Annotated in this window: 45 protein-coding genes (2 of these 45 running past the window's edge); 25 read left to right on the top strand and 20 right to left on the bottom strand. The window is 62.5% G+C overall.

Annotated elements, in window-relative coordinates; genetic code table 11:
• The 9 genes from hsdR to AN401_RS14395 all read left to right on the top strand — a co-directional run.
• On the top strand, positions 1-2,048 hold the 3' portion of the coding sequence (gene hsdR / locus AN401_RS14435) for a type I restriction-modification system endonuclease (protein WP_096779740.1). Its footprint begins 1,456 nt before the window's first position; the window shows 2,048 of its 3,504 coding nt (coding positions 1,457-3,504); its start codon lies off the left edge, out of view; its stop codon occupies positions 2,046-2,048.
• Between the two features lie 33 nt (positions 2,049-2,081).
• On the top strand, positions 2,082-3,683 hold the full coding sequence (locus tag AN401_RS14430; protein WP_096779739.1) for an N-6 DNA methylase: 1,602 nt from the start codon (positions 2,082-2,084) through the stop codon (positions 3,681-3,683).
• Positions 3,680-5,125, top strand: a complete 1,446-nt coding sequence (locus AN401_RS14425; RefSeq protein WP_096779738.1) for a restriction endonuclease subunit S — start codon at positions 3,680-3,682, stop codon at positions 5,123-5,125. The genes AN401_RS14430 and AN401_RS14425 overlap by 4 nt, the downstream gene beginning before the upstream one ends.
• A complete protein-coding gene (locus AN401_RS14420) occupies positions 5,122-6,018 on the top strand; it encodes a GIY-YIG nuclease family protein (RefSeq protein WP_096779737.1) in 897 nt (298 codons plus the stop codon). The genes AN401_RS14425 and AN401_RS14420 overlap by 4 nt, the downstream gene beginning before the upstream one ends.
• Positions 6,019-6,100: 82 nt before the next feature.
• Complete coding sequence (locus AN401_RS14415) at positions 6,101-6,352, top strand: hypothetical protein (RefSeq protein WP_096779736.1); 252 nt, start codon at positions 6,101-6,103, stop codon at positions 6,350-6,352.
• Positions 6,353-6,374: 22 nt separating this feature from the next.
• Complete coding sequence (locus AN401_RS14410; protein WP_096779735.1) at positions 6,375-7,751, top strand: hypothetical protein; 1,377 nt, start codon at positions 6,375-6,377, stop codon at positions 7,749-7,751.
• Complete coding sequence (locus AN401_RS14405; protein ID WP_157772286.1) at positions 7,748-9,670, top strand: phospholipase D-like domain-containing protein; 1,923 nt, start codon at positions 7,748-7,750, stop codon at positions 9,668-9,670. The genes AN401_RS14410 and AN401_RS14405 overlap by 4 nt, the downstream gene beginning before the upstream one ends.
• On the top strand, positions 9,660-13,307 hold the full coding sequence (locus AN401_RS14400; RefSeq protein WP_096779733.1) for a DEAD/DEAH box helicase: 3,648 nt from the start codon (positions 9,660-9,662) through the stop codon (positions 13,305-13,307). The genes AN401_RS14405 and AN401_RS14400 overlap by 11 nt, the downstream gene beginning before the upstream one ends.
• A 122-nt stretch (positions 13,308-13,429) precedes the next feature.
• Positions 13,430-13,924 (top strand): YqiA/YcfP family alpha/beta fold hydrolase, encoded by a 495-nt coding sequence (locus tag AN401_RS14395; RefSeq protein ID WP_157772284.1) that lies wholly within the window; start codon positions 13,430-13,432, stop codon positions 13,922-13,924.
• On the opposite strand, the gene AN401_RS14390 is transcribed toward AN401_RS14395, so the two are convergent.
• Complete coding sequence (locus AN401_RS14390; protein ID WP_094039676.1) at positions 13,921-14,193, bottom strand: hypothetical protein; 273 nt, start codon at positions 14,191-14,193, stop codon at positions 13,921-13,923. The two genes, AN401_RS14395 and AN401_RS14390, sit on opposite strands and share 4 nt — an antisense overlap.
• A 748-nt stretch (positions 14,194-14,941) precedes the next feature.
• Between AN401_RS14390 and AN401_RS14385 the strand changes: the two genes are divergently transcribed.
• The 3 genes from AN401_RS14385 (at position 14,942) to AN401_RS14375 (ending at position 19,260) form a co-directional block, all read left to right on the top strand.
• Complete coding sequence (locus tag AN401_RS14385) at positions 14,942-16,579, top strand: BCCT family transporter (protein ID WP_096779732.1); 1,638 nt, start codon at positions 14,942-14,944, stop codon at positions 16,577-16,579.
• Positions 16,580-16,649: 70 nt separating this feature from the next.
• Positions 16,650-18,521: a DUF294 nucleotidyltransferase-like domain-containing protein gene (locus AN401_RS14380; RefSeq protein ID WP_094039677.1), complete on the top strand. Its 1,872-nt coding sequence runs from the start codon at positions 16,650-16,652 to the stop codon at positions 18,519-18,521.
• A 4-nt stretch (positions 18,522-18,525) separates the two neighbouring features.
• Entirely contained in the window at positions 18,526-19,260 is a 735-nt protein-coding gene (locus tag AN401_RS14375; RefSeq protein ID WP_096779731.1) for a 3'-5' exonuclease, read from the top strand.
• On the opposite strand, the gene AN401_RS14370 is transcribed toward AN401_RS14375, so the two are convergent.
• Positions 19,257-19,793, bottom strand: coding sequence for a DUF3750 domain-containing protein (locus AN401_RS14370; protein WP_096779730.1), 537 nt, complete (start codon positions 19,791-19,793; stop codon positions 19,257-19,259). The genes AN401_RS14375 and AN401_RS14370 overlap by 4 nt on opposite strands.
• A gap of 61 nt (positions 19,794-19,854) precedes the next feature.
• On the bottom strand, positions 19,855-20,475 hold the full coding sequence (locus AN401_RS14365; RefSeq protein WP_094039680.1) for a DUF2726 domain-containing protein: 621 nt from the start codon (positions 20,473-20,475) through the stop codon (positions 19,855-19,857).
• 199 nt (positions 20,476-20,674) lie between these two features.
• Between AN401_RS14365 and AN401_RS14360 the strand changes: the two genes are divergently transcribed.
• Genes AN401_RS14360 through rlmM form a run of 4 tightly spaced genes read left to right on the top strand, consistent with a single transcriptional unit; the run spans position 20,675 to position 23,661 of the window.
• The gene (locus AN401_RS14360; protein ID WP_094039681.1) at positions 20,675-21,586 is read left to right on the top strand and encodes a transcriptional regulator GcvA; all 912 of its coding nucleotides are present in this window, start codon (positions 20,675-20,677) and stop codon (positions 21,584-21,586) included.
• A complete protein-coding gene (locus AN401_RS14355) occupies positions 21,583-22,197 on the top strand; it encodes an alpha/beta family hydrolase (RefSeq protein WP_096779729.1) in 615 nt (204 codons plus the stop codon). The genes AN401_RS14360 and AN401_RS14355 overlap by 4 nt, the downstream gene beginning before the upstream one ends.
• The gene (locus AN401_RS14350; protein WP_094039683.1) at positions 22,187-22,573 is read left to right on the top strand and encodes a DUF423 domain-containing protein; all 387 of its coding nucleotides are present in this window, start codon (positions 22,187-22,189) and stop codon (positions 22,571-22,573) included. Before AN401_RS14355 ends, AN401_RS14350 begins: the two co-directional genes overlap by 11 nt.
• A complete protein-coding gene (gene rlmM / locus AN401_RS14345) occupies positions 22,570-23,661 on the top strand; it encodes a 23S rRNA (cytidine(2498)-2'-O)-methyltransferase RlmM (protein WP_096779728.1) in 1,092 nt (363 codons plus the stop codon). Before AN401_RS14350 ends, rlmM begins: the two co-directional genes overlap by 4 nt.
• Here the strand turns inward: rlmM and AN401_RS14340 are convergent.
• The 7 genes from AN401_RS14340 to queF all read right to left on the bottom strand — a co-directional run bounded on the left by AN401_RS14340 (position 23,638) and on the right by queF (position 32,159).
• Positions 23,638-24,027, bottom strand: coding sequence for a hypothetical protein (locus AN401_RS14340; protein WP_094039685.1), 390 nt, complete (start codon positions 24,025-24,027; stop codon positions 23,638-23,640). The genes rlmM and AN401_RS14340 overlap by 24 nt on opposite strands.
• A 97-nt stretch (positions 24,028-24,124) precedes the next feature.
• On the bottom strand, positions 24,125-25,132 hold the full coding sequence (locus AN401_RS14335) for an isocitrate dehydrogenase (protein ID WP_094039686.1): 1,008 nt from the start codon (positions 25,130-25,132) through the stop codon (positions 24,125-24,127).
• An 80-nt stretch (positions 25,133-25,212) separates the two neighbouring features.
• Positions 25,213-25,995 carry a flap endonuclease Xni gene (gene xni / locus AN401_RS14330; RefSeq protein ID WP_094039687.1) on the bottom strand — a complete coding sequence of 261 codons (783 nt, stop codon included), beginning with the start codon at positions 25,993-25,995 and terminating at the stop codon, positions 25,213-25,215.
• Between the two features lie 12 nt (positions 25,996-26,007).
• The gene (ppnN, locus tag AN401_RS14325; RefSeq protein WP_096779727.1) at positions 26,008-27,363 is read right to left on the bottom strand and encodes a nucleotide 5'-monophosphate nucleosidase PpnN; all 1,356 of its coding nucleotides are present in this window, start codon (positions 27,361-27,363) and stop codon (positions 26,008-26,010) included.
• A 29-nt stretch (positions 27,364-27,392) separates the two neighbouring features.
• Positions 27,393-28,871: a GGDEF domain-containing protein gene (locus AN401_RS14320; RefSeq protein ID WP_232513323.1), complete on the bottom strand. Its 1,479-nt coding sequence runs from the start codon at positions 28,869-28,871 to the stop codon at positions 27,393-27,395.
• A gap of 75 nt (positions 28,872-28,946) precedes the next feature.
• Positions 28,947-31,097: a tetratricopeptide repeat protein gene (locus tag AN401_RS14315; protein ID WP_232513322.1), complete on the bottom strand. Its 2,151-nt coding sequence runs from the start codon at positions 31,095-31,097 to the stop codon at positions 28,947-28,949.
• Positions 31,098-31,307: 210 nt separating this feature from the next.
• On the bottom strand, positions 31,308-32,159 hold the full coding sequence (queF, locus tag AN401_RS14310; protein ID WP_096779726.1) for an NADPH-dependent 7-cyano-7-deazaguanine reductase QueF: 852 nt from the start codon (positions 32,157-32,159) through the stop codon (positions 31,308-31,310).
• Between the two features lie 54 nt (positions 32,160-32,213).
• Between queF and AN401_RS14305 the strand changes: the two genes are divergently transcribed.
• Entirely contained in the window at positions 32,214-32,744 is a 531-nt protein-coding gene (locus tag AN401_RS14305; protein ID WP_096779725.1) for a SecY-interacting protein Syd, read from the top strand.
• 139 nt (positions 32,745-32,883) lie between these two features.
• On the opposite strand, the gene AN401_RS14300 is transcribed toward AN401_RS14305, so the two are convergent.
• Positions 32,884-34,005 (bottom strand): carbohydrate porin, encoded by a 1,122-nt coding sequence (locus tag AN401_RS14300; RefSeq protein ID WP_096779724.1) that lies wholly within the window; start codon positions 34,003-34,005, stop codon positions 32,884-32,886.
• Between the two features lie 669 nt (positions 34,006-34,674).
• On the opposite strand from AN401_RS14300, the gene AN401_RS19845 reads away from it, so the two are divergent.
• The gene (locus AN401_RS19845) at positions 34,675-34,812 is read left to right on the top strand and encodes an FCD domain-containing protein (RefSeq protein WP_157772282.1); all 138 of its coding nucleotides are present in this window, start codon (positions 34,675-34,677) and stop codon (positions 34,810-34,812) included.
• Between the two features lie 435 nt (positions 34,813-35,247).
• Here the strand turns inward: AN401_RS19845 and acnB are convergent, their stop codons facing one another.
• Genes acnB through AN401_RS14280 form a run of 4 tightly spaced genes read right to left on the bottom strand, consistent with a single transcriptional unit; the run spans position 35,248 to position 42,072 of the window.
• Complete coding sequence (gene acnB / locus AN401_RS14295; protein ID WP_096779723.1) at positions 35,248-37,845, bottom strand: bifunctional aconitate hydratase 2/2-methylisocitrate dehydratase; 2,598 nt, start codon at positions 37,843-37,845, stop codon at positions 35,248-35,250.
• Positions 37,846-37,895: 50 nt separating this feature from the next.
• Positions 37,896-39,851 carry a tripartite tricarboxylate transporter permease gene (locus tag AN401_RS14290; RefSeq protein WP_094041327.1) on the bottom strand — a complete coding sequence of 652 codons (1,956 nt, stop codon included), beginning with the start codon at positions 39,849-39,851 and terminating at the stop codon, positions 37,896-37,898.
• A 33-nt stretch (positions 39,852-39,884) separates the two neighbouring features.
• Positions 39,885-40,964, bottom strand: coding sequence for a type 2 periplasmic-binding domain-containing protein (locus tag AN401_RS14285; RefSeq protein ID WP_094041329.1), 1,080 nt, complete (start codon positions 40,962-40,964; stop codon positions 39,885-39,887).
• 49 nt (positions 40,965-41,013) lie between these two features.
• Positions 41,014-42,072: a 4-oxalomesaconate tautomerase gene (locus tag AN401_RS14280; protein WP_096779722.1), complete on the bottom strand. Its 1,059-nt coding sequence runs from the start codon at positions 42,070-42,072 to the stop codon at positions 41,014-41,016.
• Positions 42,073-42,181: 109 nt separating this feature from the next.
• Between AN401_RS14280 and AN401_RS14275 the strand changes: the two genes are divergently transcribed.
• Complete coding sequence (locus AN401_RS14275) at positions 42,182-43,078, top strand: LysR family transcriptional regulator (RefSeq protein ID WP_096779721.1); 897 nt, start codon at positions 42,182-42,184, stop codon at positions 43,076-43,078.
• 40 nt (positions 43,079-43,118) lie between these two features.
• Here the strand turns inward: AN401_RS14275 and AN401_RS14270 are convergent, their stop codons facing one another.
• Complete coding sequence (locus tag AN401_RS14270) at positions 43,119-43,850, bottom strand: glycerophosphoryl diester phosphodiesterase (protein WP_094041335.1); 732 nt, start codon at positions 43,848-43,850, stop codon at positions 43,119-43,121.
• A 354-nt stretch (positions 43,851-44,204) separates the two neighbouring features.
• On the opposite strand from AN401_RS14270, the gene AN401_RS14265 reads away from it, so the two are divergent.
• Genes AN401_RS14265 through AN401_RS14255 form a run of 3 tightly spaced genes read left to right on the top strand, consistent with a single transcriptional unit; the run spans position 44,205 to position 48,401 of the window.
• A complete protein-coding gene (locus AN401_RS14265) occupies positions 44,205-45,398 on the top strand; it encodes a methyl-accepting chemotaxis protein (protein WP_096779720.1) in 1,194 nt (397 codons plus the stop codon).
• 7 nt (positions 45,399-45,405) lie between these two features.
• Positions 45,406-46,299: a nitrate- and nitrite sensing domain-containing protein gene (locus tag AN401_RS14260; RefSeq protein WP_157772280.1), complete on the top strand. Its 894-nt coding sequence runs from the start codon at positions 45,406-45,408 to the stop codon at positions 46,297-46,299.
• Complete coding sequence (locus AN401_RS14255; RefSeq protein ID WP_096779718.1) at positions 46,296-48,401, top strand: putative bifunctional diguanylate cyclase/phosphodiesterase; 2,106 nt, start codon at positions 46,296-46,298, stop codon at positions 48,399-48,401. The genes AN401_RS14260 and AN401_RS14255 overlap by 4 nt, the downstream gene beginning before the upstream one ends.
• Position 48,402: 1 nt before the next feature.
• On the opposite strand, the gene AN401_RS14250 is transcribed toward AN401_RS14255, so the two are convergent.
• Positions 48,403-48,735 (bottom strand): SMR family transporter, encoded by a 333-nt coding sequence (locus tag AN401_RS14250; RefSeq protein WP_094041308.1) that lies wholly within the window; start codon positions 48,733-48,735, stop codon positions 48,403-48,405.
• Positions 48,736-48,844: 109 nt separating this feature from the next.
• A complete protein-coding gene (locus AN401_RS14245; protein ID WP_096779717.1) occupies positions 48,845-49,744 on the bottom strand; it encodes a ChaN family lipoprotein in 900 nt (299 codons plus the stop codon).
• An 86-nt stretch (positions 49,745-49,830) separates the two neighbouring features.
• Between AN401_RS14245 and AN401_RS14240 the strand changes: the two genes are divergently transcribed.
• Positions 49,831-50,976: a 3-phenylpropionate MFS transporter gene (locus AN401_RS14240; protein ID WP_096779716.1), complete on the top strand. Its 1,146-nt coding sequence runs from the start codon at positions 49,831-49,833 to the stop codon at positions 50,974-50,976.
• Complete coding sequence (locus tag AN401_RS14235; protein ID WP_096780381.1) at positions 50,973-54,437, top strand: hybrid sensor histidine kinase/response regulator; 3,465 nt, start codon at positions 50,973-50,975, stop codon at positions 54,435-54,437. Before AN401_RS14240 ends, AN401_RS14235 begins: the two co-directional genes overlap by 4 nt.
• 425 nt (positions 54,438-54,862) lie before the next feature.
• On the opposite strand, the gene AN401_RS14230 is transcribed toward AN401_RS14235, so the two are convergent.
• Entirely contained in the window at positions 54,863-55,501 is a 639-nt protein-coding gene (locus AN401_RS14230) for a response regulator transcription factor (protein WP_094038368.1), read from the bottom strand.
• A 334-nt stretch (positions 55,502-55,835) separates the two neighbouring features.
• Here AN401_RS14230 and AN401_RS14225 point away from each other — a divergent pair, with 334 nt between their 5' ends.
• A complete protein-coding gene (locus AN401_RS14225; RefSeq protein WP_096779715.1) occupies positions 55,836-56,579 on the top strand; it encodes a DUF3108 domain-containing protein in 744 nt (247 codons plus the stop codon).
• Here AN401_RS14225 and AN401_RS14220 read toward each other — a convergent pair.
• Positions 56,558-57,671: the 3' portion of a GGDEF domain-containing protein gene (locus AN401_RS14220; RefSeq protein ID WP_094038366.1), read on the bottom strand. Its footprint extends 407 nt past the window's final position; only the last 1,114 of its 1,521 coding nucleotides appear in the window; its start codon lies off the right edge, out of view — the gene reads right to left on this strand; the stop codon is at positions 56,558-56,560. The two genes, AN401_RS14225 and AN401_RS14220, sit on opposite strands and share 22 nt — an antisense overlap.

Genomic DNA, 57,671 nt, shown 5'->3' with positions numbered 1-57,671 from the left:
ACCGCTTTTTGAAGGCCGAGCGTTTCAAGCGCATTCTGTTTCTGGTGGATCGCACCGCCCTGGGCGAGCAGGCGCAAAACGCCTTTGACGACATGCCCCTGGAGCAGAACTTTACCTTAAGCAAAATCTATAACGTGGCCGAGCTGGGCGACATGGCCGCCGAAACCGAAACCCGCATTCAGGTCGCCACCGTGCAGGCCATGGTGAAGCGGGTGTTTCAGTCCGACAATCCGCCGGCCATTGATGACTATGACTGCATCATCATCGACGAAGCCCACCGCGGCTACACCCTGGATCAGGAAATGAGCGAGGGCGAGCTGGCCACCCGGGATGCCAGCCAGTATCTGTCCAGCTACCGGCGGGTGCTCGACTACTTTGATGCGGTCCGCATTGGCCTCACCGCCACCCCGGCCAAGCACACCTCGGAAATTTTCGGTCGCCCGGTATACACCTATTCCTACCGGGAAGCGGTGGCCGACGACTGGCTGATCGACCACGAGCCGCCCATTCGCTATGAAACCCTGCTCAGCCAGGAAGGCATTCACCTTGCCAAGGGCGAGCAGGTGGAGGTGATCAACACCCATACCGGCGAGGTGGAGCTGGCCGAGCTGGAAGACGAGCAGCACTTTGAGGTGGAAGCCTTTAACCGCCGGGTGATTGCAGAAGACTTTAACCGGGTGATCTGCCAGCAGCTGGCCCAGGAGCTGGACCCGTTGGGCGATGAAAAAACCATGATCTTCTGCGCCACCGATCTGCACGCCGACATGGTCAAGCGGCTGCTAGATGAGGCCTTCAAGGAGCAGTATGAAGAGGCCTACAACGAGGCGGCGGTACGCAAGATCACCGGCCAGAGCGACAAGGTTGGCACCCTTATCCGCCAATACAAGAACGAGCGTTACCCCAACATTGCCATTACCGTGGACCTGCTCACCACCGGCATTGATGTGCCGCCCATCTGTCATCTGGTGTTTCTGCGCCGGGTGAAAAGCCGCATTCTGTTCGAGCAGATGCTGGGCCGGGCCACCCGCCGCTGCGACGACATCGGCAAGACGGTGTTCAAAATCTACGATCCGGTAGACATCTACGCCACCCTGCAGGAGGTGAACTCCATGCAGCCCTTGGTGAAGGATCCCAATATCAGCCTGGATCAGTTGGTGAGTGAGCTGACCGACGACCACCTGATGGAGCAGGCCCAAAGTGCCCCCGGCACCTTGGCCGGCCAGTCCCATGCCGACGACCTGCTCAACGCCCTGTGCCAGAAGGTGATGCGCATTACCCGCAAGGCCGCCAGCAAGGCCGAAACCCGGCCCGAGCTCAAGCAAAAACTCACCGAGCTGGGCGACCAATGGGGCACCGAAGCTGATAAACTCCACCAGCATTTGCATGAGCTGGGCCCGGCCGGTGCCGCCGGCTTTATGCGCCGTCACGGTAACCTGCTTAGCGCCCTGGCCGAGGTAAAAGATCTGTTGGGCTCCGAGCGTAACCCGGTGATTTACGCCGGCTCGGACGAGTTCCGGGCCCGCACTCAGAGCTATGGTGTGCACGAAAAACCCGCCGACTACCTGGACAGCTTTGACGACTTTATTCGCCAGCAGCTTAACCAGTCGGTGGCCCTGGGCGTGGTGGTGAACCGGCCCAAGGATCTGACCCGGGAGCAGCTCAAGGAAGTGCGGCTGCTGCTGGATGCCCATGGCTACAGCGAGGCCAGCCTCAACAGCGCCTGGAGCAACCAAAGCAACCAGGACATTGCCGCCAGCATTATCGGCCATATTCGCCGGGCGGCCATGCGCGAAGAGCTGGTGCCCTTTGCCGAGCGGGTCAGCCGGGCCATGGCGCATATTTACAACCGCCACGACTGGACCCCCAGGCAGCGCAAGTGGCTGGACCGGCTGGCCAAGCAGCTGACCCACGAGGTGGTGATTGACGAGCAGTTTATCAATCAGGCCTTTGCCCGGGACGGCGGCGCCAGGGTGCTCGACAAGCAGCTCGATAACCAGCTAAAAACCGTGCTTACTGAGCTGGCTGAGCAGCTGTGGCAAGTGGCCTGAGCGCCTTAACGAACAATTTGAACAGAGAACCCGATGACCAATAACGAAATCGTCCAGAAGTTGTGGAACCTGTGTGATGTGCTGCGCGATGACGGCATCAACTACAGCGACTATGTCACCGAGCTGGTGCTGCTGCTGTTTATCAAGATGGAGCATGAAAACACCGAGGCCGGCCTGCTCGGCAAGCACGCCCTGCCCGAAGGGTGCCGCTGGCCCGATCTCACCGGTCGCAGTGGTCTGCCGCTGCTGAACGACTACAAACAGATATTGCTGGATCTCTCCAAGAGCCGGGACAGCCTGATTGCCGCCATTTATGCCGATGCCCAAACCCGGCTGCGCGAGCCCCGCCACCTGGAGCAGATGATCACCGCCCTGGACGCCATCGACTGGTTCAGCGCCCGGGCCGATGGCCTGGGGGATCTCTATGAAGGCCTGCTGGAAAAGAACGCCGGCGAAACCAAGTCCGGTGCCGGCCAGTATTTTACCCCCCGCGCCCTTATCGACAGCATGGTGCGTTGCATCAAGCCCCAGCCCGGCGAGGTGATTCAGGACCCGGCCGCCGGCACCGCCGGCTTTTTGATTGCCGCCGACCGCTACATCAAGGATCAGACCGACGACCTCTACGATCTGGACCATCAGGCCCAGGAGTTTCAGCGCAACCGCGCCTTTGTGGGCGTGGAGCTGGTGCCCGGCACCCGCCGGCTGGCGCTGATGAACTGCCTGCTGCACGGCATGGAAGGGGACGACGAAGGCGTGGTGCACCTGGGCAACAGCCTGGGCCAGGTGGGGATGAACCTGCCCAAGGCCGACATCATTCTGGCCAACCCGCCGTTCGGCACCGCCAAGGGCGGCGAGGCCAGCATCAGCCGGGACGACCTCACTTATCCCACCAGCAACAAGCAGCTGGCCTTTTTGCAGCACATTTATCGCGGGCTCAAGCCCGGTGGCCGCGCCGCCGTGGTGCTGCCCGACAACGTATTGTTCGAGGCCGGTGCCGGCACCGACATTCGCCGGGACCTGATGGACAAGTGCAACCTGCACACCATACTGCGCCTGCCCACCGGCATCTTTTACGCTCAGGGCGTAAAAACCAACGTGCTGTTCTTTACCAAGGGCAGCGCCACCGATCCCCGCCAGCAGGAAGCCTGCACTCAGCAGGTGTGGGTGTACGATCTGCGCACCAATATGCCGAGCTTTGGCAAACGCAGCCCCTTTACCGCCAAACATCTGCAACCCTTTGAAACCGTCTATGGCGACCAGCCCAACGGCACCAGCCCCCGCACCGAAGGCGAATGGAGCTTTGGCAGCGAGCAAATCGAAGTGGCCGAGACCGCAGAAAACCAGGGCGTAGCCCAGGATCTGACCACCAGCCGCTGGCGCTGCTTCAGCCGCGACTGGATACGCGACACCAAGGGCGACTCCCTGGATATCAGCTGGCTGAAGGACAACGACAGCGTGGACGCCGCCAGCCTGCCCGAGCCGGATGTGCTGGCCGCCGAGGCCATGAGCGAACTCACCGAAGCCCTGCGCGAGCTGGATCAACTGATGCAGGCGCTGGGCGCAGGGGATGAGGCGGATAGCCAGAAACAGCTGTTAGCTGAGGTATTGGGGTTGAATGAAGAGGTGAAGCAATGAGTCTGGACGCTTTGCCACAAGGATGGACAGAATCAACATTAGCAAAAGTCATATCAACCAATGGCGTCATATCGGATGGTGACTGGATAGAGTCAAAGGATCAAGATCCTGATGGCTCCGTCCGACTAATACAACTTGCTGATATAGGTGATGGTGATTTTAAAAATAAATCACAGCGATTCATGACACCTGAAAAAGCTGAGCTACTCAACTGTACCTATCTAAAAAAAGGTGATGTTCTAGTTGCTCGCATGCCTGATCCTCTTGGCAGAGCCTGTATTTTTCCTGGAGTAGGTCAGGACGCTGTCACTGTCGTGGATGTCTGTTTGTTAAGGGCCACAAACGATTCAGCGGTCGGAAATGATTTTTTGAAGTATTGGATTAACTCTCCACAGTTTCGAGCGGAAATAGAGCAGAATTCTTCTGGTACAACGAGAAAGAGAATTACACGGAAAAAACTAGAACAGATAAAGTTTCCGCTTCCCCCCCTCGCTGAACAGCGGGAAATCGCCAACCGCCTGGATACCCTGCTGGCGCAGGTGGACACCCTCAAGGGGCGCCTCGACGGCCTGCCGGCCATCCTGAAACGCTTCCGCCAATCCGTGCTGGCCGCCGCCGTCAGCGGCAAACTGACGGAAGAGTGGCGGGGCACGTTATCTACGGCTTTCCATCAGTCTCCTGTGACGATTGGCAGTGAAACTGATGAAGCACCAAGGGGTTGGGGTTGGAAAAAACTGGTCGAGCTCGCCACCCTCGAGTCAGGGCATACACCTCGTAAATCAGTTTCAGAGTATTGGGATGATGGAGATGTTTACTGGATAAGTTTGCAGGATATTAGAGCGGCTCATGGCACTGTTATTCAGGACACAAAATATAAGCCCACTATGCTTGGTATTGAAAACTCCAGTGCTCGTCTACTACCAGCAGGTACAGTTTGCTTTTCACGGGATATATCTGTCGGTTATACCACGATAATGGGGCATCAAATGTCTACAACTCAACACTTCGCAAATTGGATTTGTGGTGAAGAGTTGGTCAACAAGTATTTGATGTACGCACTAATGGCTGCAAAAGATCATCTAACTATTTCGGGGCAGGGCTCTACAGTTAAAACTATCTACATGCCTGCGCTCAAGCAGTTCCAGATACTGCTGCCACCAAAAACTGAACAAACCGAAATTGTCCGCCGGGTTGAGCAGCTCTTTGCCTTTGCCGATCAAATCGAGCAGCGGGTAAAGGCAGCGCAAAGCCGGGTCAACCATCTCACTCAGTCCATACTGGCCAGGGCCTTTCGCGGCGAGCTTACCGCCGACTGGCGTGAGCAAAATCCAGAGCTTATCAGCGGCGAGCACTCGGCCTCAGCCCTGCTGGCCCGCATTAAGGCCGAACGTGCGGCCCAAACGCCAGCCAAGCGCACCCGCAAGCAAAAGGCCAGCGCATGAGCATAGGGCGCACCATTCGCATTTATCTGGATGACGGCTCCATCACCGGCATTCGCCATGCCGAAATCGTTAACTGGACCGGCCAGGCTATTTCCGCGCCTCGCACCCAGCTTAAGGCCCTGGCCGGCTGGCCCGAATCCAACAAGCCGGGCGTGTATTTTCTGTTTGGCATCGACGACGACTCCGGCAGTCAGGCGGTCTACATCGGCGAGGCCGAGAACGTGCTGGAGCGCCTGGGCCAGCACCTCACCGGCAAGGACTTCTGGAACGAGGTGGTGTTCTTCACCAGCAAGGACGAAAACCTGACCAAGTCTCATGTGAAATACCTGGAGTCGCGGCTGGTGGAACAGGCCCGAGCCGCCAATCGCTACGTGCTGCTGAACGGTAACAGCCCTCAGTTGCCGTCTTTGCCCCGTGGCGATCGTGATTCCATGGAGGAATTCATCGGCAACCTGCGCACCCTGCTGGGTGTGATTGGCCACAAGGCACTGGAGCCGGTGGCCCGCCATGAAAAGGTGAAGCAAGAGCAGGTGGTGATTCCCAACCCGGCCGAAGAAACCACCGTACAAGCCTTTACCCTGAACCATAAAAAGCTCAAGGCCAACGCCATTGTCAATAACGAAGGCATAGTGGTGCTGCAAGGCTCTGAAGTATCTTCAGAGACGGTCAACTCACTGCCTGAGGGTTATAAAAAGCTGCGCCAGCAACTACAGGACAACGGCACCATTGCTAACATCAGTGGCCGGCTCATCTTCACCAGAGATCATCTGTTTACCAGCCCGACTCAGGCCGCCGCCATTATTGTGGGCTATTCCATCAATGGACGAACCTGCTGGTTTGATAAGCAGGACCGCAGTATTAAAGATCTCGAAGAGCAAACGGCCCCTGACTAGCACTCAACAAGCCGGCAGTAAAGATTTGGACGTTTCAGACAGACGCAAAATTTGGCGTCTGTCATTTTATCAAGGAGTAACCATGGCTATTGAGTGTAAGCACTGCCATACCGCGGTTGTTTTTGTTACCGAAAGCACATTGAACGATATAAAAAAGCTGCTGCAGCCAAACATCAAGACATTGTCAACACAGGCCACAGCGCCTTCCAGCAGCCTGCACGCCATTTGCCCCCGGTGCGATGCCTATGCCCTTGGACTGGATTTGAACACTGCCTTTCCCATCATTCTGCAAAACGGGCAGCAGACCACCATTCACGAGCTGGACCTTTGGTAAACCCCAGAGAAAGGGATATTGAATGTATCTGGATAAGTTTCTCACAGAATATGACGACAGCCTGAGCAGCGAGCTGAACATTGATCCGTTGGGGGTGCTGGTGATCTGGTCTGCATTTGGCCAGGCCATTTTCAAAGGTCGTGTTAACTCCATCTCAAATGATGTGCGCAATTACACCCTTAATTTGTTTCATCACTATGTGCTCAAGAGCCTGGTGGAAGACGATGCTGTATTACTGGGCTCGGCACTGCACAAGCGTTATTCCAGCAAGGCAGATCTCAACTTTCGCTATGCCTGCCTGATCCACCTGGAAAACCTGTTTGTGTATTCCATGCTCGCCCATGAATCGAGTGCTGGCGCAGACACGGTGGGAGTATTGGGCATATCCAAAGCCCGGCGCAGATGGAATGAGAGTCATCATAACCCTCTGATCTCGTTTGGCCACGAAGGCGACTGCCAGGTGCTGGTGCGGCAAACCATGCTGGGGGTGAGCGGCCGTTATAAAACACCCATGATTGAAATGAAATTTTTCGACCGGGAATATCGCTACGATCTGCCGGGGGGCGAGCCTCAGTGGAGCAGGGTGGAGGAACTGGTGGCTAAAACCCCATCACTGCAAAGCCTGTATACCCAGCTGCGCACCTATCTACAGCAGTTGATTGCTCAGTCGTCTGCCCGTGAGCTGAAGTTTAACGTTGAAGCGGTAAGCCGGTCTTTGCAGTTGGCGTATGTGGAAGCTTTTTCCACGCCCGCATTTGTGGGCTCCTATTCCCGGGAGTTCTGGCTTGCCGTTACTGAGCTGGACAGAGGCGCTGCCGGTGCTCTGTATCGTGTATTGCAGAAGAGCCTGAACAATCCCCGGGCTGAGAAACTCAGCCCCCCCGAGTTATTTGCCAAAGCCTCTGAAGACCCGTCGCTAGATGCTGCCGAGAAAGACAGAATAGCGCATATATGCCTGCTTGAACCTTTGCTTACCGAGCTGGATTTGATGTTTACCCTGATGCTCACGGATAAACGCCAGCCCCTGGAGCAGGCAGCGGAAGCATGGAGTCAACTGGGCCGCAACAAGCAAACCTTGCCCCGGCTGGCGGCCGAGATAGAAAACCAGCCATCCATGTTCAGTGTGTTGTCCGATACCGGCAGAAAGAGGCTCAGGCAATTGCTGGACGTGAGTAAAGAGCCCAGCATCGAGTGCCAGATGCGGGCGTTGCATGATTATCACTGCCGGGTAATGGAGCGTCGCGGGCAGTTACCCTGGCTGCGCCTTGGAGACAACACTTTGCATCTGGATGTGGCAGCAAGAAGACAGCCAACCCGGGAGCAGCGCGGCTGGGCCAACAACTATTACGTACCTCAGTTTAAAAACCTGCTGCTTGGATTGTGGGGGGTGACCGCATGAAACTGATGGCAGAGTTTAAAAAGCAGCTGGAGCAACTGAGTAAGATCAAGCGGGTGTGGTTGACCACCTTTAATCTGGATATCAGTTTTGTGGAAACCCATGTTCTGCCAGCGGTTTTGGGGGGTGATCCACCGCGTAACCGCATGGATTACGAAACCCTGCAACTGGCCCTACAGGATAATGGCATTGATTTCCGGGTATTTTGCGATAAGCGCATGCTGGGTGCAGAGCAGCACAAACGCACGGCCATACATGTGCAGCCGGTGGCCGTACGCTCGCTGAAAGCGTTTGCTGGCATGAGCCCAAAAAACAGCCTGTTTCATCCCAAGGTGATCTATCTGGAAGACGTGAACGGCAAGATGATTCTCGGTGCCGGCAGCGCCAACCTGACCATCAGTGGCTGGGGGCGCAATCAGGAGGCGATGGATTTTCGCGAAGTTAATAGCCAGAAACGTTACGAGCAGATAGAAGCCTTTTTCACTTCGATCGACCCCTCGCTTCAGTTCCAGAAACGTACTCTTCCGCAAAACGATAACAGCTGGAATTTTGTACACAGCTTTGGTGAGCGCAACCTGCTAGGTTCCCTGCGTGATAGTGGTGCTCCCAACAGGCTGACAGTTTGGTCCCCCTATTTGTCATCGGATCTGCCGGCGTTTATCTCTGCCCTGCGGGATCACCTCGAGGCCCCACATCTGACGGTTAACCTGGTGACAGACCGGATTGATGGGCGCTACATCCGCACAGGCTGGAGTGAAGCCATGGAGACCATGCTGAAGAGTGGACAACTTAAGTTCTTTGAGAACCCTTCACCAAAGCATGACTGCACGGAAATGACCCACGCAAAAATCTGGATGGCCGAGGGGCAGAAAGGCAGTGTGATTGCCATCGGCTCCTGGAACTTCACCACCCCCGGCTGTGCCAGCCTGGCTGTTGCAACGGAAGATGACGGCAGGTGGAACAACGTGGAGGCAGGCATCGTTCACCCTTGCGACAGCAGGCCGAAGATAACAGGGGCGGCTTACATGCCCGATGCTCAAGACTTTGCATCAGCCCAAATGCTGGAAGAGGAGGGCATTGATCCACCGGAATTACCTCCCTTTGATCTGACGGTTACCTATGACTGGCAACAGGGTTGTTATCAGGTAGACGGTAAATGGCACGAGGGTGCTGTGGATGATGGCTATTGGCTTAAGCTGCCTGGTGTGGATGCGCCTGTGGCGCTGAAGTGGAAACCCAGAAAAAAGTCACTGGAACCTGTTAAAGACATAATCCCTGAGAGTGACGCCTTGCTTACCGATCATTTTTATCGGATTGAGTATCAGGGGGAGGTGCGCTTTCAGGGACTGATCATTGAAAAGCGGGCAGAATTTCGACGGGCTCAGAGTTATGGATCCTTGCAGGAGTTGCTTAATAGTTATGTAAGCGAAGCAGACCCCAAGACCAATGACAGTGTGGGCTTACGTCATTGTCTGCGGAATATGGATGAGGCGGATCAAGGCTGGTTAGCGTCAGAGCTGGACGTGCAGGAGGTTTCTATCAGCTATTTTCGCCTGTTCTATGCCATGCAGGAATACCGCAAACGGCTGGAGAGCCTGAAAGAGCAGAACTCGGCTGCAGAGTTGCATAAATGGCTGTTTGTTTATCCCGGATGTTTGCAAGAGCTGGCAGAGAAGGTGCGTGAACACCTGAAAACATCCGATGCCACAGGCTTTAACTGGTTTCTGGCAAATGAAGTTAACGCACTGGGAGAGTTTGCCCGAAAAATCTACCAACGCCAGCAGTGTAGTGACAGCACCAGTAAAATAGAGCGCCATAAGTGGAAGCGTCTGGCTGTAGTGGTGCCTGAACTCCCCATGGGGGATGGACGTCGAGAAGCCTATATTGCGCTGATTGGTAAGGAGAACGGCTATGTCCTGTAAAACTTGGGGGCTGCTCTCTGCCAGTCAGGTGGGTGAATGGATCAATTTTGATCGAAATAATGCCAGTTGGCATTACCACCACACTGACAATTCCATGGCCGCCAAGCAGGCCGAAGGGGTTGCAGGCCTGTGGAATAATCTGGCGACCAAGGAGCTCGCTCTGCTGGCAGATGAGGTGGGCATGGGCAAAACGTTTCAGGCGCTGGGGGTGATGGCGCTGTTGTGGAAGATGAAACCCGATGCCCGGGTATTGGTTATGGCGCCGAACCGGGACATCTGTCGCCACTGGATGCGCGAGTACAACACATTTCTGAGAGAGCACTATCGTGATCGGGATCATCTGGTCAGGAATATGGTTGATGGCGGCCCCATTCACCACCCCCGTCTTTGTGCAAATCTGTTCGAGCTGGTGGAACAGTTATCACTGCATACCTGCCGGTTTTTCCTCACGACCATTCACTCCCTGAGTGGTCTGGTTCCTGACAAAGAAAAGGAAGAGGGAGATAAGCGTAAGAAAGCCAGAAGTGCAGCGGAACAGTTGTACCAGAAGGTTAAATCACTAATAGGCGACGATGGCTTCGATTTGCTGATCATTGATGAGGCCCACTATTTTCGCAACAAGCACGGTGGATCCCAGCGGGTGGCTGCGGCCGAGGCTTTTTTTGGAGAAAATGACAACAAACTGGCCCAAAGAACTCTATTGATGACGGCCACACCAAGCCATTCTTCCCCTGCTGATTTGAGTAATATTCTCGGTTACTTTGCCAATTTGGATGATTCATGCTCTGAAACAGACGCCTTGATGCGGGAGTTTGGCATCAGGCGCTTGCGTCATATGCAGGGGAGGGAACAGGCCCATAATAAATACAACTACAGGTCAGAAAACGCTGTCGCCTCAAGCTTTGCTGGCAATCTGGATGCAGAGCTGTTTTTTGCCCTTTACCAGAAAAAAATGGTGGAGTCACAGGGAGAAACAGGCGGCAACAGGCGTTTTTTATATGGCTATCTGGAAGGGTTTGAGTCTGTGGGGAATACCGCTACCAGCATTCCGCCAGAAGATGATGCAAATGATGAAGGTGTTCGGGACAGCAACGCCACGGATTTTGGCAGCCGGGTGGCCGACTCTCAGCTGTTGAGCAGGCTGACGGAGCAATTTCATGGTATCTATAACCGTTTTCCGGATCATCCAAAGTACGGTACCCTGGTGACAGACTGTGTTCCCAAAGATATTTTCTGTACGTCGGGAGCCTTACATGATGACAAACACCTTGTGTTTGTCAGGCGTATTCCGTCAGTGCGTGAAATTACCCAGCGCATCAATGCTGAATATGATGAACAACTGGCGAGCAAGTTGATAAAGGCATGGAGCGCAGAGGCTACAATTGCAACGCTGGATGAATGGCGAAAACTGGGGTGGTCCAGGGTATTTTTTAATCGCTTTGTCGAACAGCAGCAAAGTGTTCGACCGACGGGTGAATTGGGCTCGTTGGAAGAAACGGACGATGAAGATAACGCTTCAGAGGAGAGCGAACTCAAGCTTTCTTCCAAAATTTTTGATCTTTTTACCGTTAAAAAAAGTGGTGAAAAGCGGACGGACTGTACCAATGTAAGCCTTCGTTTTCGACGTCCTGAGAGTCTGTTTTCATTGTTTCTCGAACCGGCCAGTGATTATATTCAGGGAAAATATGATGCCTATGGGCGGAAAGTAATAAACGGGCGAGAAAGGGATCTATACGGTGATGTTGCCCGCGATATGCGTCTTGACTGTCACGAACTGTTCTCCCGGAAAAGTCAAAAAGAATATCGTGGTGATCTTGAACGACGCAGATATGACCTGCCCGTAACCACAGCCTGGGGTGAAATGTACGGTTTGTTACCAGAGACGTGCAAGGACCAGTTGAAGGACTGGAAAGAGCGCAATCCGGCTATTTTGGAAAATCTCGGGAATTATCTGAAAAGCGGCTTTATGTTTGCAAGCCCGGTGGTCATTGAACTGTATTGCTGGTTTACGGTGTTCAGCCGGGTTGATCAAGCAAAGGATATACAGAAAAAATATCACGCTTTTATTGAGTGGGTCCGGCCCCGGCTGCCCGAATCTCTGATGTATCGTTATTTCATTAACGCTATTGAGACCTTTGAGGCCATGTGTGAAAAAATCACGGATCACAGGTTGACGGATTGGGAACGACCCTGGCGGGAACTGACCAGCCTTCATAACCCAGCCTGGTTCGCCAGTGGCGAGACCAGTAACCGGCAGCGACTTATTTTAGGGTTTAACAGTCCCTTTTTTCCCAACGTACTGGTGGCGACGTCGGTATTCCAGGAAGGGGTTAACCTGCACTTGCAGTGTCATAAGGTTCATCATTACGGTATTGCCTGGACACCGGGTGATAACGAGCAGCGTGTTGGTCGGGTTGACCGCTTGTTCGGCAAGGTCAACCAAATGTTGAGAGATAGTGACCGGGCTACATTACATATTAACTACCCTTATCTTGATAAATCCTTTGACCAAGAACAGCTGGCTTCATTTATCAGGCTCAAACATGGTGTTGAGGCGAAACTGGATGCCTGCGATTTTCATCAGTTTAGCAGTGAAATCGATTTGAAAAATGCTATGGCGGGTTGGCAGGAGTTTTTACGAAAGCCTGATTACTCTACCAAGGTGAAGGATCCCTATCCGGCAAAGTCGAATAATGACCATGCGAGCTTCTTATACACGCCCTGTAACCATATTAAAACGACAGAGGTCGAGAGTCTGATCGGGAGACGATTACAGCATCTGGCTGAAACTCAGTCGGCTACATTGCACAAAATTAATGCCAATAACCATCATCCTAACGCTTTGTTCCTGATTGAGTCACAGCTTGTTAATAAAACCTTGCTACAGCATCAGCCTGTCATTCTGGAACGTCACTTTTCCTCTGAGTTTTCGGCGCTGGTATCGGGCACTGTGTATTACCTTTCTTTTAAATCACCTCTCGCTTCCAGGGATACGTTGAAAAAAATAGATGGAGCAGGCCCAAAGGAACTGACAGCACTGGCGAACAGGATCCTTAAGCACTATCCGCTGGTTAAGCTGGTAATGGATTTTGAACATGCCAATAGTCATTTCTATCTGCATACTCGTGTTGATCTTCCGTTATTTGTGCTTGGGGAGGATGCACATATGCTGTCAGATTACGAAATGGAAATGGCATATAAGCAGGTAATAAAAGCAACGGATGCTATAGAGTTTGGGCTTTTCAATGGTAGCCAGGATCTTAAGAAAGATGATCTGACTATCAATCAGCACTCTGAAGGAACAGATGTGGCTGCGGTGGAATTTGATGCAGTTACTTCAGCTGTTGTTGGTGAGAAATGGCATAAGGTTGATGGTGAAGCAGGAGAAATCGCACTGTTGTCTGCTTGCATTGACCTGAACGGACTAAGCAAGTTGGCAGATAATTATGGCATGCACGCTAAAAACACGCCTGAGATGCAGGCACTACAGCTTAATCATTTCCTGCCAATGATCAATTGCACCCGTAGCGAAGAGACGACCAAGCTTGAGTTGGGCTATCCTGCGGGTGATCTTCAGGAAAAGGAGCGGGAACTATTAGAGCGGTGGTTTGAAACTATCGTTAGTATCGCGCTGTAGTGATGCTGTTCACCTGTGCTGCACTGTGATTTTTGCCATGACCTTTGTTTGAAAATAGGACGACGCTTGGTGTCGCTGGGATGTACCATGCTGTGTCTACAGGCTTTGATCAGGAGGTTAACATGATCTTGTTTTTTCATGGTTTGGATTCCGACAACCAGACCACCAAATTTACCGCCATCAGTCATCCTCACAAATATTGTGAAACGGTAGATTACCGTTGCAGCGACAGGGAAGACATAAGCCGGCATTATGACGAGCTGATTACCCGGTACAGCCCCGTTTTGTTGGTAGGACACAGCCTGGGGGGCTACTGGGCACTGGTAAAGTCGCAGCAGCATGGCTTACCCTGTGTGTTGGTTAATCCTCAGCTCTATCCTTCTTTTCGTGCTGATTATTCGGAACTGGAGATTGCCGGCTGTGATGACGGCGTGTTGCGCTTTGCCTATCTTGAGCTGGGCGATGAGGTACTGGACATTCAGCGAATTCGCCGAGCTCTGGACGGAGGTGTGGCAGAGCTGTACTGCGCGGATGGCGGGCATCATAGAGTAGCGGATTTGGCGCGGATGGATTCGGTAGTGCGTGCGGCCCTGGAGCGAATCCAACAGCAAGGTTAGCCTGGATCGGTGCTGGCCAGGCTTAATGGCGACAGCGCCCGCATTACCTGCTCGATTTTTTCTGGTGTAGCCAGGTCTTCGCCAAACCCAATTAACAGCGGTTGACGCACGGCGTTTTCCAGGGTATCGCCTTTGTTCAGGGCTGTTAGAATATCTTCAGCCAAGTTGTCATACTCGTCTAAGCAGTCGTTTTCCTTGCAGCAGGTGTTCATGGGATCGGCTTCAAATAGCAGATGGGAAATCTGCTCTGGGCTCGGTGTTTTGGTCATGATGGCTCCTTGTCTTTTCGCCCGATACTACCGTTTAGCGCGGATTATTGCCGCCCTGCCTAGTGCCCTTTATACCAGGCCGTGGCTGTGTTCGAATCTACCGCTATCCAGTCACAGGGCAGGGTTGCCCGTCAAGCTAGACGCCATGACCGAGCTTGTCCTGAGACCCTGCCGGTATTACCCCCAGCCACGGGGGAATTTTTTCAATGAGGTGAATGGGCACGATAAAGTTCAGCATTTCCAGTGAGATGGCCATGACTTGTCTCCTGAATGCAGCAAGGCGTGTGGCTGGACGATAGGGCATGCGGGCGACATTCAGCGTCGCTTGTTAAGCCTTTCAGGGTCGTTACTCTGTGGAGCAACAACAAGATAACGGAGCAGGGAATGACACTGACTCACGAGATCCTGAAGGAGCGTCAACTCAGAAAACGAGACACCTATCCGGAAGGATTGGCCCTTCGGGTGCACTTGCCATCACCAGAATGTCGGTAACGGGATGACTACAGATAGCAGCAGGATTCTGATAAGTAGGCTTTTGTACTAGAAAACCACAACTTTTTGGCGCGGCCAAGTTCAGGAAGGGCAACTGTATGTCTGTGTGCGGTGCCTGGTCGCATTGTCGGCTTCTATGTGCACTCGCTGCTGGCAAGGTCCACAATTGTCCCCCTGGCCTGTAATTGAGTTACAAAGTTGTGCTACCCTTTATTACCTCGGAGGATAACCCGCTGATCAATGAGGGAAATTATTTATGGCTGATCAAGATAACCACGATGTTATCGCCCCGGAGGGAAAGGTTAATCCCATCGATACCGATTACCAGGTGGGGCAGGATAATATCGCACTGAAGATAGGCCCCTTCGGCCTCGACATCCACAACCGGGTGTTTATGATTTCGGGCCTGGCCATCGTCGCCTTCGTGTTTCTGACGCTGGCGTTTCAAAACCAGGTGGGTCCCCTGTTCGGGGATTTGCGCGGCTGGCTCACATCGAACCTGGACTGGTTCTTCCTGGCGTCCGGCAATATCTTCGTGCTGGTGTGCGTGTTTCTTATTTTCTCCCCCTTGGGGCGGGTGCGCATCGGCGGCACCGAGGCCAGGCCCGACTTCAGTTACCTGGGCTGGTTTTCCATGCTGTTTGCCGCCGGCATGGGCATCGGGCTGATGTTCTACGGGGTATCCGAGCCCCTGTCCCACTTCGGCAGCGCCCTGGGCGGCGTCAGCGTCGAAAACGGGGTGCGTACCGACTGGGCGCCGCTGGGGGCCGCCGCCGGTGATGCGGAGGCCGCCAGGCGGCTCGGCATGTCGGCCACCATCTACCACTGGGCGCTGCATCCCTGGGCCATCTATGCGGTGCTGGCGCTGGGGCTGGCCATCTTCTCCTTCAACAAGGGGCTGCCGCTGACGATGCGCTCGGTGTTTTATCCGCTGCTGGGCGAGCGGGTCTGGGGCTGGCCCGGCCATGTCATCGACATTCTGGCGGTGGTGGCCACCCTGTTCGGCCTGGCCACTTCCCTGGGGCTGGGGGCCTCCCAGGCCAGTGCCGGCCTGAACTACCTGTTCGGCCTGCCGACCGGCACCACCACCGAGGTGGTGCTGGTGATCGGGATCACAGCCATCGCCACCCTCTCGGTGCTGGCCGGGCTGGACGCCGGGGTCAAGCGGCTGTCCGAGATCAACATGGTGCTGGCGGCGGCGCTGCTGCTGTTTGTGATCGTCGTCGGGCCCACCCTGGCCATCGTCACCGGTTTCTTCGCCAACCTGGCGGCCTATCTGGAGAACCTGCCGGCGCTGTCCAATCCCATCGGGCGGGACGACGCCAACTTCTCCCAGGGCTGGACCGCCTTCTACTGGGCCTGGTGGATTTCCTGGTCGCCCTTCGTCGGCATGTTCATCGCCCGGGTATCCCGGGGCCGCACCGTGCGGGAGTTCATCATCTCGGTGCTGCTGGTGCCCTCCGCCGCCTGTGTGCTGTGGATGACCGCCTTCGGCGGCACCGCCATCAGCCAGCTGGTCAACGACGGCTACCAGGCGGTGGCCGAGGCGGCCCTGCCGTTGCAGCTGTTCATCATGCTGGATGCCTTGCCCCTGTCCGCGATCACCTCCTTTATCGGCATCATTCTGGTGGTGGTGTTCTTTATCACCTCGTCCGACTCCGGCTCCCTGGTGATCGACACCATCTCCGCCGGCGGCAAGGTCAACTCGCCCAAGCCCCAGCGGGTATTCTGGTGTACCTTCGAGGGACTGGTGGCGATCGCCCTGATCCTAGGCGGTGGCCTCATCGCCCTGCAGGCGATGGCGGTGTCCACCGGTTTTCCCTTTACCATAGTGCTGCTGATCTCCTGTGTGGCCCTGATCAAGGGGCTGCTATCGGAGCCCAGGGCGGTCTGAGCCGGGCCCAGGGAGGCAGGCGGGGTGACCTGCCTGCCTCTTTGTTTTTTCAGCGAGAAGGAGCCGGGTGATGGAAGTCGAACAACTGGAAATACTGGGGTTCATCCGCCGTTTCGCGCCCTTCGAGGGCTTGCCGGAGGAGACGCTGGCGCGGGTGGCCGGCCAGGTGGAAATCGCCTATTACCGGGCCGGCAGCCCGATCCTGAACTACGGCGACGAGGTGCACGATCTCTACCTGGTGCGCAGCGGCGCGGTGGAGATCTACCGGCGCAGCGGGGAGCTTTACAACCGCCTGAGCGAAGGCAGCCTGTTCGGCCAGATGGGGCTGCTGATGAACAACAGGGTGCGGCTGCCGGCCAGGGCACTGGAGGACACCCTGCTGTATTGCCTGCCCGAGGCCCTGTTCCACGCGCTGTGCGCCGAGTTCGAGTCCTTCGCCGACTTTGTCGAGGTGGACAGCAGCCGGCTGCGCCAGGCGGTGTCCCGCCAGGAGGGGGCCAACGAACTGATGACCTCGTCGGTACGGGAGCTTATCACCCGGGAGCCGGTGACCATCTCCCTGTCGGCCACGGTGCAGGAAGCGGCACAGAGGATGACCGAGGAAGGGGTGTCCTCCATCCTGGTGCTGGATCCCGCCCCCCGGGACGACGGCGCCCTGGTGGCCGGCATTCTTACCGACCGGGATCTGCGTACCCGGGTGCTGGCGGCGGGGCTGGCGCTGCAGACGCCGGTGGCACAGGTGATGTCGGCGGATCCGGTGGCGCTGGAAAGCGGCCAGTTCGTGTTCGAGGCCATGCTGGCCATGCTGCGCCACAACCTGCACCACCTGCCGGTGCTGCACCGGGGGCGGCCCATCGGGGTGATCGCCCTGTCCGATCTGATGCGCCACGAGTCCCGCAACAGCTTGTTCGTGGTGCGCCACATCTTCCGGGCCCAGTCGCTCGAAGAGCTGATCGGGGTCGCCGGGGAGGTGAAGGCCTGTTTCGTGCGCATGGTCAACGAGGACGCCAACTCCCGGATGATCGGTTCGGCCATGGCGGTGATCGGCCGCAGCTTCAAGCAGCGCCTGCTGGAGCTGGCCGAGGCCGAGCTGGGGCCGCCGCCGGTGCCCTACTGCTTCCTGGCGCTGGGCTCCATGGCCCGGGACGAGCAGCTGATCGTGACCGATCAGGACAACGCCCTCATCCTCGACAATCGCTACGATGCCCGGGCGCACGGCGACTATTTCGCCGCCCTGGCCGAGCGGGTGTGCGATGGCCTGGCGGCCTGCGGCTACAGCTATTGCAAGGGCGGCATCATGGCCACCAATCCGCGCTGGCGGCTGACCCGGCGGCAGTGGGAGCAGTGCTTCACCGACTGGATCGACAACCCCAGCCCCCAGTCGCTGCTGGACAGCTCCATCTTCTTCGATCTGGACGGGGTCTTCGGCAAGACCGAGTGGGCCGATCAGCTCAACGCCCTGATCGCCCGCCGGGCCCGGCAGCGTCCCCGCTTTCTCGCCAGCCTGGCCCGCAACGCCCTGAACCGCACCCCGCCGCTCGGTTTCTTCAAGGAATTCGTGATGGAGCAGGACGGCAAGCACAACAACTCCATCAACCTCAAGCGGCGGGGCACGGCGCCGCTGGCGGATCTGATCCGGGTGCATGCCCTGGCGGTGGGTTCCCGGGCCCAGAATTCCTTCGAACGGCTGAAGGACGTGATCGAGGCCGGCATCCTGCCCAAGGGACGGGGGCCGGATCTGCGGGATGCCATGGAGTTCATCGCCATGGTGCGCATCCGCCACCAGGCCCTGGATCTGGTGGCCGGGCGGGAGCCCGACAACAACATAGAGCCGGAACACCTGTCGGACTTCGAGCGCCGCAACCTGAAGGATGCCTTCCAGATCCTGAGCCATGCCCAGAAGTTCCTGAAGTTCCGCTACCAGCCCAACCGGGCGGGGTAGGGCCATGTTCTACCTGCGGCCCCAGCGTCCACCCGCACCGGCGCCCACCCCGGAATGGCCCGAGCTGTTCGGCCAGCTGGCCCGCTCGGCCCGGGACTACCGGCTGCAGCGTTACTACCGGGCGGGGGCGGTAGAGGGAGACAGGCCCCTGGGCGAGGTGCCCTTCGTGGCCCTGGATGTCGAAACCACCGGCCTGGATCTCCGCAGGGACGCCATCGTCAGCATCGGCCTGGTGCCCTTCGATCTGAGGCGTATCCGGGTGCGGGAGTCGGCCCACTGGATCCTCAACCCCCACAAGCCGCTGGCCGAGGAGTCGGTGGTGATCCACGGCATTACCCACTCGGCGGTGCAGGAGGCGCCGGATCTGCTGCTGGTGCTGGATGAGTTGCTCTGTGCCCTGGCCGGGAAGGTGGTGGTGGTGCATCACAGGGCCATCGAGCGGGGCTTTCTGGATCGGGCGCTGCGGGCCCGGCTGAACGAGGGTATTCGCTTTCCGGTAGTGGACACCATGGATCTGGAGGCGCGGCTGCACCGGCGCAAACCGCTCGGGCTCTGGGCCCGGCTGCGGGGTCAAAGGCCGGTGTCCATCCGCCTGGCCGACAGCCGCGGCCGTTATCACCTGCCCCATTACCATCCCCACCACGCCCTGACCGACGCCCTGGCCACCGCCGAGCTGCTGCAGGCGCAGATCCTGCACCACTACGGCGCCGACACGCCGCTGCGGGCCGTCTGGCGTTAGTCCGGCGTCCACCGGGCCCAGCCGCTGCCGATGGCGCGCAGCGGCAGCTTCAGGCCCAGCTCGGGCACCTGGCGGGCGATCCAGGCCGGAAAGGTGTTGCTGTTGGGGCCGGGGAACAGCCGGTACTGATCTTTCCAGGGGTAGGCCTGCGCCGCCCTGTCGATCCGGGCGATCAGCTCGTCCACCCCGGGGCCACGCCGGTCGAGCAGTATGGTCGGCTCGGCGCCGAACCAATGGCGGTCGGGGTGATCCCGGGCCACCCGCAGTGCCGGCAGGCCGCGGCGTACCCGCCAGCCGATGACTTCATAAACGGTATACTGCTCGGCCCTGCTGGGCTTGACCGCGATCCAGGTGTGCACCGCAAACCAGCCGCGCCAACCCCAGGCGTCGGCGCCGTACACCTGGATCACCGCTTCGGGGGTGCTGGCCGGATCCGGGGCTATGCCGGCCGGGGCCCGGCTGGCGGACTGCCAGCCGTCACTGGAACAGCCGGACAGCAGCAGGGAGAGGACGAACAGGCCCGGTCTTATCATGATGTCGGCTCCTTCTGGTGGGGAGGTCATGGAGAAGACCCCGCTGCCCGCCCGTCTTATTTCACAGCCGGAAACGGGGCTCGTCGTTGTCTTCCGGCAAATCCTGGTCGGACAGGCGGATCACCGGCTCCACCCGGCCCCGCCCCAGGATGGGCAGATCGAGCGGCCGGTGGCTGACCGCGGCCAGAATTTCCTCGCGCAGCTCTTCCGCACCCGGCCAGTCCTTGGGCGAGAGGTGGATCAGGGGCAGGCCGGCGTCGCTGATGTTCTGCAACAGCCGATGGCGCTGGCGGCCGTCGGTCTTGCTCAGGCTGTCGTCCACCAGCATGACGGCGCCCCGCACCTTGAGATCCTTGGGCGAACAGAGCACGAAGTCCAGCTTTTCGCCGAACAGCTCGTGCCAGGCCTGCTCCCGGTGGGCTTTCTTGAGGTCGGGGTTGAGTTCCAGCACCTCGCTCATGCTCACGCAGGGAAAGACCCTGAGCTCCCGGCCCAGGGCGCTATCCAGCAGCCGCAGGGCGGCGGCGGACTCGGCGCTGAACAGCAGCTTCTGCCGGTAGGGGTTTTTGGGGCTGCCCCGCCACAGCCGGCGCAGCAGGCTGAATGCGATCAGCAATACCAGCAGCGCCACCAGGGCGAACATCAACCAGTCGAGCAGGGATACGGGAAGCAGATCAATCATGGGATCCTGAGTCTTTCGGCTTATATCGAAGTGAGAAGAGAACCCGCCCAGTGTAGCAGAGGCGCGGGCATGAAATGAATATCCTGGCGGGGCAGGGCGGTCGCCCGCAACTATTCCGTGGCTTTGTGGTGGCGGTGCTGGCTTGTCGTGCGGCGCCCACCTATAATCCCCGCCATTAGAAAACCTTATCGAGGTATCGATGTCCCGGCGACTACCCCCGCTCAACGCGCTCAAGGCGTTCGAAGCCGCCGCCCGCAACCTGAGCTTTACCCGGGCGGCGGAAGAGCTGTTTGTGACCCAGGCGGCGATCAGCCACCAGATCAAGGGGCTGGAGGAGTACCTGGGCATTAAATTATTTCGGCGGCGCAACCGCTCCCTGCTGCTGACCGAGGAAGGGCAGAGCTACTTCCTGGAGATCAAGGACATCTTTTCCGCCATTTCCGACGCCACCGAGCGGCTGCTGGCGCGCAGCGCCAAGGGCGCGCTCACCGTCAGCCTGCAGCCCAGCTTCGCCATCCAGTGGCTGGTGCCCCGGCTGGTACGCTTCAGCGAGGTGCATCCGGACATAGACGTGCGCATCAAGGCGGTGGACCTGGACGAGGGCTCGCTCACCGACGACGTGGACGTGGCCATCTATTACGGCAAGGGCAACTGGCCGGGGCTGCGGGCCGACAAGCTGCATGCGGAATACCTGATCCCGGTGTGCTCGCCCATGCTGCTGATGGGCACCAAGCCCCTGCGCACGCCGGAGGATCTGACCCGCCATACGCTGCTGCACGATACCTCGCGGCGGGACTGGAAGGCCTGGTTCAAGCAGCTCGATATCCAGGCGGCCAACGTCAACCAGGGGCCCATCTTCAGCCACTCCTCCATGGTGATCCAGGCCGCCATCCACGGCCAGGGGGTGGCCCTGGGGCACAGCGTGCTGACCCAGCCGGAGATCGACGCCGGCCGCCTGGTCTGTCCCTTTGAGCAGGTGCTGATGTCCAAGAACGCCTATTACCTGGTGTGCCACGAGTCTCAGGCGGCACTCGGCAAGATCGCGGCCTTCCGCGAATGGATGCTGGCGCTGGTGACCAAGGAAGAAAAACAGAAGGCCCTGAACGGATGAGCAAGGTGCTGAAAAACGGATCCGATGATGCCGGCCACCGGGTGCTGCTGGCCCACGGCGCCGGCGCCGGCATGACGCACGAGGTGCTGGAGACCCTGGCCAGCGGCCTGGGTGACGAGCAGATCCAGGTGATCCGCTTCGAGTTTCCCTACATGCAGAAAACCCGGGACGACGGGCGCCGCCGACCGCCGGACAGGGAGCCGGTGCTGCTGGCCTGCTGGCGGGAGCTGGCGGCGGAATTCGCCCATCCCCGGCTGTTCCTGGCGGGCAAGTCGATGGGCGGGCGCATGGCCTCGCTGGTGGCCGACGAGCTTTCGCCCCGGGGACTGATCCTGCTGGGCTTTCCCTTCCATCCACCGGGCAAGCCGGAACGCTTTCGCGGCCAGCACCTGGCCAGCATCGCGACCCCGACCCTGCTGGTGCAGGGGGAGCGGGACAGCTTCGGCAACCGGGCGGCGGTGGCCGGTTACGATCTGGCCGAGGGCGTGGAGACGCTCTGGATCAAGGACGGCGATCACGGCTTCAGCCCGCGCAAGTCCTCGGGCACCAGCCTGGAACATAACCTGGCGACGATAGTGGCCGGGATGAGGAGCTTTGTCCTTGCTCGTTAAACTCTGGTTCTATCTGGCGGCCGGGTTCGGCCTGAGTGCCACCGCCCTCGGCGCCTATGGCGCCCACGGGCTGGCGGCGAGCGGCGTCGCCGGTCATCTGGTCTCGGCCTTCAACACCGGGGTGCAGTACCAGTTCCATCACGCCCTGGCGCTGCTGCTGGTGACCCTGGCGCTGCGCGGGCGGCCGCTGTGGCAACTGCACCTGGCCGCCGCTTTCTTTGCCCTGGGCATCTTGCTGTTCAGTGGCAGTATCTATGCCTTGGTGCTGTTTGGCACCAAGGGTATCGCTTGGCTGACGCCCCTGGGGGGCGTCGGTTTCATGGCTGGCTGGCTGAGTCTGTTGCTGGCCGGTCGTGCCTGGTTGAGGTCTGAATGAAACAGTTATTGATCTATTGCCGTCCCGGATTCGAGAAGGAAGCGGCGGCGGAAATTCAGGACAGGGCGGCGGCCATGGGTTGCCCCGGCTTTGCCCGCGCCAAGGACGACAGCGGCTTTGTGGTGTACGAATGCTTCCAGCCGGAAGACGGCGATCTGCTGGCGCGCAAGCTGCCGTTCCGGGAGCTGATCTTCGCCCGCCAGATGCTGGTGGTCTGGGCCGAACTCCAGGATCTGTCCCTGGAGGACCGGATAAGCCCCATAGTGGCGGCGGCCGAGGGCATGCCCCTGTGTGGCGATATCCGGGTGGAAACCCCGGACACCAACGAGGGCAAGGAGCTGTCCCGCTTCTGCCGCAAGTTCACGGTGCCGGTGCGCCAGGCACTGCGCGGCAAGGGCGTGCTGACCCGGGCAGAGGCCCGCAACAGGCCGACCCTGCACCTGTTTTTTACCGCCAACAACCGGCTGATGCTGGGCTACTCCTATTCCTACAACCACTCGCCCTTCCACATGGGCATCCCCCGGCTGCGCTTTCCCGCCGACGCGCCCAGCCGCTCCAGCCTCAAGCTGGAGGAGGCCTTCCATGTGTTTATCCCGCGGGAGGAATGGGAGACCCGGCTCACCTCCGGCCTGCGGGCGGTGGATCTGGGCGCCGCGCCCGGCGGCTGGACCTACCAGCTGGTGGCCCGGGGCATGATGGTGGCGGCGGTGGACAACGGCCCCATGGCCCAGAGCCTGATGGACACCGGCCAGGTCAAGCACTACCGGGAAGACGGCTTCAAGTGGCGGCCGGTGCGCAAGAACATCTACTGGCTGGTGTGCGACATGGTGGAAAAGCCGGCCCGGGTGGTGGCGCTGATGGCGGACTGGCTGGTGAGCGAAGACTGCCAGGAGGCCATCTTCAACCTCAAGTTGCCGATGAAGAAGCGTTACGCCGAGGCGGTGTACAACCTGCAGCAACTACAAGAGAAGCTCGACCAACTGGGTGGCTTCCAGGTGCAGGCCAAGCAGCTCTACCACGACCGGGAAGAGATCACGGTGCATGTGTTCCAGCCGCGCAAGGTGTCAAAACTTGTACCTAAGGTCTAGGCTGGATTCGTCGTCGGTGATTTTCAGGTCCACCTCCAGGCGGTTGCGGGGATCCCTGGGCCTGATACTGAGCTTGACCCCGTCGCCCCTGAGCCTGAGCGAGGTCTTGTAGCCGTCGCCTTCCAGGTTAAGGTTGGGTCTGTAGTCCTTTATCGACAGGCTCACCGAGCTTTCCGGGGTCAGCTGCAGCCGGGGGTAGGCGGCCAGACGGGCATTGCCGTCTTCATTTTCCCGCAGTTCCAGATCCAGGCCGTAGCGCTTGGGGGTGTCGCTGATCAGTTGTTGGGGGTCTATGCTAAAGCGCAGCTCCTGGGCCTGCGTCTGCAGGGGCAGGAGCAGAAAAATAAGCACCAGTCGACTGTCCATGATCGTCGCCTCGTTCTTCCGTTATAGCTAACTATAGCAGCGGGGCGGGGGCGAGCAGGCAGGAAAGAGAAAGGGGGCCCGAAGCCCCCTTTTTACCTTACAGGTTGGCGATGATCGCCTGGGTAAACTCGGTGGTGCTGGCGGTGCCGCCCAGATCCCGGGTGACCGTCTTGCCTTCGGCGATGGTCTTGCGCACCGCCTCGCGGATCTGGCGGGCCTTGTCTTGCATCCCCAGGTGCTCCAGCATCTGGATGGAGGCCAGGATCACCGAACAGGGGTTGGCGATGTTCTGGCCGGCGATGTCCGGCGCCGAGCCGTGCACCGCCTCGAAAATCGCCACGTCCTTGCCGATGTTGGCACCGGGGGCCATGCCCAGCCCGCCCACCAGGCCGGCGCACAGATCCGAGAGGATGTCGCCGAACAGGTTGGTGGTGACGATGACGTCGAAGCGCTCGGGATACATCACCAGGTTCATGCAGGCGGCATCCACTATCATCTCGTTGGTTTCGATGTCCGGGTAGCGCTTGGCCACTTCCCGGGCCACGTCCAGGAACAGGCCGGAGGTGGATTTGAGGATGTTGGCCTTGTGCACTATGGTCACTTTTTTGCGGCCTTCGTTGCGGGCCAGCTCATAGGCGAACACCACGATGCGCTCGGCGCCTTCGCGGGTGATGATGCTCATCGCCTCGGCGCTGGCGTTGTCGTCGGAGCGCTTCTGGCCGGCGCCCGAGTACATGCCTTCGGTGTTTTCACGGATGGTGATGATGTCGATGTTCTCGAACCGGCTCTTGGTGCCTTCGAAGGACACCACCGGACGGACGTTGGCGTACAGGTTGAACAGCTTGCGCAGCGAGACGTTGATGGAGGTGAAGCCGCCGCCCACCGGGGTGGTCAGGGGGCCTTTCAGGGTAATCTTGTTCTTGGCGATGAGGTCGAGGGTGGCTTGGGGGAGAAGTTCGCCGTGTTTTTCCAGGGCCATCAGGCCGGCGTCGGCGTAGTCGTAGTGAAAGTCACAACCAGCGTGATCCAGGATCTGCAGGGCGGCATCGATAATGCTGGGGCCTATGCCGTCACCCGGGATCACGGTAATACTGCGTTTACTCATGGGCAGTTTTTCCGTTATCAGTTACAGAGGTAGGGGAAGTTGTTTTGCGCGGCATTTATAACATTTTTGGCGCATTTTGCCTATGGCCCTTTAGTTGAAGGCCGGTACCGCAGATCCTTGAGGTTGAAGCCGAGCTCGATATCATCCACCAGCCTCACCAGCTGCCTGGCCAGCAGGGCGTCGTGTTTGTGCTGCTGTACGGTTTTTTGTTCTTTGCTGACCGGCTCGGCGGCCAGCAGGCTGTCGAGGTTGCCGAATTGTTGCAACAGGGCCTTGGCCCGCTTGGGGCCGATGCCCGGCACCCCCTTGATCTGGCTGCCGGAGACGCCGGTCAGGGCCCAGTAATCCACCAGCTGTGCCGGTTGCAGGCCATAGTGTTGCTGCACATAAGCCGTGTCCAGCCAGCGCTGGTTGAAATGATCCCACAGCCGGGTATGGGGGCCGAGCAACTGGCAGAAGCCCTGGTCGGTGGAGACGATGGTGGCCGCCAGGCCATGCCGGGACAGGGTACGGGACAGGGTGGCGACCAGATCGTCAGCCTCGTCCGTATCCGACAGCAGGGCGTCGATGCCCAGCTGCCACAACCCCTGCTGCAGCCGGTCGAGGTGGCCGGCCAGGGCCTCGGGCATGGGCGCCCGGCCGGCCTTGTAGCCGGGATGGAGCCGGTGGCGGAACCCTTGCGGGGCGCCGTCGAACACCGCCACCACATGGCTGGGCGCAAAGCGTTCGAGCAGGCGGCCGGCGGCGTGGTTCAGGGCCGCCTCGGTGGCCACCAGGGCCGCGGCCGTGTCCTGCTGCCGGTTTTCCTGTACCGCGTAGAGCCGGCGGATCAGGTTGAGGGCGTCGAGGATCAGTAGCTGCATGCCGCTCCCGGCTCAGCGGTGGATGCGGTAGCAGGGAACGTAGGCCGAGCCGGGCAGCTTCATCCGCTGCTGTTCCACGAACTGCTGCAGCAGCTTGTCCATCATCTTCATCAGCTTGGGATCGCCGTTGATCAGGAAGGGTCCCTTCTTCTCGATGGCGCGGATGCCGCCTTCCTTGACGTTGCCCGCCACTATGCCGGAGAAGGCCCGGCGCAGGTTGGCCGCCAGTTGCTGGGGCGCCTGCTCCCAGTGCAGGTTGAGGTTGGCCATGCTGTCGTGATCCGGGACGAAGGGCAGCTGGAACTCCGGCTCTATCTTCAGCGACCAGTTGAAGGAGTAGGCATCGCCCACCGACTTGCGGTAATCCCGCACCAGCGGCATGGCGTTCTTGACCCGGCGGGCCACCTCCGCCGGATCGTCGATGATGATCTGGTACAGGGACTGGGCCTCGGATCCCAAGGTATTGCCGATAAACTCGTCCACGCTGCGGAAGTAGTTGGCGCTTTCCTTGGGCCCGGTGAGGATGATGGGCAGCGGCTGGTGGCGGTTTTCCGGGTGCATCATGATGCCGAGCAGGTACAGGATCTCCTCGGCGGTGCCGACGCCGCCGGGGAAGATGATGATGCCGTGGCCCAGGCGCACGAAGGCTTCCAGGCGCTTCTCGATGTCCGGCAGTATCACCAGCTCGTTGACGATGGGATTGGGCGGCTCGGCGGCGATGATCGAGGGTTCGGTCAGGCCGATGTAGCGGCTGCCGGATACCCGCTGCTTGGCGTGGCCCACGGCGGCACCCTTCATCGGCCCCTCCATGGCGCCCGGGCCGCAGCCGGTACAGATGTTGAGTTCCCGCAGTCCCAGCTCGTTGCCGACCTCGCGGGTGTACTGGTATTCCACCGGGTTGATGGAGTGGCCGCCCCAGCAGACCACCATGCTGGGATCCACCCCCGGGTGCACGGCGCGGGCGTTGCGCAGTATGGAGAACACCAGATCGGTGATGTGCAGCGACGAGGTCAGGTTGAACTGCTTGACGCTCTGCAACTGGCTGTTGACGTAGATGATGTCCCGCAGCACCGAGAACAGGTGCTCCTGGATGCCGCGGATGATTTCGCCGTCGACAAAGGCGTGCTCCGGTGGGTTGAACAGCTCCAGCTTGACCCCGCGTTCACGACGTATCACGTTGATGTCAAAGGACTTGTATCGTTCCAGTATTTCCTTGGAGCTGTCGGTCTTGCTGCCGGAGTTGAGCACCGCCAGGGCGCAGTTGCGAAACAGCTGGTAGAGATCGCCGGAGGCGGACTGCTTGAGGCGGTCGACCTCGATTTGGGACAGCAGGTTCATGCTGCCGACCGGATTGATATGGGTGATCATGGTCACTCCCGTGCATAAGGTTGTTGGTGTCAGGCCATGACGGTTTGGTCGCGTCCCGCGTGCTTGGCACGGTACAGGGCCTGATCGGCGCGCTCCAGGGCTGAAGTGGTGCTGTCCCCGGTTCGGAACAGGGTGGCACCGATGGAAGCGGTGATGGTAACGCGCTCATCTTTAAAGCGAAACGGAATATTTCTTATTTGCTCGCGCAGTTTTTCCAGGGGGGTATTCAGCTTGTCCGGATTGACATTGGGCAGCAGCAGCACAAACTCCTCGCCGCCGAAGCGGGCGACGAAGTCGCTGTCCCGCAGGCTCTTCTGGATGGTGCGGGCGATCAGGCGCAGCGCCTTGTCTCCCGCCAGGTGTCCGTACCTGTCGTTGATGTCCTTGAAGTAATCGATGTCCAGCAGGGCGATGCACAGCGGCTCCTGGTAGCGCAGCCAGCGGCGGTATTCCACCTCCAGGCGTTCTTCCATGGCGGCCCTGTTGTAGATCTGGGTCAGGCTGTCGATAAACAGCTTCTCGCTCTGGACGCTGAGCCGCTGTTTGAAGTCTTCCGTCTCCTGCTTGAGCTCCTGGATCTGCAGCTCCATGGCGTTCATCCGGTTCAGCAGCGACTGTTCCCGCTCCTGCAGCCGCTCGTGCTGCACCAGCACGTGGGTGATGCTGCGCAGGCGCAGTTCTATCTCTTCCTTCAGCTGTTCGTTGTCCTGGCTGACCAGGTGCTCGCCGATGGCCCTGAGTTCGCCGGCGATATGATGGCCGTGGTGGGTACGGGCATCGAACAGGGCCTGCCCCTCGCTCAGGGAGATGGCGAAGTTGTGGTGCATTTCCCCCAGGTTGGTATTGAGCCTGGCGAGGAAGAGGGTCGAGTTCTGGCGTTCCTGCCGGCAGCCTTCTATGGTGAGCTCGATCAGGCGCAGGCACAGCGGGGGGAGGGCGAGGCCGTCCCGCTGTTGCAGCAGCTGGCTCTGGATCTTGGCGAGTTCGGCGCCGACGTCGCCGGAAAAGTGCAGCTCGTCGATCAGTTGCTGCAGCCGGGAGCAGAGTTCGTGCTGGTGGGCCCGGCTGCGCTGTTCCTGCTCGAGACAGAGCCGGAGGGACTCCTGGTAGCAGTCCAGCAGTTGCCAGAGCAGGCCCTGATGGGCGCCGCCGTCGAGGCGGGCGAGTTCGGCCAGCAACGCCCTGGCCCGGGCGGGGGTGAAGGGCGACTGCTGCAGCGCCTGCGCCACCTGCTGCAACTTCTGGCCATTGAACTGTTGCAGCCGGTGCAACTGCCCCTGCTGGTGGCGCAAGCGGCCAAGCAGGTGCTCAAAATCCGCCAGCAGCCTGGTCAGGTCGCTCGCCGAAGGCGAGGGGGGCGTGGACCTGGGCTGGCCGACAAACAGCTTTTGCCAGATGCCGTTGTTCTGTTCATGGCTCGCCTGTTGGGCATGATGGAGCGTCGCCAGGTTTTCCTGCCGTTGCAGATCGGCAAGCACATCACCCAGCTTGTCAATAACCGATGTCAATTCCTTTAACATCTGCTTATCGTTGAGATTGTCCATTGTTTACCCTTACAGCCTAGCGCAGGCGGGCCTTTGACATTATATCGGGGCTGCCGGCTCGGGAGCCAGGGCATGCCAGTCAATCTGTTGTTTCTTATGGGAACTGTTGACCTTGACCAGTCCTTTCAGGATAGCCTGTATGCAACAGTGGCGTATTTCGCCGTTAAAAAATGCCGCCTGCTGGCAGTCGACCGCCAGCAGTTCCACCCAGGCCTGCTCGCCGGTGCGCTCCGCCAGCTGGAGGGCGGCGGCCATGGCCAGATACAGGATATCGCCCAGCCGCATATCGTCCAGGGCGTGCGGGGCTTTGGGCAGGAACGGGTGTCCGATGATACCGATGGCCAGACGTCGATCAAGCTCAAATTGGCAGGGAAATTCCGTAAACATCCGTTCAAGACTCGATAGAGTCTGGTTCAGGTCGACCACCTGGCGCTGGGAGATGACATAGATGAACTGGCCTTCCCGCAGATCGTAGATCCGGGCCTTGGGATGGATGCGTCCCTGCAGATAATCGCCCAGTTTCTTCTGGATGGCGGCCGCATGCTCCAGGCCGACCCGCTCGCTCAGGTCGACCATGAAGGGGACATGGAGCAGGAAGTAGTAAATCTTGTCGTTGAAGGGCTGAGCTTCGGCTTCGTTCAGATACCATTGTTCGGAGCGCTGCTGGCGCTTGGCCATCTCCTGGGGCAGCCGCTGCATCAACTGGCGCCAATTGGGCAGGTTGGTTCTCGGCTCGAGCAGCAGGAGCCGGTTCAGTTCCTTGTTGTCGTGCTGCAGCCGGCGGCTGCGGATATGGTTGCGGATCATGCCGTAGAGCAGCAGGGGGGCGATCAGGCTCAGGCTGGCCGCCAGCAGCGCGAAGCGTTGCCGGTCCTGCTGCAGATCCTCGCCCTGCCGGCGCAGTTCGGTCAGCTCCCGTTCCTGCTGCAACTGCAGATCGTTGCCCTGCACCAGGCTCTGGGTCAGCAGCCGGTTGAGCCGGCTGGCCCGTTCGAAATAGGCGTGGAAGGCCTTGTGGTGCACCAGGGCCTGGCTCATGTTGCCGCTGCTCTCGAACAACTGCGCCAGTTGGTGATGAATTTCGATGAGCCGGGGCACGTCATCCCGCTGCTCGGCCAGCTGTTTGGCCCGCTCCAGCTGCAACAGGGCCAGGCCGGTTTCCTGCTGGGCCAGATGCAGCCGGCCCAGTTGCAGCAGGGTATCTATCTGGCGGGGAATGTCCTGGCTGCGTTCGAAGGCGGAACGGGCCAGGCCCAGGTAATGGCGGGCCTCGTCGAAGGATTGCAGCAGCAGGTAGGCATGGCCGATTTCCAGGTGCAGCCGGGCCATCAGCTCGGCATCGCCCTGGAGTTTGACCAGGTCGAGGGCGTTGAAGAAATACACCAGGGCCAGGTTGGCATCGTTGCCGGCACGGGTGACCCGGCCCAGGTTGAGCAGGGAGCCGATCAACAGGGGCGGGTTGCCCAGCAGCTCGAACTCGGTGGTGGCCAGGCTGGCATACTGGACCGCCTTGTCGGCCTCCCCCAGGGCGGCGTACAGGCTGGCCGCCTTGTCCGCCGCCATCGCCTTGAGGTAGTACTGGCGGCGCTTGCTCAGCAGATCCAGGGTTTCCACGTAATGGGCCAGGGCCAGTTCGCCCTGCTGCAGCCATTGATAATATTCGCCCAACAGGTAGTTGGCCCAGGCCTGCTGCAGGGCGTCTCCCTGTTGCAGGGCCTGCCGGCGGATCTGTTCGAAGGCCTGGCGGGCTTCGTCGAAACGGTGCAGGTGAAGCAGGGTGCCGGCCTGCAGCAGTTGCAGGGCGTCGTACAGCGGGGCGGCGGCCTCGGGCCCGAGCAGGGCGGCGGCTTCGTCCAGCTGTGCCTGGGCCTGCTCGGGCTGCTGCCGGGCCAGGGACAGCTTGGCCTTGAGCAGCAGACCGGTGGCCTGCTGTTCGGGCTGGTGATGGCGCCTGGCCAGTTCGATGGCCTGGTTGATGCTGGCATCGGCGGGCAGCAGCAGCCCTTCGTTGGCCTGGCACAGGGCCTGGATCTGCCAGGCGGCCAGGCTCTGCTCCCGGGTGCGGTAGAGCCGGGCCAGTTCCTGATGGTCGAAGTCCTGGCGCGAGTTGATCATCTGCGCCGGATCGACTTCCTTGCGTTGCAGAAAGTAGTTGGTGAGCGCCACGCATTCGTTGGGCCGGCTCAGCATAAGCTGTCGCGCCCGAAGCAACTCGTTGGGCTCGGGTTGGTATGGCGACAGCGGCGGCGCACCCGCCAGATGCGATACCAGGACGGCGACAGAAAAGATCACGATAAAGAGTACCGAAACAACACGGATAACAAGGCAGTTTACGGAGCCGGCCGGAGGGAGTCCAGCCCGGGGCGCGATCCGGGCGGCATCGGACTGCCGCCCGGGGGCTTACTGGCGCAGCAGGCGGACATTGGCGGCCTTGCCGGCCACGTTGCTGCGGTAGGGGTTGATGTCCAGGCCGCCGCGACGGGTGTAGCGGGCGTAGACCGTCAGTTCCTTGGGCCGGCAGTGGTGCATCAGATCCATGAAGATGCGCTCCACGCACTGTTCGTGGAACTCGTTGTGCTGGCGGAAGGACACCAGATAGCGCAGCAGCGCCTCCCGGCGGATGCGGGGACCCTGATAGCGGATCATCACGCTGCCCCAGTCCGGCTGGCCGGTCACCAGGCAGTTGGACTTGAGCAGGTGGGAATGCAGGGTTTCCTGCACTTCTTCCTCCTCGATGGCGTCGGCGAGCAGGGATTCGTCGGGTTGGTAGCGGTCTATTTCGACGTCGAGATCGTCGATGCAGTCGCCGGGCAGCACCCCGAACTGGGCCGGTGCGGCGGCCAGCTCGTACAGCCGGACCTTGACCTGGCCCTGGGCACAGAGGGACAGATCCCGGGTGAGGAGGTCGGCGACTTCTTCCAGGCTGTCGAAGCGGCTCTGGTTGAAGCTGTTCAGGTAGAGCTTGAACGACTTGGACTCGATCAGGTTGGTGCTGGTGGCCGGTATGTGCACCTCGCCCATGGCCACCACCGGCTTGCCCTTGTTGTTGAGCCAGGACAGTTCGTACAGGTTCCACAGATCCTCGCCGCCGAAGGGCAGGGCGCCGGCCTCTAGGCCGAGATCGTCCCGGTTCAGGCTGCGGGGCACGGGCTGCAGCTGGGCGGGATCGTATTCACACACATAGCTGCTTTGCTTGCCGAGGGGGAGGGCGTCCAGCGCCTGGCTGTTCTGGTACTTCTGCTCGGGTGTCATTTCGGGTTCCGGTTGATAAGATGCGGCTTTCTGGCCTTATTGTGGGACTTTGGCATGCAAGATCAAGTGGTGGTGGCCCTGGCTGCCTTGTTCGAGCGGGTGCGGCGGCACGGCGGCCTCCCCCTGGTGGAGCATGATCCCGCCTATCCGTCGCCGGCGGAGCTGCCGCCGGCCATCGATGGTCGGGTAGCCTGGCGCCCCTGGGAGCGCCACGAGCCGGGCGGCTTCGATAACCTGGCCACCGCCCTGGCAATGCCGGTGCATCCCGCCCTCGACGCCTTTTTCGGTCATTATTTCGCCGGCAACCTGCCGGTGTGTTTCAAGGGGCTCTTCCTCACCCTGCTGCAGCCCTGGAACCAGGACGACTTCGAGCGGCTGCAGCAGAACCAGATAGGCCATCAGTTGATGCTGAGAAAGCTGGGCCTGCCGGCCAGCTGGTTTCTGGCCAGCTGCCGGGACGAGCAACGCCTGGTGACCCTGGACAACGACAGCGGCGAGGTACTGCTGGAGCGCCTGGGCAAGGGCCGCATCGGGGTGTTGGCGCCCAGCCTGGCCGTGTTTTTGCGGAGGGTGGAGCCTTGTTGAGGGCTGGTGCAAGGTCTCAGCGAAGCTGGTCTGTAACAACTGAGCGAAGAATTGTTATCCGTGACTGGTGGTGGTGTTTGGGTGGCATGGCCCCAGGATATGTTGCTCAGAAAAGCAGGGGTTGCCCCCTGCTTTTGGCTTAGAAGAGGTATTTGAAACGCACCCGGGCGCCGTAGCGGTCGGTGGCGACGGTGGACTCTTCCACATCAAAGTCGGACCAGTAGGCGCCGAGCAGGATGTTGAAGTTGTCCAGATCCAGCACGTTGTCGAACCGGTAGGAGGTATAGACGGTGTTGCTCTTCTGGGTACCTTCGAGGTACTCGTAGCCGGCGGCGGCCTCGTCTATCTTGTTGCGACCGTAGATATAGCCCAGGCCGAACTTGTCGAACAGCACGTTGGCGCCCAGGGTCAGGTTCTCTTCGTTCAGGGCATCCAGATAGGCGGCGTTGAGGTTGGCCTTGATCAGACCGGACTGCCAGCCGAAGGTGGTGCCGTAACCGGTGCGGCGGGCCACCTTGCGGCCTTCGGCGTCGAGGATGGCGTCTTCCACCAGGTTGTGCTCGGCGCCCAGCGCCCAGCTGAAGTCGCCGGCCTGCCAGCGCAGCGCCGGCCGCACCACGATGGAGTCCTTCTCCTTGGTCAGTTCATGGCCGTGGTAACGGCGGGCGCCGTCGACCTCGGTGAACAGGTCGCTGCGATCGCCGAACAGGGTAGCCAGCTCCAGGTAAACATCGCCCAACTGGCGGCTGACCATGACGTGACCGGCGTCGCCGGCCCGACCGCGGGCTTCCTTGGCCATGTACAGGTAGGCGGAGCCGTCGGTGTAGAGGCCGGAGGAGGTGTCGCCGGAGTGTTCCACGAACACGTCCTGGCCCAGGGGGAACAAGTCCAGCGCCTCGAAGCGGCCGATCTTCATCTCGCCCACGTCGCTGCGGCCGAAGGCGAACCAGGCGTCGTCCGAGCCCACACCGCCGCTGCTGCCCAGGGTGGGCTGGGCCTTGATCCTGGCATAGGCGCCGGAGTCGGCGACCCGCTCCCCGGAGATGTCGATCAGCAGCCGGCCGGTCTGATCCCAGCGGTCGTTGCGACCGTCGTTCAGATACAGGTTGCTGTCTTCCTGCTTGTTGGCGGCGTTGATGTCGAACTCCACATCGCCGCCCAGACTCAGGCGGCCCTTGTTGCCTTCCCAACTGATTTCTGCCATGGCGGAGGTCGTGGTCCCTGCGACCAGCAGTCCTACCAGCAGATGTTTCCTTGTCATTACTTATCTCCTTTACTCTCAGGTTGCGATGATCCGAGCCGCCGTTGTTGCCGCCGATTACCGGCGGTAACCGTCAGGCCCGACAGTAGGCGAAAGCGGGTCTTCCGGGGCCGGAAAGCAGGCGGCAACAGCCGCGGATCAGGTTGAATCCGTCGATGTCGTTACATCGGGAGTGGAGCCCGGCGGCCAGGGGAGTTCCCGCCGGGGCATCCGATACTGGTGCTCGTGCCCTTATATGAAGGGCTGGGCGGCGCTGGTCGGGTCGTTATCCTTGTCCGGCGAGCGCGTTGTGGTGGTGAACGGCGCGAGGCGACGGCGGTGAGCCGTGCCGATAAGGCTGATTCTGCTGAGCATCACTTTTTCATCCATTAACAAAGTGGGTGTCTGCGGTGCCGGCCGGAGCTGGCGCCCGGGGTTCGGCAACGGCAGGGCCTGGACGTATCCGTGTCCTTGTCGGTGGCCCTGTTGTATGCAGTGCGGTATGGCATTAACATACCATTTACTTTTCATTGTGGAATATTTATTTTGTTGGCTTTGATCACGAAATTGTCATTTTATGCCGAATTTCCCTGATCGGTAGATTTGTGAGAGAAGGTTTTTTTGGATGAATTTTTTCATATTTTTATTTTTTATACTAAAAATTTGATTGATGAGGCGCCTGGATGCGAGATGTCTTCGCTCGGGAGTTACGGAATCGTGGATGCCATCGAGCGGCGTGACGCGGCGGCGGCGGAGCAGGCCGCCCGCAACCATATCCGGGAAGCCTACAAGGTACGGCTTGGGGAGTTGTTCGAGCGGGAGGTGTAAGGGGATTACCGGGACGTCATGGTGAGGCGGGTCAGGCCGGCACCGGCTTAAACCCCCCTTGTCAAAGAGCCAGCCTCCGGGCTGGCTTTTGCAGACTGCTGACAAAGCTTCGGACTTACCTGAACAGGCAACGCTAGTTCCAAAACAGACGGACAAAGGGAACGACTCCGCCGACCGTCACATGCCAGGGGGCGCGAAGCGCCTTGCACCGGAGGTATCGTCGCGACCGAGTTGCCAGTGACAAGTCGCAGCGCGGCGATACCGACGGTTTCCGCGACATTCGGCATGTGCCGAGCGACACAGGGATGTGCTTGAAGCGTGTCGGCGGAGCTGGCCCTTTGTCCGACTCATGCCTGTGAAACAGACGACTTTTTCATCAAGTAGAGAAAGCCAGCCCGAGGACTGGCTTTGGTTCAGCGTGTTCCGAGGAGGCGTTTAGATGGCCTGCTGGAAGATCACGGTATCGGCCTTCTCCAGGTAACTGTCCAGCTCGTCGAAGTTCAGGTAGCGGTAGGTGTCCGCCGCCGTGGCGTTCAGCTCCTGGGCGTACTCCAGGTACTCCGCCACCGTCGGCAGCTTGCCGTGGATCGCCGCCACCGCCGCCAGCTCGGCCGACGCCAGGTAGACGTTGGCACCCTTGCCCAGGCGGTTGGGGAAGTTGCGGGTGGAGGTGGACACCACGGTGCTGTTGTCCGCCACCCGCGCCTGGTTGCCCATGCACAGGGAGCAGCCCGGGATCTCGATGCGGGCACCGACCCGGCCGAAGATGCCGTAGTAGCCCTCGGCGGTCAGCTGGTCCTTGTCCATCTTGGTCGGCGGCGCCACCCACAGCCGGGTCGGCAGCTGGCCCTTGTACTTGTCGAGCAGCTTGCCGGCGGCGCGGAAGTGGCCGATGTTGGTCATGCAGGAGCCGATGAACACCTCTTCAATCTGCTCGCCCTGCACCTCGGACAGCAGGCGGGCGTCGTCCGGATCGTTGGGCGCGCACAGGATGGGATCCTTGATCTCGCTCATGTCGATTTCCAGCACATGGGCGTACTCGGCATCGGCGTCCGCCGCCAGCAACTCCGGGTTGGCCAGCCATTCTTCCATGCCCTTGATGCGCCGCTCCAGGGTGCGCCGGTCACCGTAGCCTTCGGCGATCATCCACTTCAGCATCACGATGTTGGAGTTCAGGTACTCGGCGATCGGCTCCTGGTCCAGCTTGATGGTACAGCCGGCGGCGGAGCGCTCGGCGGTGGCATCGGCCAGCTCGAACGCCTGCTCCACCTTCAGCTGGGGCAGGCCCTCGATTTCCAGCACCCGGCCGGAGAATTCGTTGATCTTGCCTTCCTTGGCCACGGTCAGCAGGCCCTGCTTGATGCCGTAGTAGGGAATGGCGTGCACCAGGTCGCGCAGGGTGATGCCGGGTTGCATTTCGCCCTTGAAGCGCACCAGCACCGACTCGGGCATGTCCAGCGGCATCACCCCGGTGGCGGCGGCGAAGGCCACCAGGCCGGAGCCCGCCGGGAAGGAGATGCCGATGGGGAAACGGGTGTGGGAGTCACCGCCGGTGCCCACGGTGTCGGGCAGCAGCATGCGGTTCAGCCAGGAGTGGATGACGCCGTCGCCCGGGCGCAGGGACACGCCGCCCCGGTTCATGATGAAGTCGGGCAGGGTGTGGTGGGTGACCACGTCCACCGGCTTGGGATAGGCGGCGGTGTGGCAGAACGACTGCATGGTCAGGTCGGCGGAGAAGCCGAGGCAGGCCAGGTCCTTCAGTTCGTCCCGGGTCATGGGGCCGGTGGTGTCCTGGGAGCCGACGGTGGTCATCCTGGGCTCGCAGTACTGGCCGGGGCGCACGCCCGCCACGCCGCAGGCCTTGCCCACCATCTTCTGGGCCAGGGTGTAGCCCTTGCCGGAGTCGGCCACGTCGGCCGGGCGCTTGAATACCTCGGAGTGGCCCAGGCCCAGTTCGGCGCGGGCCTTGTCGGTCAGGCCGCGGCCGATGATCAGCGGGATGCGGCCGCCGGCGCGCACTTCGTCGAGCAGCACCTCGGTCTTGAGTCTGAACTCGGCCAGCACCTCGTCGCTGCCGTGGCGGCAGATCTTGCCCTCATAGGGGTAGATGTCGATGACGTCGCCGGTATTGAGCTTGGTCACGTCGCACTCGATGGGCAGGGCGCCGGCATCTTCCATGGTGTTGAAGAAGATGGGGGCGATCTTGCCGCCGATGCACACGCCGCCGGCGCGCTTGTTGGGCACGAAGGGGATGTCGTCACCCATGTGCCAGAGCACGGAGTTGGTGGCGGACTTGCGGCTGGAGCCGGTGCCGACCACGTCGCCCACGTAGGCCAGGGGGAAGCCTTTTTCCTTGAGCGCGTTGATGGCGGTGATCGGGCCGACCACGCCGTCTTCGTCGGGGGCGATGCCGGGACGGGCGTTCTTCAGCATGGCCAGGGCATGCAGCGGGATGTCGGGACGGGACCAGGCGTCCTGGGCCGGGGACAGGTCATCGGTGTTGGTTTCACCGGGCACCTTGAACACGGTCAGGGTGATCTTGTCGGCCAGGGCGGGACGGCCCAGGAACCACTCGGCGTCGGCCCAGGACTGCAGCACCTGCTGGGCGTGGACGTTGCCGGCCTTGGCCTTGTCGGCCACGTCGTGGAAGGCATCGAACATCAGCAGGGTGTGGGACAGGGCCTGGGCGGCGATGGGCGCCAGGGCGGCGACGTCGAGCAGTTCGATCAGCGGCTGGATGTTGTAGCCGCCCTGCATGGTGCCCAGCAGCTCGGTGGCCTGCTCGGGGGAGACCACGGGCGAGCTCACCTCACCCTTGGCCACGGCGGCGAGGAAACCGGCCTTCACATAGGCGGCTTCGTCGACCCCGGGGGGGATCCGGGTGGAAAGGAGTTCATAAAGGAAGGATGCTTCGCCGGCGGGTGGGTTCTTGAGGTGTTCAACCAGGGCGGCCACCTGGGTGGCGTTCAGGGGCAGGGGGGCCAGGCCGTCGGCGGCACGCTCGGCGGCCTGGTTGCGGTAGTGTTCAAGCACGATGAGGTCCTTTTGTTGAATAAGGCGGGGCTCGGGGAGCCCCGCCAGGGTTACAGGTTGATCAGGCTCAGCAGGTAGGGATCCAGCAGGCCGGCGGGGTAGTCGATGCTCATGGCCTTGCCGATGCCCACCAGGAACAGCAGCTGTCCCGCCGCCACCGTGCCCGACAGTCGCCAGCGGGAGCCGGCGAACAGGCGCAGGAACAGCAGGGTGAAGATCACCGAGGTGCTGATAAAGCCCAGGGTGAAATAGAGCAGGGCAACGCCGAGGAACAGGCTGATGTAGAGCAGCTCACGGCCAACCCGCTGGCTGCCGGTGCCGGGTTCGGCTGCACGTCGGCGCGAACCGAAAACCAGCGCCAGTGCCGAGCCGGCGGTGAGCAGGATGGCGAACAGCGGGAAGGCCCGGGTCAGCTCTGACCGTCCCCACACATCGAACAGGGCAATGGCGCAGACGACGAGCAGCAGGGCGATGATGGCACCGTCCAGCCGGTTCAGCGGCGCGCGGGCCGGCTGTTCCTGTGAGTCTTCCTGTGGCTGCGACCTGGCTGCCAGACGCTTGCGGATCAAGGGCACTATGATGCTGAGCAGGATCAGGCCGGCGATGATCAGCACACCGGGGCGCTGCATCCAGCCGTAACCGTAGAACTGGATGCTCTGGAAGAAGTAGTTCTCGGCACCGGCCGCCAGCACGAAGCCGATCAGGAAGGCCGGGCGCGACCAGTTGGCGCTTTTCAGCAAGATCCCCAGGGTGGCGATGACGGCCAGCACCACGAAGTCGCCCAGGCTCTGGGTGGCCTGGTAGGCGGCGAACAGGATCAGGGTGAGCAGCACCGGGGCCATGCGCGAGAACGGGATCCGGGTGAGCATGGCCACCGGCGAGGCCAGCCCCAGGCAGAGCAGGGCGCCGAGGATATTGGCCAGGGCCAGGGACCAGACGATGGTGTAGGTCAGGCTCAGGTTGGAGCCCACCATGGAGATGCCGGGCTGGATGCCGAGCAGCAGCATGCCGCCGAGGAACACCGCCGCCGTGCCCGAGCCGGGCACGCCGAACAGCAGCGTGGGGATCATGCTGCCGCTGGCGCAGGCGTTGTTGGCGGACTCGGGGGCGATGACGCCACGTATGTCTCCCTTGCCGAAGTTGGCCTTGTCCTTGCTCGACTGCATGGCGAAGCCGTAGGTCATCCAGTCCACCACCGAGCCGGCCAGGCCGGGGATGGCGCCGACCAGGCTGCCGAACACCGAGCACTTGCCCACCAGCGGCAGGTTCCTGAACACGTCCTTGACGCCCTGCCCCCAGCCGCTGCCGAGGCTGTTGCCCTTGCCGGAGATGGACTTGTTGCGGATCAGCAGCTCGATGATTTCGGGCAGGGCGAAGATGCCCAGTCCCACCACCACCAGGGGAATGCCGTCGTACAGATAGTCGATGCCCAGGGTCATGCGGAACTCCCCGGTGGCCGGGGCCGCGCCTATGGTGCCCACCAGCAGGCCGACGCCACAGGCGGCCAGGCCCTTGAACAGGCTGCCGCCGGAAAGGGCGGCGACCACGCTCAGCCCCAGCAGGGTGAGCATGAACAGCTCCGCCGAGGAAAACGACAGCACCAGTGGCCGCGCCACTATGATAAAGCCGCTGAGGATGATGGCCCCCGCCACCCCGCCGATCAGCGAGGAGGTGAAGGCGGCGGACAATGCCCTGGCCGCCTGGCCCTGCTTGGCGAGGGGAAAACCGTCCATGACCGTGGCCTGGGAAGCGCTGGAGCCGGGAATGCCCATCAGTACCGAGGTGAAGGTATCGCCGGTGGGCACCACCGCGACCAGTCCCATCAGCATGCCCAGACCGACGGACGGCTCCATGCCATAGAGGAAGGGAAGCAGCAGGGACATGCCAGCGATACCGCCCAGGCCGGGAATGATCCCGATGATCAGGCCGATCACCACCCCCAGCACCAGATAACTGAGGTGCACGACGGTGAGTATCTGGCCCAGTGCTGCCAGTAATTCGTTCATGAGGTTAGCTCCTTGCGGCCGGATCAGGCCGGCTTATTCCACCGACACATTGAATTTGGACTTCAACCAGTCCTTGACCCAGGCTTGCAGCTCCGGCGTCATGTTCACCGCCTGCTTGAGGTGCACTTCCACCACGGCGCCGATCAGGTTCTGATAGGGACCTATCTGCTCGACCGCATCCCGTTGGAAGGCTTCATCCTCGACCATGCGATCCACCGCCAGCAGCAGCTCCTGTTTCATGGGCGCGGGAATGTCCTTGGGCACCAGCAGCACTTTCTGCAGGGCAAAGCCGGCGGTCAGAAACTTGTGGTAGGCGTCGTACTGCATGCCGGTTGGCTCTTCGCCCCTGTATTCCTTATAGACCTCTTCGAAGGTCGGGATATCCGGGAAGGCCGGGTCGCGGATCACCTGGCCTTCGTCGTTGATGATGCCGAGGGAGAACAGGGGCACCGCCTTGTTGCTGTTCACCAGGTCGGTGACCGAGTTGATATAGGCGGACGTGGTCTGGAAGTCGATCTTGGCCTCGCCCCGTTCGAATGCCAGCCGGCCTTCGCCCCGGCTGGTCATGCCGAATACCGGCCGCAGATCCAGGCCGAGCAGGTCGAGCGCCAGCATCACCGGCAACTCCAGCTGGGTGGGCCCCTGGGCGGCAAAGGGCAGGGTCACGCCGGCCAGCTTGCCCAGATCCTTGCCGGTGCTGACCCCGAGACCGGGCTGGATATAGACCACGCCGCCGGTGGGAGAGGCCATGATCGGGGTCCATTTGTCGAAGTCGTAGCGAACCCGGGAATCACCCAGCATATAGGGATAGAGGGTGGAAGCGGAAATGCCCAGCATCTCGCTGCCGTTGTCTTTGGCCCGCATGTAGAACAAGTTGGTGCCGGTGATGGAGCCGCCGCCGGGCACGTTTTTGATCACCAGGGTCGGTGAGCCGGGCAACTGTTTGGTCAGGTGGGGCGACATGAAGCGGGCCCAGACGTCGGTGCCGCCGCCGACCCCGAAGGGGATGGTCCAGTTGATGGTCGAGGGCAGGGCTTGCGCCAGTAAGGGTGCCGAGAGGGTGCAGGTGCCGGCCAGCAGGGTGGCACTCAATAACATCTTCAGTTTTTTCATGATTGACCTTCCTATGGTGAGTTTGCCTGGTTAGTGATGGCCACATTATTCAGGGTAGAAAAATGGTGCCGCTCAGTATCTTGCGGGCCGTGCGGATAAGGGACACGGCAGTAATGCTGTGCTCCTCGTCATCGTTCTTGTTGATTTCCAGCTCCAGCATGCCCGAGGGGTGCTCGATGCTGATGGTGGCCGCCGCGGAAGCGGGCGTCAGCCCCGAGGCGACGGAGCCTTCGATGCCACAGGCGGTGGCGATGGCGATACTGCCGGTCACCGCCAGTGCCTTGTGGCAACTGTGGGGCACGAAGTAGCGGGCGTGGATATCACCGCCATGGCGGGCGGGGGCCAGCAGCACCGGCTTGGGGATCACCTGGTTGCTGACGTCGCCCATGCCCATCAGTTGCCCGGCCTGGCGACGGATGTGCTCGATCCTGGCCAGCAGCACCGTATCCTGGTCGAGTTCGGCGGGGGATTCATAGCCGGTCTTGCCCAAATCCCGGGCCCGGATCAGTACGCAGGGGGTGGCGGCATCAATACAGGTAACGGCGATGTCGTCGATGGTATCAGTGACCCGGCCGGTGGGAAACAGTCGGCCGGTCTTGGCACCCTGTACATCCAGAAAGGTCAGCTTGATCGGCGCCGCCGGGTTGGGGGCACCGCTGATCAGGGCATCGCCTTCGTAGCTGATCTTGCCATTCGGCGTCGCCACCTGGGCATGAATGATCTTGTTGGTGTTGAGGTTGCGGATCCGTACCAGGGTGACGGGCGAGCCGGCGGCCACCAGGCCGGTTTCGATGGCGAAGGGGGCTACCCCCGCCAGCATGTTGCCGCAATTGGGGGAAAAATCCACGCTGTGCTCTTTGACTCCTACTTGGGCGAAGAGGTAATCCACGTCGGCGGCGGGGTCGGTGGAGACTCCGACCATGGCGACCTTGCTGGTCAGGCTGTTGCCGCCGCCGATACCGTCCAGCTGCAGTTCATGGCCGGAGCCCATGATCTTCTGCAGCATCAGGGCGCAGTCATCACGGTTCGCGGGCAGCTCGCTGAGCTTGAGGTAGGGTCCCCGGGAGGTACCGCCGCGCATGATGATACAGGAAATGGATTGTGACATGGTTGTTTCCCACTGGTTGCTTTCTTGGGGGGAAGGTTGTCACGTTTTTGACATTTGCATCAAATGCAAAGAAAATCGGGTATTGATTTGTTTATTGCATTAATGGCCTATGCACCAGATTGAATTCAAGGACCTGGCGATCTTTATCCGGGTGGCCGAGGGCGGCAACTTCCATGAGGCGGCGGAATTCGTGCACCTGTCCCAGCCAGCGCTGAGCCGGCGCATGCAGCGGCTGGAGGCGATACTGGGCACGCCCTTGTTCGAGCGCACCACCCGCAAGACCTGGCTGACCCCGGCCGGGCGGGAATTCCTGCCCAAGGCGCGCCGCATGCTGGAGGATTTCGAGCTGTCGGTGCTGGGCATCAAGGAAATGGCCACCCACCAGAAAGGCAAGGTCACCATCGCCTGCATACCGACCGCGGCCTTCTATTTCCTGCCCGGCGTGATCCGCGAGTTTAACCAGCTTTACCCCGGTATTCGCATCAAGATCCTCGACGTTAGCGCCAATGAGGGGCTGGAGTGCGTGATCCGCGGGGACGCGGATTTCGGTATCAACATGGCGATTGCCCAGTATCCGGAGGTCAGCTTTACCCACCTGCTGGACGATCCCTTCGTGGTCTGCATCCGGCGGGATCACCCCCTGGCGCAACAGCAGGACATCGGCTGGGCGGACATGGAGCCCCACAAGCTCATCACCGTCAGCAAGGACAGCGGCAACCGAACCCTGCTGGACAGCGCCCTGGTGGAAAGCCATGTCAGGCTGAACGGCTTTTACGAGGTGCAGCACCTGTCGACGTCGCTGGGGCTGGTGGAAATGGGGCTGGGGATAGCGGTGATACCGCAACTGGCGATGCCGAGCAACGACAGCTCCATGCTCACCTGCCGGCCGTTGCGGGGGGCTCCGATCAAACGGGTGATCGGGGTGGTCAGGCGGACCCATACCAGCATCACTCCGGCGGCGGATCTCTTTATCAATATCCTGCTGGAGAAATGGTCGACGCCCTGAAACCGGAGGGGGGCGCAGGGGCGCCGCCCCGTGTTCGGGCTCAGCCGGCGGACCAGCCCGCGTCCAGGTAGTCCTGGGGCTTGTCGGTGAACAGCATGTCCACGCCCCAGGCGGGAAAATCTTTCACCTTGTCCGGGGTGTTGGCGGTGTAGCAGTGCAGCCGGTAGCCGGCGGCCTTGACCGCCTCGGCCTGCTCCCGGCTCAGGTAGCGGTAGTTGCAGTGCAGGGCGGCGCATTCGAGCTGCTCCAACTGTTGCTGCCAGTCGTCGGGGATATGCTCCACCAGCAGGCCGCGGGGTACCTCCGGCTGCAGCACCTGCAGGTAGCGCAGGCAGTCGGGATCGAAGCTGGAGAACAGCAGGCTGTCCTTGTCGACCCCGTGCTTGTCAATCAGCTTGCTGACCTTGCGGCACAGCCGGCCGGCGTCGTCCTTGTCGTACACCTTGAGCTCGACGTTGACCCTGATGCCGAGCTCCCGGGCCAGGGCCAGGTAGTCCTTGAGTTTTGGGATGCGCTCCTGCGCGAAAGCCGGGTCGAACCAGCTGCCCGCATCCAGTTTGCGCAGCTCGTCCCAGGCGTACTTGCGCAGCTTGCCCTTGCCGTCGCTGCAGCGGTTGACCTTTTCATCGTGGATCACCACCACCTTTTCGTCCTTGGTCAGCTGTACGTCTATCTCCACCCAGGAGAGGCCCAGCTCGGCGGCCTTTCGCAGGCCGGCCAGGGTGTTTTCCGGGGCCAGGCTGGCCACGCCTCTGTGTCCGCACAAGATCATCGCAATGTCCTTCTAAATGGATCCTTGGCCGAGGGTAGAACGTCACCATGACAGATTTGTGACAAGGCCGCCAGCCATGCTCCCCGTTTATCCATGGCGCGTCCGGCCGGGGGGTGATGAAGCCGGCGCCCGCCCTTGTATTGCACTCATCCGGGGCGAGGGGCTGCCGACCCTGCACCCGGGGGAGGCATTCGGCGCCGGCCCGGGCCCCGGCTTTCCCCATCCTCAGCCCGCCCCGGCCGGTTCACCGCCTCTGGCGGGAGCTGGCGCAATTATTGCTTAAGCCAGCTAACTCTATGGTGTTACCCCCATGGGATTAGTGGCGAGAGACAGCCTGGGGCTTAAGGAGAAAACATGGACAAGTTGCTGGAGCGCCCTGTTGCGGGGACGCGGAGCCAGGGGCGGCAAGGCGCCCTGGCGCGCTGGCTGGTGGCGGCCTGGGGCGGTCCGGCCCTGGGCCTGGTGTTGTACTGGGCGCTGCCGTCGGCCACCACCGCCGCCCTGGCGGTGCTGCTGGCGCTGGCGGGCCTGGCGGCGGCCCTGCTGCTATGGCGCCAGTACCGCCGCGGATTGCAGGAGCTGGCCGGCTTCGCCGCCGAGCTGGAGGACGGGCGACTGACGGCGCGGTTGCCGACGGCCCGCGAAAACGACTTCACCCCGGTGGCGGAGCAGCTGAACGGTGCCATACGGGGCTTTTCCGGCGTGCTGCTCGAGCTGGGCCGGGCGGCGGACGAACTGCACAGCGTGGCGGCGGAGGCGACGCTCAATGCCGCCGCCGGCGAGGAGGGGGTACGCGCCCAGCGCGACACCACGGTGTCGGCCGCCGCCACCCTGGAGGAGCTGATCACCAGCCTGGCCGGCACCCGGGACGGCGCCGCCGAGGCGGCGCGGGCCGCGGACATGGCGGTGGCCGAGGCGCGCCAGGGCGCCGGCCTGGTGAGCGCGGTGGATCAGTCGATGCACGGCCTGGCCCGGGACGTGAGCGAGGCCGCCGGTGCCGCCGCCGCCCTGGCCGACGGCTCCCGCAAGATCGGCTCCATCGCCACCATCATCGCCGAGATAGCGGCGCGCACCAACCTGCTGGCGCTCAACGCCGCCATCGAAGCGGCCCGGGCCGGGGAGGCCGGCCGCGGTTTCGCGGTGGTGGCCGACGAGGTGCGCCAGCTGGCGGAGCGTACCACCAGCGCCACCAGCGATATCAATGCCCTGATCGGCGACGTCCAGCACAAGGCCGGCTACCTGACCCAGGTGGTGCAGGCGGCCGACGACAAGTCGAAGCAGAGCGCTCGCCAGGCGGCGGAGGCGGCGGAGGCGCTCGCCTCCATCGAACGGGCGGCGCTGTCGTCGCTCAGCCGCATGCAGGAGATCGCCGAGGCCAACGCCGGCCAGAGCGTGGCGGGGGAGCAGATTGCCATCGACAACCAGAAGGTGGCGGAGCTGGCCGACGGCAACGCCCGCCGGGTGAGCGAGAGCAGCGAGCTGGCCCGTTATCTGGAACAACTGGTTGCCCGGCTCAAGGAGCGGGTGGCGAGCTACCGCTATGAGTGAGGCCGGGATGAACAGCATGATTATCGGGGTATTGGCGACCGCCCTGCTGGGCGGTCTGTGGTGGGGCTGGCGCCGGCGGAGGCTACAGGCCTGGCGGTTGCCGCAGCGGGCCCGGGAAGGGCTCGACTGCGCCGCCGATTTGGTGGCGCTGGTGGCCGAGGTGCAGCAGCACAGGGGCATGAGCGGTGCCTGGCTGGCCGGCGATCAGGGCTTTGCCCGCCGGCTGCCGGCCAGGCAACAGGCGGTGGAACGCCACTTCCAGGCGCTGCTGGCCCACGGCGAGCGGGAGCAGCGGGAGCGCTACTGCTGCTTCGGCCGGGACCAGGTAACGGCGCTGCAGCGGCAGTGGCAGGCCCTGGTGCAGGGTCTGGCGGCCAGCACCCCGGAGCAGAATTTCCAGGCCCACTGCCGGCTGGTGTCGGTGCTGCTCGAATGGCTGGCGGCGGTGGCCGAGGCCCGTATCGAGCAGCCCGGGGTGCTGCCCGGCGAGGGCAACAGCGAGCGCAACTTCGGCCACCGCCTGCCCGCCCTGGCGGAATGCCTGGGCCAGGCCCGGGCCCTGGGCTGCTCGGTGGCGGCGCGGCGCTATTGTCCGCCGGTGGCCCGGGTGCGGCTGCTGTTCCTCACCGGGCGGGCCGAATCGCTGCTGGCCCAGGCCGCCGGCGACCGGGGCGCCGAGGTGGACGCGGCCCGGCAGGCGGTGCAGGCCTTCGTCTCGGCCCTGCGCGGCCGGCTGCTGGCGGCGGATGCCGCCGGCCTGTCCGCCGCCGACTGTTTCAGCCTGGGCACGGCGGCGGTGGACGCGGTGTTCCGCTGGCTGGAGCAGGAGCGGCTGCGGCTGGACGGTGCCCTCGGGCGGCGGGAGCCGGTGCTGGCCCTGGCGGCCTCGGGCGCCCTATGAAGCAGGCGGCGCCCGATGTTATCCCCGCGGCCGGCAACGAGGCGGCGGACGCGCTCACCCTGCTCAACCGGCTGGATGGCCTGGCCTATCGCGCCGGGCTGGACCGGCCCGCCGACTTCGTCAGCACCGGCAGCGTGGCGCTGTGCGGCCACCGGGCGGCCTGGCTGCAAGGGCGGCGGGACGGCCTGCACCGGCGGCTGGTGATGGCGGAAGACTGGCCGCGGGTGCGGCGCGCCCTGGCCCGGGCGCTGGCGGAGCAGGGCTACTACCGGCTGGAATACCGGCTGCGCTGCCGCGACGGCCGCATCAAATGGGTGAGGGACAGTGGCCGCGCCCTGCCCGGGGGCCTGCTTGAAGGCCTGCTGAGCGATCTGGACGAGCAGGTGGCGTTGCGCCACCGCCTGGCCCAGGCCGAGGCCCGCTACCAGGGCCTGTTCGACAACTCGGTGATCGGCATGTTCCAGAGCACGCCGGACGGCCACTACCTGGCCGCCAACCAGGCCCTGGCGGAGATGTATGGTTACGCCTCGACCGCCGCCCTGATGGCCGGCCTGCAGGACATCGGCAACCGGCTCTACGTCAGCCCCGGCCGGCGCGACGAGTTCAAGCGGCAGATCCGCGAGCGGGGCTTCGTCAGCGACTTCGAGTCCGAGGTCTACCGCCAGGACGGCTCCACCCTGTGGATCGCCGAAACCGCCCATGCGGTGCACGATCTGGACGGCGAACTGCTCTACTACCAGGGCACGGTCGAGGACATCACCGAGCGCAAGCGCTACCAGCAGCGGCTGGAATACCAGGCTAACTACGATCTGCTCACCGGCCTGCCCAACCGCCACCTGCTGGCGGAGCGCCTGGCCCAGAGCCGGAGCTGGCTTGCCGGGCAGGGCGGGCAGGTGGCGCTGGCCTTCGTGGATCTGGACAATTTCAAGGTGATCAACGACAGCCTGGGCCATGCCGCCGGCGACCGGCTGCTGATCGACATCGCCCGGCGGCTCGAGGCCGCCCTGGGCTCCCAGGACACGGTGGCCCGCTACGGCGGCGACGAGTTCGTGCTGCTGCTCCGGCACCGGGGCGAGCCGGCGGGCCTGCACCAGGCGCTGGAGCGGGTGCTGGCCGTGGTGTCCGCGCCCCTGCAGCTGGACGGCCACGAGCTGCTGGTGACCTGCAGCATCGGCGTGGCCCTGCTGGCGGTGGACGGCGACAGCCTGGAGACCCTGCTGCAGCACGCGGACGCGGCCATGTACTCCGCCAAGTCCCGCGGCCGCTCGGGGCTGTGTTTCTACAACCGCCAGCTCAACGCGGCGGCGGTGGAGCGGCTGCGGCTGGAGGCGGCGCTGCGCCGGGCGCTGGAGCGGGGCGAGATCGACGTGCACTTCCAGCCCAAGGTGGACCGTGAAGGGCGGCCGCTGTCGTTCGAGGCGCTGGTGCGCTGGCACAGCCCCGAATTTGGCGCCATCTCGCCGGCGGTGTTCATTCCCATCGCCGAGGACACCGGCCAGATCGAGCCCATCACCGAGTTCGTGCTGGCCCGGGCCTGCCGGCTGGCCTGTGCCTGGCCCCGGGAGCTGGCGGTGGCGGTCAACCTGTCGCCCCGGCTGTTCCACTCCGGCGGGTTGTGCCGTCGGGTGGAGCGGGCGCTGGCATTGAGCGGCCTGGCACCCCACCGGCTGGAGCTGGAGTTGACCGAGGGCATACTGATGGAGAAGAACATGAGGGCGGTGGAGCAGCTGCAGGCGCTGAAGGCGCTGGGGGTGCGGCTGGCGGTGGACGACTTCGGCACCGGCTATTCCTCGCTCGCCTACCTGCGCCGTTTTCCCCTCGACATCCTCAAGGTGGACAAGTCCTTCGTGGGCAACTGCCGGCCCGACGCCAGCGACGCCATACTGGTGCGGGCCATCAGCTCCCTGGGCCGGGAGCTGGGGCTGACGGTGGTGGCGGAAGGGGTGGAAACCCAGGCCCAGTGGGATTTCCTGCGCCAGGCCGGCTGCGACGAGTTCCAGGGCTACCTGTTCGCCCGGCCGCTGCCCGCCGAGCAGACCCACGCCTGGCTGGCCCGCTTTCCGGACAGCGTCTACCGGTCGTCCCGGCGGGCCCTGGCCTGAGTCAGTGGCCGCCGCTGTCGGACCAGAGCTGGATCACCATGACCCCGGCGATGATGAGCCCCATGCCGATCAGCGCCGGCAGATCCGGGATCTGCCGGTAGACCAGCACCGCCAGCAGGGTGATCAGCACTATGCCGGCGCCGGACCAGATGGCGTAGGCCACTCCCACCGGCACGGTGCGCATCACCAGCCCCAGCAGCCAGAAGGCGGCACCATAGCCGGCCACCACGATCAGGCTGGGCCCGAGCCGGCTGAAGCCCGCCGAGGCCTTGAGTGCCGTGGTGGCCGCCACCTCGGCGGCGATGGCCATGGCCAGCAGCAGATATGCGTTCATGATCCCAGTCTCCCGCACTGGACAGAAAGTGGCAATGTGCCCCATTTGAGGCGGGAGATAAAGTCATGTCCCATCGGCCTGGGCGATAGGTTTGCCTTCGGCGACCGGCTCAGCAGTCGGGTTCTTCCCGGGGAACGGCGAGGGGAGGCCCGCCCGTCGACGGCTCCGGCGGAGTGGCCACCGCCAGCCGCCACAGGGGCGGCGGCGGCGCGTTCTCGCCGGGGACGACCGGGTAGAGCAGCGCCAGCTTGAGCCCCGGCGCGCGCTGTTGCAGGCGCTGGGCGGTCCCCAGGCCGTCGCCGATATGAAAGCGGCCCACGGTCAGCATCACCCTATAGCCCGGATGGGCCTGCAGGTAATTGGCGATGCTCTCGGCCATGGTGTCGTCCCAGCTGGTCTGGGCGGCAAACTGGAACTCGGTGGGGGCCTGGCCGTGGTGGCGGGAGGCCATGAAGCGCGCCTTGTAGCCGTCGTCGGCCAGGGTCAGCCGCTCGGCCACCCAGGCCCGGTGGCTGGCGGGCAGGCGATCCAGGTAGCCGGGCCCTTCCCGGCCGATGCAGCGCACTATGTAGCGGGGAGCGTTGGCCGCCAGCACGTCGATGCCCTCGCGCCGGGCCAGTTCCACCAGGGGGCGGTAGTCGCGGCGATAGCCGGGCCAGGCGTTGGCCTGCTCGATAAAGGCGTCTTCCGCCAGTTTTCCGGCCAGATAGGCGTCCAGCACCGGCTGGCGATCCCGGCTGAACTGCTCCATGGCCAGGGCCAGGGGCCGGGGCTGGGCCAGCAGCCGGGCCAGCAGTTCGGCCTGGAAGCGGTGGATGGCCCTGTGGCCGTGCAGCTCGCCCACCATGATCACGTCCGCCGAGGCCAGCTGCCGCGTTGCCTGGCCCAGGTTCAGCGGCGTTCCAGCCGGGTCGTGCAACTGGTAGTCGAACGGGGTGGCGGGCGGGCTGGCTTCGGCCTGGCAACCGCCCAGCAGCCATGCCAGCAGCAGAACTATGGGTATACGCATGAAACCACCTGTAGCACAATGGATAACAGCAATTCGTCCCTAAAGTTATTATCATAGGCCCCATTATCCTTTTACCCCGTATCGACATGGCGCCCGCTTTCTGGCTTTCACTGTTTTTCGCCCTTTACTATTTCGGCTACGGCATCTTCCTGCCTTTCTGGGCGCTGTGGCTCAGCCACGTGGGTGCCGAGGCCGGCTTTATCGGCCTGCTGCTGGGGCTCGGCATGGCGGCGCGCTGCGTCGGCAACCTGGCGGTGATGAGCCGGGTACGGGCGGCGGACCACCTGCTGCCGGCGGCCCGCTGGCTGTGCCTGGCCAGCCTGGTCGCCTTCGCCGCCTTCTACGGCTGGCAGTCCAGCCCGGGATTGCTGGCGCTGATGCTGCTGGTCAACCTCATCTATCCGGCACTGATGCCGGTCTCCGAGGCCATTGCCAGCCGGCTTATCGTGCAGGTGCGGCTGGATTACGGCAAGGCCCGGCTGTGGGGCTCGGCGGCCTTTATCGCCGCCAACCTGGCGGTGGGCTACCTGAGCGACAGCCTGGGCCCCCAGTGGGTGCTGCACACCATGGTGCTGTCGTTGGTGCTGATGTGGCTGGCCAGCCTGCTGCCGATGCGGCCGGCGCCGAGGGAGCTGCACCAGGAGCGCCGGGGCGACGGCCTGTGGCAGGTATGGCGCCGGCCGGGCATGCCGCGCTTCCTGCTGATCGCCGCCCTGCTGCAGGGCAGTCATGCCTTCTACTACGGTTTCAGCGCCCTCTACTGGCAGCGGGAAGGCTATAGCACCGCGGTGATCGGCTACCTGTGGGGGCTGGGGGTACTGGCCGAAATCGCGGTGTTCGCCATGAACCGGCGCTGGTTCGAGCACCTCGAGGCTCGCCACCTGCTGCTGGCCGGGGCCGCCTGCGCCCTGCTGCGCTGGGGGCTGCTCGGCGCCACCACCGAGCTGGTCTGGCTGGTGGCGGCCCAGTTGCTGCACGCGGGCAGTTTCTGCCTGAGCCACCTGGGCGCCATCCGTTACATCAGCCGGGATCTGGACGGCCCCGCGGTGATCGGCGCCCAGGCGCTCTACGCCGCCCTGCCCATGGGCATGGCGGTGGCGTTGCTGCTGGTGCTGTCCGGCCAGCTCTATCCGCTGCTCGGTGGCCAGACCTTCTGGCTGATGGGCGCGGCGGTGCTGCCGGTGGCCTGGCTGCTGCGCAGCCCCCTGACTTCCCGACCCCAGGAGGCCTGATGCAGGGCTGGACCGTCATCAATATCGCCCTGGCCTACCTGGCGCTGCTGTTCCTCTTCGCCTGGCTGGGCGACAAGGTGCGCCTGGGGGCACGGGCTCGCCGCCTGCGGCCGCTGCTGTACAGCCTGTCGCTGGCGGTGTACTGCACCTCCTGGAGCTTCTTCGGCACCGTGGGCCAGGCCAGCACCGATCCCTGGTCCTACTTTCCCATCTACCTGGGCCCCATACTGGTATTTACCCTGGCCGGGCCCTTTATCGCCCGGCTGATCGAGGTGGCCAAGCGCGAGCACATTACCTCCATCGCCGACTTTATCGCCGCCCGCTACGGCAAGTCCCAGCGGCTGGCGGTCTATATCACCCTGATCGCCATCGTCGGGGTGCTGCCCTATATCGCCCTCCAGCTCAAGGCCATCGTCATGGGGCTCAACCTGGTGGCGCCGGACGTGGTGGGCGGGGACGGCCGGGACGCGGGGGAGGTGGCCTTTATGGTGGCCCTGCTGTTCACCGTCTTTATCCTGCTGTTCGGCACCCGCCACATCGACGCCACCGAGCACCAGCGCGGGGTCATGGTGGCCATCGCCCTGGAGTCGGTGGTCAAGCTGGTGGCCTTTATTGTGGTCGGGGGCTTCGCGCTCTGGCTGATCCTGGCCTTTCCCAACCAGCAGCGGATGCTGGTGACCGAGGATTACCTCGGGCTGCTGACCGAGGTGGGCGGGGGCAACCTGCTCGACATGGGGGTCTATACCCTGCTGTCGATGAGCGCCATCCTCTGTCTGCCGCGCCAGTTCCACGTGACCGTGGTGGAGCACCACGATCCGGCGGATCTGCGCTGGGCCCGGCGCATCTTCCCCCTCTACCTGTTGCTGTTCGGGCTCTTCGTGCTGCCCCTGGCCCTGGCCGGCCAGCAGTGGCTGTCGGCGGACACCTCGCCCGACACCTATGTGATCAGCCTGCCGCTGGCGCTGGACTATCCGGGCCTGGCGGTGCTGGCCTTTATCGGCGGCGCCTCCGCCGCCACCGGCATGATGATCATCTCCACCATCGCCCTGGCCATCATGGTGAGCAACGATCTGGTGCTGCCGATGATACTGCGCCGGCGCCAGCTGCAGGGGGCGGGCTTCGAGGACGTGGCCCAGCTGCTGCTCAACGTGCGCCGCACCGCCATCATCGTCATCATGGTCACCGCCTGGCTGGTGTTCCTCTGGCTGGGCGAGATCCACAGCCTGTCGCGCATCGGCTACCTGAGCTTCGCCGCCATCGCCCAGTTTGCCCCGGCCCTGGTGCTGGGGCTGCTGTGGCGCGGCGGCAACCGGCGCGGCGCCTACTGGGGCCTGAGCCTGGGCATGCTGATGTGGCTGCTCAACCTGATGGCGGAAACCGGGCTCTTCGCCGGCGACGCCGACACCAACGTGGTGCTGTGGCTGCTGACGCCGCCGGCCTGGGGCGCGGTGGGCGAGATGAGCCATGCCACCTGGGGCATACTGCTCAGCCTGTTGTGCAACCTGGCCGGCTACCTGCTGGGCTCCTGGCTGTCGGTGCCCACGGTGAGTGAGCGCTTCCAGGCGGCGGCCTTCGTCGGCCGCCAGCACAAGGACGACGGCGACGTCTACCGGGCCAAGGTGACGGTGCGGGATCTGGAGCAACTGGCGTCCCGCTTCGTGGGCGAAGGCCGGGTCAAGCGAGCCTTCGCCCGCTATGCCGGTGAACAGGGCACCCTGGACGGCAGCATGCAGGCGCCGGCCAGCCTGATCCGCCACACCGAGCGGGTGCTGGCCGGGGTGTTCGGCGCCTCTTCGGCGCGGCTGGTGCTGTCATCGGCGTTGCAGGGGCGCTCCATGGAGCTGGAGGAGCTGGCCGCCATCGTGGACGAGGCCGGCGACGTGTTCCGCTTCAACCGCGGCCTGCTGCAGGGGGCCATCGAGCATATCGGCATGGGCATTTCGGTGGTGGACAAGGAGCTCAAGCTGGTGGCCTGGAACCGGCGCTACCTGGAGTTGTTCCAGTACCCGCCGGGCCTGATCCGGGTGGGGCGGCCCATCGCCGACATCATCCGCTACAACGCCGAAAAGGGCCTGTGCGGTCCCGGCGAGGTGGACGAGCAGGTGGCCCGGCGGGTGGCCCACATGAGCGCCGGCACCGCCCATACCTCTTCCCGCACCCGTCCCGATGGCCGGGTGATCGAGATGCAGGGCAACCCCATGCCCGGCGGCGGTTTCGTGATGACCTTCAACGACATCACCACCTTCCGCCAGGCGGAGCAGGTGCTGAAAGAGGCCAACGTGGTGCTGGAGGCCCGGGTGGCCGAACGGACCCGGGAGCTGTCGGCGGTGAACCAGCAACTGCTGGCGGCCACCCGCCAGGCGGAGCGGGCCAATGCCTCCAAGGGCCGCTTCCTGGCGGCGGTGAGCCACGATCTGATGCAGCCGCTCAACGCCGCCAAGCTGTTCACCTCCTCCTGGCTGGAGACCTCGGGCGACGAGGAAAGCCGGCGTCTGGCGGGCCATATCGACCGCTCCCTCACCGCCGCCGAGGAGCTGATCGGCGATCTGCTCGACATGTCCCGGCTGGAGTCGGGCAAGCTCACCGCGAGACCGAAGGATTTCGCCCTGAACAGCCTGTTCGACACCCTCAAGGCCGAATTCGGGGCCCTGGCGGAGCAGGACGGCGGTCGCTTCGAACTGGTGCCCAGCCGGCTGCGGGTGCACAGCGATCCCCGGCTGTTGCGCCGCATACTGCAGAACTTCCTCACCAACGCCCTGCGCTACAACCCGGGCGGACGCATCCTGCTCGGGCTGCGCCACTGCGGCGAGGGCCTGCGCATCGAGGTGTGGGACAACGGTCCCGGCATTCCCGCCGACAAGCTGGGGGTGATCTTCGACGAGTTCCTGCGCCTGGAGCACGGCCAGCGTCACCACCAGCAGGGGCTGGGGCTGGGCCTGGCCATTGCCCAGGGGCTGGCGACCATACTGGGGCACCGGCTGATGGTGCGCTCCTGGGAGGGCAAGGGCTCGGTGTTCAGCGTGACGGTGCCGCGGGCCGAGTCCGGCGCCGAGCCGGCGGCAGCGGAGCCGGCCCCGCCGGCGGCGAGCGGCCAGTTGGCGGGCCTCAAGGTGCTGTGCATCGACAACGAGGCGGACATCCTCACCGCCATGGCCAGCCTGCTGGGACGCTGGGGCTGCGAGGTGCGCCTAGCCGGCAACGGCCAGGAGGCGCGGGCCCATTGCCGGGAGGGCTTCCGGCCCCAGGTGATCCTGTCCGATTACCACCTGGACGAGGGCGAGACCGGGGTGGCGCTGATCAATCTGCTGCGGCTGGAGTTCGGGCGGATACCGGCGGTGGTGATCAGCGCCGACCGTCAGCCGGAGCTGCAGGCCCAGCTGCACAAGTTGCAACTGAGCTACCTGAGCAAGCCGGTCAAGCCGCTCAAGCTGAGGGCCCTGCTGCAGCATCTGGTGTCTTGAGGGTGAGGGGTGAGGGAGTTTACAGAAGCTGTTGAGCACAAGAAAATCCGGCCAGTCCCCAGAGTACCGATCAGTTTAAAAAAATTAGTCACTGACGCATCTTGGGGCGCGGGCGACCCGCCCGCATGAGGGTGGCACCGAGCTGCTGTAGATGCCGCTGTAGATGCCGCTTTAGCTGGCATGAACCGGCATGAACCGGCATGAACCGGCACAAACCGGCGGGAAAGGATGCCCAATTTCCGCATTCCCCGCCCTTTGCAGGTTTGCGCCACGTAAACGGGCGCCTACAGGTGAGATATCGCACTGCTCACGTTTTAAACTGAACGGTGCTCTAGAGCGCCATATAGTTTAAAACTTAGGCAACGCCTTTCCCCTTTGTCGGAGGCGTCGATGGCTTCTGACGAGGTGTAGTCCGCCGTCCCCGCTCAGAGTTCCCCGCCTTCCAACTGGGACAGGGCGATCACCGCCTGGGTGCGGTTCTTCACCCCCAGCTTGCGGAAGATGGCGGTGACATGGGCCTTGATGGTGGCTTCCGACACCTCCAGCTCGTAGGCGATCTGCTTGTTGAGCTTGCCTTCCGACAGCATGGTCAGCACCTTGAACTGCTGGGGGGTGAGGCTGGCGAGACGGTCGGCGATATTGTCCTCAGGGGCGTTTTCCAGGCTGATGCCTTCGGGAAACCAGGTGTCGCCTTCCAGTATGGTATTGAGGGCGCTGACCAGGGTGCGCATGGGGGCGGACTTGGGGATAAAGCCCAGGGCGCCGAAGCGCATGGCCTGCTGTACCACGGCGGGCTCCTCGCTGGCGGACACCACCACCACCGGCAGTTCCGGGTACTGGTTGCGCAACTGGGCCAGGCCGGAAAAGCCGCTGGCTCCGGGCATCTTCAGATCCAGCAGCAGCAGATCCACCTCGCCGGTGTCGCTCAGCAGCTGCATCAGGTTGTCGATGCTGTCCACTTCCTGCAGCTGGGCGCCTTCCACCGCCAGTTGCACCGCCTGGTGCAGGGCGTTGCGAAACAGGGGATGGTCATCGGCAATGATAATGCTGTAGCCCGTTTCCATGGTGTTGTCTGAATCCTTGTGTCCGTGAGTGTTCAATGGAAACTGCTCCCATCGTTTTTCCCTTGGTATGATAGGGCTTTAGGCCCGGCCTGAGAACAGGGCGGGGTGATTTTCGTGATCCATCCGGGGGTCGGCCTCTTTCCCGGATGCCGGGGCCGAGCTTGGCCATTCGACGGCTCTGCCCGGCGGCGTCAATATTACCCTATGCCGCCGGCGGCACTATTGCCCCGTCTCGTGGTCATACTGGTGTTTTCGTTATGGGGTCCGAGTGGTGTATGGTTGGCGCAACCTTTGCCGGACGTCCGGGTTGAAGAATTAAATGAGGAAATCCTTAATGTTTCGAAAATGCGTGCTGGTGCTTTGCGGGGTGATGGCGTCCGGTAACCTGGCGGCCCGGGATATCGAGCAACTGAGGGCCGAGTTCAACGTGCTGCTCAACGGCGATCAGACCCGGGGGGTCAATACCCTGGCCATCGATCGCAACAAGGAACGCTACCACGTGCACTTCGCCCTCCAGCACTGGCTGCTGGACGTGGATCAGCGCTCCAGCTTCGACTGGGAAGACTGCACCGCCCGGCCCGACACCTTCAACTACAAGGCCAGTGCCATGGGGGTGCGGCGGGAAGAGCGGCTGGTGTTCGATCAGCAGACCGACATGGTGCTCTACCAGGATCGCAAGGGCGACCAGTTGCTGTCGGCCGAAGGCGGCGCCTTCGATCCGGTCAGCTTCTTCTTCGAGGCCCGTTGCGATCTGATGGCCGGCAAAACGGAGCTGACCTACCCGGTGGTACGGGATGGCGAGATCAAGTCCACCACCTTCAAGGTGGTGGGGGAGGAGGCCGTCCGTACCGGTGTCGGTACCTTCGACACCCTGGTGGTGGAGCGGGATCGGGGTGACAGCAAGCGCAAGACCCGCTTCTGGGTGGCGCCGGAGTTGGATTACCTGCTGGTGCAGATAAGCCACGAGGAAAACCGCCAGTTGGCGGTGACCGTGACCCTCGACAAGCTGAGCTACAGCCTGGTGGACGGCGAGGCGCAGCTGGCGACGACCGGGGCTCAGCCCGTCGCGACCGACTGATCCACCAGCAGGTGTTCGCTGCAGATACGGCAGCGGCCCTTTTCCTTGGCCCGGTACAGGGCCCGGTCTGCCCGCACCAGCAGATCGTTGGTGCCGTCGTGGTTGTGAGCCTCGGTCAGGCCGCCGCTGAAACTGAAGCTGATGGTCCTGTCGGCCAGGTAGAGCGGGGTGGCGGAAACGGTGTCCAGCAGGCGCCGCGCCAGGTGCAGCCCCTGCTGGTGGTCCGTGTCCGGCAATATCAGCAGAAACTCTTCCCCGCCGATGCGCGCCAGTACATCGGTGTCCCTTATCGCCTGCCGGCCGACCTTGGCGAAATGGCGCAATACCTTGTCGCCGATGTCGTGGCCGTGCTGATCGTTGATCTGCTTGAAGTGGTCGATATCCACCATCACGATGCAGAAGGGGTGGCCGTAGCGTTGCAGCTTGGCCAGTTCGTACTGCAGCCTGGCCTCGGCGGCCCGGCGGTTGGGGCACTGGGTCAGGGCGTCGGTGGTGGCCAGTTGCTTGAGCTGCTGGTTCAGGCGCACCAGCTCGGTATTGGCCCGGCCGATCGCCAGCCGATGGCGCCGGTTGCGCTTCAGGGTCAGTATGGTGAGCAGTCCTCCCCAGAGCGAGCCGGTGGCCGCCAGGGTGATGATGAGCGCCAGGTTGTCCCTTTCCCGGGCCAGGTGGTAGATGGCGGCGGCGTCCGCCAGGGCATAGACCCGGTAGTCGCCGTTGTCGGTGGTCCTGCTGGTCAACAGCACCGGGCTCTGCTGCGGGCCGAGCAGCTGGATCTCGGGCAGCAGCGGACTCATGACGATGGGCAGGGGAGCGGGTTGCGCTGTGCTGTCCGGCGCAGGGGCCTGTCCGCTGCCGAGCGAATGCAGCAGCCAGTCGGGATTGTCGGCCAGGGAGATGATGCCATCCGGATCCGTGACCAGCAGCTCTATGCGGTAGGCTCGCCGGCCGATGCCGTTGACGGCGGCCTTGACCAGCAGGGTGGCGTTGCCGGCGCCGGGTACGGGCGCGGCATAATAGAGGGTGGCCTGTTGCTGCTCGGGCTCGAGGATAAAGCGGGAGACCGGCTGGCGGTTGCCGAGGAAGCGGTTG

This window comes from Zobellella denitrificans (assembly GCF_002407485.1).
Classification (GTDB): Bacteria; Pseudomonadota; Gammaproteobacteria; order Enterobacterales; family Aeromonadaceae; genus Oceanimonas; species Oceanimonas denitrificans.
This window is presented reverse-complemented; position numbering and strand designations above follow the sequence as displayed.

Bases quoted from the DNA above. Each gene is read 5' to 3' on its own strand.
- AN401_RS14430 (WP_096779739.1), top strand. From the start codon at position 2,082: ATGACCAATAACGAAATCGTCCAGAAGTTGTGGAACCTGTGTGATGTG.
- AN401_RS14425 (WP_096779738.1), top strand. From the start codon at position 3,680: ATGAGTCTGGACGCTTTGCCACAAGGATGGACAGAATCAACATTAGCA.
- AN401_RS14420 (WP_096779737.1), top strand. From the start codon at position 5,122: ATGAGCATAGGGCGCACCATTCGCATTTATCTGGATGACGGCTCCATC.
- AN401_RS14415 (WP_096779736.1), top strand. From the start codon at position 6,101: ATGGCTATTGAGTGTAAGCACTGCCATACCGCGGTTGTTTTTGTTACC.
- AN401_RS14410 (WP_096779735.1), top strand. From the start codon at position 6,375: ATGTATCTGGATAAGTTTCTCACAGAATATGACGACAGCCTGAGCAGC.
- AN401_RS14405 (WP_157772286.1), top strand. From the start codon at position 7,748: ATGAAACTGATGGCAGAGTTTAAAAAGCAGCTGGAGCAACTGAGTAAG.
- AN401_RS14400 (WP_096779733.1), top strand. From the start codon at position 9,660: ATGTCCTGTAAAACTTGGGGGCTGCTCTCTGCCAGTCAGGTGGGTGAA.
- AN401_RS14395 (WP_157772284.1), top strand. From the start codon at position 13,430: ATGATCTTGTTTTTTCATGGTTTGGATTCCGACAACCAGACCACCAAA.
- AN401_RS14390 (WP_094039676.1), bottom strand. From the start codon at position 14,193: ATGACCAAAACACCGAGCCCAGAGCAGATTTCCCATCTGCTATTTGAA.
- AN401_RS14385 (WP_096779732.1), top strand. From the start codon at position 14,942: ATGGCTGATCAAGATAACCACGATGTTATCGCCCCGGAGGGAAAGGTT.
- AN401_RS14380 (WP_094039677.1), top strand. From the start codon at position 16,650: ATGGAAGTCGAACAACTGGAAATACTGGGGTTCATCCGCCGTTTCGCG.
- AN401_RS14375 (WP_096779731.1), top strand. From the start codon at position 18,526: ATGTTCTACCTGCGGCCCCAGCGTCCACCCGCACCGGCGCCCACCCCG.
- AN401_RS14370 (WP_096779730.1), bottom strand. From the start codon at position 19,793: ATGATAAGACCGGGCCTGTTCGTCCTCTCCCTGCTGCTGTCCGGCTGT.
- AN401_RS14365 (WP_094039680.1), bottom strand. From the start codon at position 20,475: ATGATTGATCTGCTTCCCGTATCCCTGCTCGACTGGTTGATGTTCGCC.
- AN401_RS14360 (WP_094039681.1), top strand. From the start codon at position 20,675: ATGTCCCGGCGACTACCCCCGCTCAACGCGCTCAAGGCGTTCGAAGCC.
- AN401_RS14355 (WP_096779729.1), top strand. From the start codon at position 21,583: ATGAGCAAGGTGCTGAAAAACGGATCCGATGATGCCGGCCACCGGGTG.
- rlmM (WP_096779728.1), top strand. From the start codon at position 22,570: ATGAAACAGTTATTGATCTATTGCCGTCCCGGATTCGAGAAGGAAGCG.
- AN401_RS14340 (WP_094039685.1), bottom strand. From the start codon at position 24,027: ATGGACAGTCGACTGGTGCTTATTTTTCTGCTCCTGCCCCTGCAGACG.
- AN401_RS14335 (WP_094039686.1), bottom strand. From the start codon at position 25,132: ATGAGTAAACGCAGTATTACCGTGATCCCGGGTGACGGCATAGGCCCC.
- xni (WP_094039687.1), bottom strand. From the start codon at position 25,995: ATGCAGCTACTGATCCTCGACGCCCTCAACCTGATCCGCCGGCTCTAC.
- ppnN (WP_096779727.1), bottom strand. From the start codon at position 27,363: ATGATCACCCATATCAATCCGGTCGGCAGCATGAACCTGCTGTCCCAA.
- AN401_RS14315 (WP_232513322.1), bottom strand. From the start codon at position 31,097: ATGCTGAGCCGGCCCAACGAATGCGTGGCGCTCACCAACTACTTTCTG.
- queF (WP_096779726.1), bottom strand. From the start codon at position 32,159: ATGACACCCGAGCAGAAGTACCAGAACAGCCAGGCGCTGGACGCCCTC.
- AN401_RS14305 (WP_096779725.1), top strand. From the start codon at position 32,214: ATGCAAGATCAAGTGGTGGTGGCCCTGGCTGCCTTGTTCGAGCGGGTG.
- AN401_RS14300 (WP_096779724.1), bottom strand. From the start codon at position 34,005: ATGACAAGGAAACATCTGCTGGTAGGACTGCTGGTCGCAGGGACCACG.
- AN401_RS19845 (WP_157772282.1), top strand. From the start codon at position 34,675: ATGTCTTCGCTCGGGAGTTACGGAATCGTGGATGCCATCGAGCGGCGT.
- AN401_RS14290 (WP_094041327.1), bottom strand. From the start codon at position 39,851: ATGAACGAATTACTGGCAGCACTGGGCCAGATACTCACCGTCGTGCAC.
- AN401_RS14285 (WP_094041329.1), bottom strand. From the start codon at position 40,964: ATGAAAAAACTGAAGATGTTATTGAGTGCCACCCTGCTGGCCGGCACC.
- AN401_RS14280 (WP_096779722.1), bottom strand. From the start codon at position 42,072: ATGTCACAATCCATTTCCTGTATCATCATGCGCGGCGGTACCTCCCGG.
- AN401_RS14275 (WP_096779721.1), top strand. From the start codon at position 42,182: ATGCACCAGATTGAATTCAAGGACCTGGCGATCTTTATCCGGGTGGCC.
- AN401_RS14270 (WP_094041335.1), bottom strand. From the start codon at position 43,850: ATGATCTTGTGCGGACACAGAGGCGTGGCCAGCCTGGCCCCGGAAAAC.
- AN401_RS14265 (WP_096779720.1), top strand. From the start codon at position 44,205: ATGGACAAGTTGCTGGAGCGCCCTGTTGCGGGGACGCGGAGCCAGGGG.
- AN401_RS14260 (WP_157772280.1), top strand. From the start codon at position 45,406: ATGAACAGCATGATTATCGGGGTATTGGCGACCGCCCTGCTGGGCGGT.
- AN401_RS14255 (WP_096779718.1), top strand. From the start codon at position 46,296: ATGAAGCAGGCGGCGCCCGATGTTATCCCCGCGGCCGGCAACGAGGCG.
- AN401_RS14250 (WP_094041308.1), bottom strand. From the start codon at position 48,735: ATGAACGCATATCTGCTGCTGGCCATGGCCATCGCCGCCGAGGTGGCG.
- AN401_RS14245 (WP_096779717.1), bottom strand. From the start codon at position 49,744: ATGCGTATACCCATAGTTCTGCTGCTGGCATGGCTGCTGGGCGGTTGC.
- AN401_RS14240 (WP_096779716.1), top strand. From the start codon at position 49,831: ATGGCGCCCGCTTTCTGGCTTTCACTGTTTTTCGCCCTTTACTATTTC.
- AN401_RS14230 (WP_094038368.1), bottom strand. From the start codon at position 55,501: ATGGAAACGGGCTACAGCATTATCATTGCCGATGACCATCCCCTGTTT.
- AN401_RS14225 (WP_096779715.1), top strand. From the start codon at position 55,836: ATGTTTCGAAAATGCGTGCTGGTGCTTTGCGGGGTGATGGCGTCCGGT.